Raw genomic sequence first — 55,307 nt, forward strand, 5'->3', positions numbered from 1 at the left:
AAGAAGAAGGCTTCCAAGAAGAAGGCTTCCAAGAAGAAGGCTTCCAAGAAGAAGGCTTCCAAGAAGAAGGCTTCCAAGAAGAAGGCTTCCAAGAAGAAGAAGGCTTCCAAGAAGTCAGCCGCTCTTGACGGTGACATGGCGCAAGTGCTCGCCGCGGCCGATCAACTGCGCGACGCGCTGTACGATCTTGCCAGTCACCAGATCAACCAGCGCCGGGCCTTGGTTGAAGAGCTTCGGACTGCTGCACGCTCGGGATTTTCCGAGGTTGAGTCGGCGGCGCGTAAAACGCTTAACCGCCTGACCGGGAAAGGTTGAGCGAAAAGGGACAGTCCCCGGGGGTGGCGCCTGCCGCCGCCCCCGCAGCCCGCTCCGAAGCCGAAGTCGATCGCCTGATCGACGCTTTTCTCGACACGCACTGGGCCGAACGCGGTATCGCGCCGGCGACAGCAGACGCGTATCGACATGATCTCGCGAATTTTCTGGCGCGGGTCGACCGCCCCGTGGCCGGGATTTCCCGGGCTGATATTCTCGAGTTTCTCGCTGGCCGCATGCGCTCTGGCGCACGCACCAGCAGTATCATTCGCCAGCTCTCCTGCCTGCGCCAGTTCTTTGCCTGGGCGTCGCGCGAGCGGCAAATCGCCCGGGATCCCATGCTCGACCTTGACGGACCCAGGCGGCCGCGTGCATTGCCCGGCACGCTGACTGCAAGCGAAGTGGAGGCCCTGCTGGACGCTCCGGACGGCGACAGCCCGCTTGACTTGCGCGATCGTGCCGTGCTGGAGACCCTTTATGCGACGGGTATGCGGGTCTCCGAGCTCGCCGGGCTGACCCTCTCACGCCTGAACCTTGGGCAAGGTATCGTTCGCGTGCTCGGCAAGGGCGGGCGCGAACGCCTGGTGCCCCTGGGCGAGACGGCCTGTGCTGCCATCCAGCGCTGGCTTTCGGTTCGCACGAAACTTCGCCCACAGGGCGACTGGGTGTTCGTGTCGAAGAGCGGACGAATGCTGTCGCGCCAGGCGCTCTGGGCCAGAATTCGCCAGCTCGCCGTGCGCGCCGGAATTCGGCAACCGGTGCACCCTCATCGCTTGCGACATTCTTTCGCAACCCACCTGCTCGACAACGGCGCCGACCTGCGCGTGGTCCAGATGTTGCTCGGCCACGCTGACCTGGCTACGACGCAGATCTATACACACGTTTCCCGGGCGCGATTGAAATCCCTGCACGAGCGCCATCATCCTCGCGGCTGACGGGGCCGTGGATGAAAACTTGCAGGACAATCCGGCGAACTTGTTGGCACGCTCGCGATCCAACCATCCAGTTGCGACACTCGGCTATCATGCGCGATAGCGTTTGAAGCCTGACTGACATGAATTTTCCAAGGAGTAACGAATGAAGATCTTGACGGGACTGATAGCGGCCCTGGGCATGGCCCTGACCGGACTGGCAGTGGCGGCGGACCAGGAGGCCATCGAAGAGCGCGTTCGCACGCTGGTGCCGGAAATCGAGACGCTGGCGATCGCCGAAACACCCATGCCGGGCGTGATGGAAGTGCAACTCAATAACGAGATTGTGTACATGAGCGACGACGGCCGTTACCTGATGCAGGGCCGACTGATCGACCTCGATACCCAGAAGGATCTCACCGACGCCGCCAAGACGGTGCTGAGACGCGACCAGTTGGCTGACCTGGATGCGGCGGACATGGTGTCTTTCGGTCCGGAGGATGCTGACTACGAATTGATGGTTTTCACCGATACCGACTGCGGGTACTGCCGACGTTTGCACGAGCAGATCGACGAGTACATCGACGAGGGTATCCGTATCAACTACCTCGCATTTCCACGTTCGGGCGTGGATTCGAAGACCTTCGATACCATGGTCTCGGTCTGGTGTGCCGAAGATCGCCAGAGTGCCATGAATACCGCGAAGGCGGGCAGTCAGCCGGCCGAAGCACAGTGTGAAAACCCGGTCGAAGCGCAGTACCAGCTCGGCCAGGCGCTCGGTGTGACCGGCACCCCCTCCATGGTTACGCCCGACGGCAACATGATTCCCGGCTACGTGCCGCCCAAGCAGCTTCGGCAGCGCCTGGACTCGCTCTCGCAGGCCCAGACTCCCGGCGAGTGAGCTCGCTCGCCCGGGCGTACAGACGGCCCGGGCATTCAGGCCGTCGCCTGCCCTATAATGGCGCGCTGACTTGAGCGCTCTTGCGGGGTCTCGCATGATTGTCCTGCTCGGCAGGGACTCCCTGCCGCCGTTTCGTTTATCCCAACTCGCCGCCGAACTGTCCGCACTGCAAGGCTGCAAGATCCAAGTGCGGGCCCGGGAGTTGTTCCTGGTTGCTTCCGAATGCCTGCCGGATGAGCCGCAGCGCCATCGCCTGCTTTCCCTGTTGTCGGCCCGGCCGCTCGAAGGCGACACCCTTTCTGCCCGACAACTCCTGGTCGTGCCGCGCCCCGGCACGGTCACGCCCTGGGCGAGCAAGGCCGGCGATATTCTCAGGCGCTGTGACCTGGCGGCTTTCTCACGCCTGGAGCACGCCACCTTGTTCGACTTCGAAGGCATCGAGGTTGCGGACCTGGTGCCCACTGCCAGGCGGCGCCTGTACGACCGCATGACGCAGATGGTGGTCGATGACCTCCACACCCTGCAGGGCTGGTTCGACGAACGCGCGCCCGCGCCGCTGGGCGTGCTGAAACTCGGTGCCGATGCCGCCGCGACCCTGTCGGTCCACAATCGCGAACTCGGACTGGCGCTGAGCGACGACGAAATCACCTACCTGGTTGACGCCTACGGGCGCATGGGCCGGGATCCCAGCGACGCCGAGTTGATGATGTTCGCCCAGGCCAACTCGGAGCACTGTCGCCACAAGATCTTCAACGCCAGCTGGAGCGTCGACGGGAAAACGGTCGACGGCTCCCTGTTCGGCCTGATTCGCAGCACCCACGCAGCCACACCGGATGCGACGCTGGTGGCCTACGACGACAACGCCGCGGTGATCGAAGGGTTCGACGTGGAGATCCTGTCCACATCACCGCAAAGCCCGGCCTACGTCCATCAACCCGGCCGCGCCCATATCCAGATCAAGGTCGAAACGCACAACCATCCCACGGCGATTTCACCCGATCCCGGCGCGGCGACCGGCTCGGGCGGCGAGATCCGCGACGAGGCCGCAACCGGCCGCGGCGCGCGACCGATCACGGCTCTGTGCGGGTTTTCCGTCTCCGACCTGCACATACCCGACCGGGTGCAGCCCTGGGAAAACGCTCCGGAACAACCCGACCGTATGGCCTCGGCATTGGAGATCATGCGCGACGGCCCGATTGGTGCGGCGCGCTTCAACAACGAATTCGGCCGTCCGGTATTACTTGGCTATTTCCGGACCTTCAGCGCGCGCATCGGTGAGCGCCTGTGGGGCTACCACAAACCCATCATGATCGCCGGCGGCAGCGGCATGATTGCCGAGGGACAGACGCACAAGAAGGCCCTTGCCGCCGGTGATCGCATCATCGTGCTCGGCGGGCCGGCCATGCTGATCGGCCTCGGCGGCGGCGCCGCATCATCGATGAGTTCGGGGCAATCCGATGCCGACCTGGATTTCGCCTCGGTGCAGCGCGGCAATCCGGAAATGCAGCGCCGTGCTCAGGAAGTGATCGATCGCTGCTGGCTGCAGGGCGAGAACAACCCCATCAAGTCGATTCACGATGTCGGTGCCGGCGGCCTGTCCAACGCGCTGCCGGAACTGCTTCACGACGGCGGCGTGGGCGGACGTCTCGAGCTGCGCGATATTCCGACCAATGATCCGGCGCTCTCGCCCATGGAGATCTGGTGCAACGAGGCGCAGGAACGCTACGTCCTTGCGGTGGCGCCGGCCGATCTTGACCGTTTTGCGGCGCTTTGCGAGCGCGAACGCTGCCCCTGGGCCGATGTCGGCGAAGCAACCGACGATGGGCAACTCGTGCTGGCTGATCGCCAAGGCACAAGGCCGGCGGTCGACATGTCGCTGGAAGTGCTGCTCGGTAAGGCGCCGCGCATGCATCGCGATGCGGTAACCGAGCGCGTCGTGCCGGAAGCCGGGGTGCTCGACGGCGTGACACTGGATGATGCCGTCAATCGGGTTCTGTCCCTGCCGTCGGTGGGCAGCAAGCAGTTTCTCATCACCATCGGTGACCGCACAGTTGGTGGTTTGAGCGTGCGCGACCAGATGGTCGGCCCGCACCAGGTGCCTGTGGCCGACTGTGCCATTTCCCTGCTCGAATACGACGGATACGCCGGTACGGCGATGGCCATGGGCGAGCGCACGCCGTTGGCCGTTCACGATTCGGCCGCCGCGGCGCGAGTCGCCGTGGGTGAAGTCCTGACCAACCTGGCTGCGGTTGCCGTACGCGATCGTTCCCATATCAAGCTGTCGGCCAACTGGATGGCGGCCGCGGGTGCGCCCGGTCAGGACGCGGCGCTGCGGGAAGCCGTCGAGGCCGTGGCCGCCCTCTGCCCGGAACTCGATCTGTCCGTTCCCGTGGGCAAGGATTCACTTTCGATGCAGACGGTCTGGAACGACGGCGGAGAGGAACAGCGCATGACCGCGCCGGTGTCGCTGATCGTCACCGGTTTTGCGCCGGTGCCCGATGTGCGCCGGCAACTGACGCCCGAACTGCGTTCCGAAATTGACACCCGCCTGGTGTTGATCGATCTGGGTCGCCGACGTCTCGGCGGTTCGGCCCTGGCGCAGGTCTACTCGCGCCAGCTGGGCGACGTGCCCGACGTCGACGACCTCTCCACGCTCAAGTCGGCCTTCGATGCCGTGCAGAAGCTCGTGGCCGGGGAAAGAATCCTGGCTTGCCATGACCGTTCCGACGGCGGCCTGTTCACCACTGTTCTGGAAATGGCCCTTGCGGGCCGATGCGGTCTGCGCTTGAATCTCGGGGCGGACGAGCACGATCCGATGGCCGCACTGTTCAACGAGGAGCTGGGTCTGGTCCTGCAGGTGGCTGCCGCCGAGCTGCCGGAAGTGGAATCGGAACTGGCGCGTGCCGGACTGGGTGAAAGAACATCGATCATCGGTGAGGTCGCCGGTGGGCATCGACTGGAAATTTCAGCCGGCGAACGCGAGGTCTTCCGGCGCAACCTGCCGGACCTGGCCGGGCGCTGGGCCGAGACCAGCTATCGCATGCAGCGCCTGCGCGACCATCCCGCCTGCGCCGACGAGGAATTCGAAGCGATGACTGATTTCGGTCGGTCCGGACTGGATGCGAAGCTGACGTTCGAGCCGCCGGCGAGCGCCGCCGTGAATACCGGCGCCCGGCCGCGTGTCGCCATCCTGCGCGAGCAGGGCGTCAACGGCCAGCGCGAGATGGCGCGTGCGTTCATGTCGGCCGGTTTCGAGGCCGTCGACGTCCACATGAGCGATCTCGAGCACGGTCGTCAGGAACTGGCCGATTTCCACGGCCTGGCCGCCTGCGGCGGGTTTTCCTTCGGCGACGTGCTCGGCGCCGGCCAGGGCTGGGCGCGTTCCATCCTGTTCAACGAATCGCTTCGCGACGCCTTCCAGGCCTTCTTCGAAGATTCCGGCCGCTTTGCCCTCGGCGTGTGCAACGGCTGCCAGATGCTCTCGGCGTTGCGCGAAATCATTCCCGGCGCGGCGGCCTGGCCGGACTTCGTGGCCAATCGCTCGCGCCAGTTCGAGGCCCGGCTGAGCCAGGTCGCGATCGAGGAGAGTCCGTCGATTTTCTTCACCGGCATGGCCGGTTCGCGGCTGCCGGTGGTCACTTCGCACGGCGAAGGACGAGCACAACCGGGTGAGCGCCCGATGGCGGATTTGCCCGTCGCCGTCCGTTATGTGAGGGAAGATGGAGCGCCTGCGCTGAGCTATCCCGACAATCCGAACGGTTCGCCCGACGGCATCACGGGACTGACCAGCGCAACCGGGCGGGTCACCATCATGATGCCGCATCCCGAGCGCCTCCTGCGCGCGGTCAACTTTTCCTGGGCGCCACGGGAATGGGGCGAACTTTCACCCTGGATGAAGATGTTTCACAATGCAAGGCTGTGGCTGGAGTGAATCGAAAGCGATGAGCGAGCGGGAACGGGAACAAGCACGCACTGAAGAAGCCGGGGCGGAAGCGACTTCGTCCGGCAATCCGATCAAGGAAATGTTCCTGCTGGCGGCGCTGTATCTGCCCCTGGGCTTCTTCCTTTGGTTCTTCATGGCCAGCGGGCTGATGTTTCCGACGTCGCGCCTGGTGGAATGGCTGCTGACCGGCTTCTATCCGGATGTGTTCGAGCGGGTAGTCCAGCTCGGCTTCCGTTTCGAGGTGCAAACGGCCGTGATTCTGCCGCAGCAGGTCGAAGGGCGGACCGCGGCGCTCAATCTCGACATCAACCCGATGATCTATGCCTGGGGACTGGCGCTGCTGTTCGGGCTGGTCATGGCCACGCCCATGCGCGGGCTTCGCCGCCTCCTGCAGTTGATCGTCGGTTTCGTTATCGTCACCCTGGTGACCAGTTGGGGTGTATTCTGGGAGGTTTGGCGCGACATGGCCTTTCTGATGGGCCCGGAAGCCGCCACGGCGGTGCAATCGAGCAATCTATCGGCGACGGCCATCGCCTTGTGTTATCAGCTGGGTTATCTGATGTTTCCGGGCGTGATTCCGATCGCCGCCTGGATTCTCATGAACCGCCCTTTCATCGAGCAACTCGTGCAAAGTCGGCCACGCTGAACCGACGCAGCCGAGCATTGTCTGTTTGAGACGTGATTATGGAAACCGAAGCGCTTACCGCCACCGACGAAACCGAACTGCTTCCGAGCATCGGCGAGCACCTCGAGGATCGGGCTGCCGACCTGTGCAAGCTGATGATCGAGCAGGAGCGCCTGCGCGAGGAAGATCTTCAGCGCGCCAAGGCCTATCGGGAGCAGCACGGCGGCAACCTGTTGACCCTGCTGGTGCGCCTGGGGCTGGTTTCCGAGCGTGATCTGGCCCGTGCCCAGTCCGAACTGCTCGACATTCCGATGGTCAGCGAGAAGGACTATCCGGAGTCCGGCCCGCAGATCGATTCGATTTCGGTGCGCTACATGAAGCAGCAGCACCTGGTGCCGGTGCACATCGACGACGACACGCTCGATGTGGTCATGGCCGATCCCTGCGACGAGTTCGCCCTGCGCGCACTCAGCATGGCGACCGGCCGCGAGGTCAAGCCGCGGGTGGGTGTGACCTCCGAGATCGACAACACCATCGAGCGTTACTTCGGCGGCGGCAAGTCGGCCATGGGCCAGATCGCCGAGCACCTCGGCGGCGAGGGTGATGGCGGTGACGATGAAGAAGATGTCGAACACCTGCGCGACCTGGCCTCCGAAGCGCCGGTCATTCGCCTGGTCAACCTGATCCTCCAGCGCGCGGTCGAATCTCGCGCTTCCGACATCCACATCGAGCCGTTCGAGAACCGCCTCAAGGTACGCTACCGCATCGACGGCGTGCTACAGGAAGTCGAGGCACCACCGGCGCGCTCGACCGCTGCGGTCATCTCGCGCGTAAAAATCATGGCGCGGCTCAACATCGCCGAGCGCCGCCTGCCGCAGGACGGTCGCATCATGCATCGCGTCGGCGGCAAGGAGCTCGACCTGCGCGTGTCGACCGTACCGACCGCGCACGGCGAATCGGTGGTGATGCGTATTCTCGATCGCGAGGCCGTGGTGCTGGACTTCGCCAGTCTTGGTTTTGCCGAGGACGTGCAGGAGAACTTCATCCATGAGCTGGAAGTGCCGCACGGCATCATCCTGGTGACCGGCCCGACCGGGTCGGGCAAGACCACCACGCTCTACACCGCGCTCAGCCGTCTCAACACGCCCGAGCGCAAGATCATCACGGTCGAGGATCCGGTCGAATACCAGCTCGAGGGTGTCAACCAGATTCAGGCCAAGTCCTCCATCGGGCTGGACTTCGCCCGCGCGCTGCGCTCGATCGTGCGCCAGGATCCGGACGTGATCATGATCGGGGAGATGCGTGACCTCGAAACCGCCAAGATCGCCATCCAGTCGGCGCTCACCGGTCACCTGGTTCTTTCGACCCTGCATACCAACGACGCGGCCGGCGGCGTGACGCGAATGATCGACATGGGCGTGGAAGACTACCTGCTGACATCCACCGTCAACGCCATCATGGCCCAGCGTCTGGTGCGCCGCCTCGACCCTGAAACGAAAGAGGCCTACGAGGTGCTGCCGGAGATGATCGAGGAGCTCGGCCTCGAGCAGCTGACCGACGAGCGGCCGATCAGGCTTTACCGCCCCGGCACCTCCGAAGCCAGCCCGACCGGATACCGCGGCCGGACCGGCATCCACGAACTGCTGGTGATTACCGAAGAACTCCGCCGCATGGTCATGAAGCACGCCACCTCGACCGAGATCGAGAAACAGGCCCGCGCCGAGGGCATGCGCACCATGTACGAAGACGGCCTGATGAAGGCGGTGCAGGGGATTACTTCGGCGGAGGAAGTGTTGAGGGTGACGCAGGAGGCGTGACGGCCGTGGAAGGTGGCTGGCGTCGACCCTCTTGGGCACTGCCAGCGGCTAGGGCCTTGCGGAATTGCTACGTGAATCGTAAATCGTGAATAGAGGCAGTCTGTGAGTGATGCGAACGTTCAATTCGGGTTTTTCGAGGTAGCACCCCTGGTGCAGGCGAAGCCTATTGCCGTGCAGTCGGCTACACGCGCTCGGGTGCCGGTCTATTTACGATTTACGATTTACGATTCACGAAGCACAAGCCGATCGGCACCGCGACCGCAGCCTTCGATCAGGCCCAAAGAATCCACCGCAATCTGATGCCTCTTTTCGAATACAAAGCCGTCACCCCCGCCGGCGAGACGATGACCGGCGAGATGGATGCGCCGAGCAAGGACCTGGTGATTGCCCATCTGCAGGAGTCGGGCAATATTCCCGTGTCCGCCAAGGAAGTGGGCTCGGGCTTTCGACTGACGGCGCTGTTTCGGGGGCGGCAGGGGCTCAAGCAGGCGGAGATCGGCGACCTCACCCAGCAGTTGGCGACGCTACTCAGCGCCGGGCTGCCGCTGGATCGCTCCCTCGGCATCCTGGGGGAGTTGGCCGAAAACGAGCGCGTGCAGGGCACCGTCGAGCGAATTCGCAACCGCGTTCGCGAGGGCGGTTCCCTGTCCGAAGCGCTGGAAGAGCGTCACGGCGTTTTCTCGCGCTTTTACATCAACATGGTGCGCGCCGGCGAGATCGGCGGTTCGCTTGACCAGACGCTCTCGCGCATGGCCGAATACCTGGAACGCTCCAAGGAGCTCAAGGACTCGGTCATTTCGGCAATGGTGTACCCAGCGCTGCTGGTGGTGCTGGCCGTTGCCTCGCTGATTCTGCTGATGGGCTACGTCATTCCACAGTTCACGCCCATGTTCGAGGAATTCGGCGGCGAATTGCCGTTTCTCACGCAGGTGGTCATGGCCGTCGGCGCGGCGCTGCAGAATTACTGGTGGGCGATGCTCGGCGCCGTATTGCTCGTGCTTTTGTGGTTCCGCGGCCAGATGCGGCGGCCGGCCTCGCGCCGGCGTTGGGATTTGCGTTTCCTGCGGATGAAGGGCATCGGCGACGTGATCGCCAAGATCGAAACCGCGCGCCTGGCTCGCACCACCGGCACCTTGCTCGTCAACGGTGTACCGCTTCTGTCGGCACTTTCCATCGCCAAGAATGTCATGACTAATACGGTGCTCGGCGATGACGTGGCCGAGGCCGCCAAACAGGTCAAGACCGGCACGCCCATGGCGAGGGCGCTGGCGGCCAACGATCATTTCCCGCGCCTGGCGCTGCAGATGGTCAACGTCGGCGAGGAAACCGGCAAACTCGACGACATGCTGCTCAAGGTCGCCGATACCTACGACCGCGAAGTGCGCACCACCATCGACCGGCTCATGTCGCTGCTGGTGCCGGCGCTGACCCTGGGCTTGGCGGTGCTGATCGGCGTGATCGTGATGTCGGTGTTGATGGCGATTCTCAGTATTAACGAACTCGTGGCCTGATGGCCGCGCTCGAAAAAGATTTCAGGAACATAACGCCCGAAGGGGCTGGAGGAAAAGCAATGTACAAGTCTGCAAACAGTTCAGGCTTCTCGCTGATTGAACTGCTGGTGGTGCTCATCATTCTCGGCCTGATCGCCGGACTGGTCGTGCCCAACATCATGCAGCGCGGTGAAGACGCCAAGCTTCGCGCCGCCGATGCCGAGGTGCAGCGCCTGTCGATGGCCGTCGACGAGTTCTACCTGGACAATGGGCGCCCGCCCCAGGAGTTGCGCGAACTGGTGGAAAAGCCGGGCAACGCCAATAACTGGAACGGCCCATACGTTAATGATTCAAATCTCAACGATCCTTGGGACAACGCGTACCAGTACCGCTACCCGGGCGAGCACCGCTCGTTCGACATCTGGTCGCACGGTGCTGACGGCTCACCCGGCGGCGAGGGTGCGAACGCCGATATCAAGAACTGGGATTGAGTTGCGTCCGAGATTTCTGATTCAAGTCGGGCAATCCCGGGCGATAGATTCCCACGCGTCTGGGGGATACGTGCGACGTAAATTGGTCATGCGCCATGCTGAAGGAGGTCCCGGATCTGCGCTTCGCTTGTCCGGGACGCCCGCGCGACTGGGTCGCGCGGGCGGCTTCAGCCTGTTCGAGCTGATGGTCGTGATGATACTCGTTTCGCTGCTATTTGCAGTGGTCGGCGTTTCGGTCAGTCGCTCCATTCAGGGGGCGGAGATTCGCAATGCCTCGCGCGAGGTGGTGGCCGGCATTCGGCATACCCGCGGCCAGGCCATCATCAAGCGCCAGCAGCAGGTTTTTCAAGTCGATGCCGATGCGAAGACCTGGACGGCGGCGGCGCGGGATTCGGTCGAGATTCCAGATGGCCTTGATATCACCATCAACACCGCGCGGTCGGAGCTGACCGGCGAGAATGCTGGCGGTATCCGCTTCTACCCCGATGGTGCATCGACCGGCGGCAGCGTGGAATTGCAGGCCGGCGAGCGGACGTGGGAGGTGGAAGTGTCATGGTTGACCGGCGAGGTCAGCATCAAGCGGGGGGCGGATGATGCTTGAGCGACGGCCGCTTCAGGAAGGTCCCGGATCGGTGTCCGGGACGCCCTGCCGGCCCGGCCGGCAGGGCGGATTTACCCTGATCGAGGTCATGGCCGCCTTCATGGTCTTCGCCCTGCTGTTCGGTGTGGTGCTGCAGATTCTGTCGACCTCGGTCGGCAATACGCGCATGTCGGGCGATTACACGCAAGCGGCCCTGTGGGCACAGTCCAAGCTCGACGTGCTGGGCCTGGAGAAGATGATCGAGCCGGGGGTGACGCAGGGGCGCTTCAATGATGAATTCACCTGGAGGATGGATGTGCGCGAGACGGAGGTCGCCGACGAGCGGGGCCTCGATCTGCAGGAGGAACTGCCCATCGCCCTCTACCACGTCATTCTTACGGTCGAGTGGGCGGAGGGGCGCCGGCAGGCCACCTTCGAGACTCTGCGTTCGGTGGACACTTACTGGGAAGAGCGGCAGCAACAGTCGGGCGGAGGAGGACGGCAGTGAGAATCGGCCGGTTCTTCAAGCTCGGCAAGCGTGGTGAGCGCGCGTTGCGGCAGCGTCCCGTGGGTCCCGGATCACATTCGCACCGGCGGTGGGAGCGGTCTGAAGGAGGTCCCGGATCAGGGTCCGGGACGCCTTCGCGCACACGCGAAGGCGGCTTCACCCTGATCGAGGTGCTGCTGGCCATCGCCCTGGTGTCGATCATCATGGCCATGGCCTACGGTGGTTTCCGCGCCAGCGTGCGCGCCACGAGCTCCGGTGAAGAAGTCATCGAGCAGAACAATCGCCTGCGCGTGGTCCAGCAGTTCATGCGCCGACAATTGATGCAGACGCGCTCGCTCGTCATCGAGCAGTTCGAGGACGGCGAGACCGTGCGTTTCGAGGGCGAAGGCGACCGGGTGAGATTCGTCTCGCCTATGCCAGGCTATCTCAGCTACGGTGGCCCGTACGTGCAGGAGTTTCGGCTGGAGAGAGGCCCTGACGGGCTCGAACTGGTTTACTACTACGCCATGCTCAACGGCTACGAGGACGGCGCCCTGCGTGAGACCACCGATGGTCGGGTGTTGATGGAGGACCTGGGCGGCGGCGATTTCATTTTCCTCGACTACGAACCGGATACTGGCGAAACCTTCTGGACCGACCTCTGGGAAGAGCCCGACCGTCTTCCGCTGGCGGTTGGCGTGCTGCTCGATCTGGATTCCGATCGCGGCCTGGTCTGGCCAGACCTGGTCGCGCCGGTGATGGTCGACAGTGGTGGCTCGCGCCGCACGCGAACCATCGAGCGCGCCAGCGACATGCTGAGGCCGCAAAACCGCGGGCGGGGGAGGAATCGATGATCCCCGAGTCGGGTCGTCAGCGGGGCATCGCGCTGGTCGTCGTGCTCTGGATCCTGGTGCTGCTGACTATCGTGGTCGGCACGTACGCCGTGCTGGCGCGGACAGAAAGCCTGCAAGCGCGCTTTTTGTTCGACACGACCCGGGCGCGTTACGCGGCCGAGGCTGGGGTCCATCGTGCGGCCTTCGAAATGCGCAATTCCGACGTGGAGACGCGCTGGGTGCCCGACGGTCGGGCCTACACCATTGAGTTCGGCCGCTCCGAGGTGGAAGTTCTCATTACCGACGAGTCGGGCAAGATCGATATCAACAGCGCTTCGGCGGACGAGCTGACCAATCTGTTCATCTCGCGCGGCATGGACGAGATCGAGGCGTGGTATCTTGCCGACGCCATCGAGGATTGGCGAGACGAGGACGAGCTTCCCCGGCCCTACGGCGCGGAACTGGTCGAATACGAGTCTGCCGGGTATCCTTACGGCCCGGCGAATGAGGAGTTCGGATCGGTCGATGAACTCCAGCAGGTCATCGGCATGAGCTGGGAACTGTTTCGGGAACTCGAACCGATGCTGACCGTTCATTCCGGTGGGCGCATCAACCCCGCATTCGCCTCCGCGGATGTGTTGGCCGCGAACCCGGAAATCAGTGCCGAGGATGCGGCCGCTTTCGTCGAAGAAAGGCGGCAGTTTCATCCGCGCGACCAGCAGGCGCTTTTCCTGCCCGATGGCCAAACGGTGAGCTTGCAAGGGGGTGGCCGTACCTTTAGCATTCGCTCGCGGGCGACGCTTGACTCGGGCACCTGGAGCGAAGTACAGGCCACGATTGAACTCGGAGGCGACCAGCGCGGTCGACCCTTCCGTGTGCTGCGCTGGCGTGACAATGTCGAGGATCGATGAATCAGAGTGCCATCAATGAATACTGGGGCAGCGTCGCTGCCCGCTACCGCGCCGGCCCGCTTCCCGGGTTTCTAAAGTGGTGGCGCGGTGAGCTGGCCGGATTGTTTCCACATTCTCTGCGCACCCGCATGGTGCCGCCGCGGCCGGTGCTGTGGCTGGTGCCCGGAGCCGAAAGCCGCGGGTTCGAGGTCTGGGTCGGTGGTGAATCGCCCGAACACCGCGATACCTTCGGCCCGAACGAAGATGCGGGGCTGCTACGCGATCGCTGGCAGGAACTGATCAACGGCTTCGAGGACGGGCAGCCTGAAATCCGGCTTTGCCTGCCGGCCGAGGACATGCTTCGCTGTCCGGTCGAGCTTCCATTGGCGGTGGAAACCAACCTGACCGAGTCGCTGCGCTACCAGCTCGACCAGCTCACCCCTTTTTCCGCCGACCAGGTGTACTTCGACTATGAAGTTCGCGAGCGCGATGCCGACCGGGGGCTGTTGAAGGTGGATCTGCGCCTGGTCTTGCGTACGCGCGTTGATGAGCTGCTTGAACGCCTGGCTGCCGTCGGTATCCGCCCCCACGCTGTCGATGGCCTGGGCGGAGATGAGGATCAGCCTGACTGCGAAGGTTTCAACCTGATGCCGTTGGCCGAGCGCCCGCGTCACGTCTACCGGCGCGCGCGCATCAACTGGCTGCTTGTCGGCGGCCTGGTTGTGGTGCTGGCCATTGTGATGGTCGAATCGCTGTTCTTGCACGAGCGCAGCGTCGAACGGCTGGAGACCGAGGTTGAACAGTTGCGCCAGGAGGCCGATGAAGTGCTGACGCTGCAGACCGAACTGCAGGATGCGCTGGCGGCGGCCAATTTCCTGGCCGAGCACCGGCGTCGCCAGCCGGTGAGTGTGAGAGTACTGGACGAGATCACGCGAATCCTGCCCGATGACATCTGGCTGATGCAGTTGCGGATGCAGGGCGACGAACTGATGCTTCAGGGTATGGCCGACCAGGCGCAGCGACTGATCGAGATGATCAACGAATCCAAATTGCTGGGTGAGGCCGAGTTTCGGGGCTCAGTGAGCATCGACCCCGGCAGTGGCCGCGAGCGCTTCAACGCCCGCGCCCGCATCGAGACGACAGGAGGCGAGCGTGCAGCTGCTGCCGAATCTGGAGAATAACCGTCCCCTTGCTATCAGCCTGCTGGTGATCGTTCTGGTGCTGGTCTATTTCATCGGGTTTCACTGGTTCGTTATGCGCCATGTCGACCTGGCGAACCAGGTCGATTCGCTCGAAGAGCGCGCCGCCCGATTCAAGGCGGCGGTGGCCCGTCGGCCCGGCCTGGAGGGGCGATTGGAGGAATTGCAGGCTGAACGGCTCGACAGTGCATTGTTCCTGCCTGAGTCCAACTTCAATGTAGCGGCGGCCGGTCTCACCCGTCGTCTCCGTGACATTATTCAGCGCGAGGCCGACGACGCCGACCTGTGCCGGATCGAATCGACGACCAACCGTCCCGACAGCGAACCGGAACGTTTCGAGCAGGTGACGGTCAATGTGCGCATGAACTGTCCGTTGCCGGACCTCACGCGTATCCTCTATGAAGTGGAAGACAATGTGCCGCTGATTTTCGTCGATAATCTGATCATCAACCAACGGGTTCCCGCAGATCGCGCGGGTCGGCGCGGTAGCCGAGGTTATGGCCAACTCGACGTTCGTTTCGATATCTACGGCTTCCTGTCCCAACCCGTCGTGGAAGAGGACTGAGCGTGTTCGATTTGCAGCGCAATCTTCTGACTTCATTGCTGACAGCAGGTATCGGTTTGCTGGTGCTTGCCGGCGGAGTCATGGCGCTGCTGATGGGGCGCCCGGACCTGTCCGCCATCGCGCCGCAGGGCAATACCGAGGCGCCCGATGCCGAGGTCGATGTGCCGGAGACCGGGTTGCAGGAATTCTCGGCCTACTCGGCCATCGTCGAGCGTCCGGTTTTCTTTTCCGATCGCCAGCTGCCCGTGGTCGACGCGCCCGGAGAGACCGAAGAGGAAATGATGGTCGAGGAGGAACCGGAGGCCGAGGAGATCGAAGATCTGGAGGCCGAAATCGCCGGTATCGTGATCACCCCTGATATGAAGCTGGCCATGGTGTCCGACAAACGGGCCGAGAAGACTTTCGTGCTGCGCGAGGGCATGAGCCTCGAAGGCGAGCAGGCTGCCTGGAAGCTGGATGTCATCCAGCCCCGGAATGTCAGTTTTGTCTCCGTCGACGGCCGTCAGACCGAACTCGAGCTCAAGGTCAACACCAAGGGGGTAGCGTCTTCCAACGATGGTAGCCGGCAACGAGAGCAGGCATCCGAGGGCCAGCCGGAGGGGGGGCAGGCAGCTCAGGAAGGTGCTCAAAGAGAGGCCAGTGAAGAGGCGCGGGCCCGCGCCGAAGAAATCCGACGCCGCGTCGCTGAACGCCGGGCCCAGTTGAGGGCCGAAGCAGAACGGCGAGCGCAACAGCAACAACAACAGGACAACGATGGCTGAGCAAATTCGACAGAACATCATTCGCAATCGGCCCACGCTTGCGGCGCTGCTCCTGGCCAGCCTGGTGCTGGCCGGCTGTTCGTCAATGGAGAAGCGGGATAGCGACGGAACCGGTACCCGCCTCCAACCGGGCCAGAGCGCGGTTGATCGCGACGGGAGAGACGGCGATCGAGAAGGCCTTCAGCTGGGTGCCGGTGAGGAAGCCGTTGACTCCGAGGCCGAGTTCGACGAAAGCGAGGTCTATTCCGGCACCGGCGTGTTCATCGACGACAGTGCGATCAAGCCGCGCACGGAGCCGCCCGGGGAAGATGGTGAAATCACCCTGAACTTCGAAGGGCAGGGGATCCAGGAAATCGTGCACGCGATCCTCGGCCAGATGTTCGAGGAGAACTACATCATCGCGCCGGGTGTGAGCGGGGAAGTTACCTTTTCAACCGCCAAGCCGATCAAGCGCGACCAGGTCATGGGCGTGCTCGAAATGCTGTTGCGCTGGAATGGCGCGACCCTGATCTGGCGCGAGGGGCAATACCATGTGGTACCCGTGTCCAGTGCGGTGGCGGGCAATCTGGTGCCGCGGACGGATTCGGCGAGGAATGCGCAAGGTTATGAAGTTCTGGCGGTGCCACTGGAGTTCATCTCCGCCGGAAAAATGGCCGAGATGCTCGAGCCCTGGGTCAAGGAAGACGCCATTTTCAATGCGGACAGTGCTCGTAACGTGCTTTTCCTGGCCGGCACCCAGTTCGAGCTGAGGAATTACCTGCAGATCATCGAATCCTTCGACGTCGACTGGCTGGAAGGTATGTCGGTTGGGGTTTTTACGCTCAAGCGAATCGGAGTAGATGAGCTGTTGCCGGAACTCGAGGGTGTGTTCGGTGAAGAGGGCGAGACGCCGCTGGCCGGCATGTTCCGTTTCATGCCCTTGCCGCGACTCAATGCCATCATGGTCATCACGCCCAACGAGCACTACCTTGACGAGGCGCAGAAGTGGATCAGGCGCCTGGATCGTTCCAGCCCGGAGGGTGGCTCCCGTTTGTACGTCTACCGGGTCAAGAACCTGGAGGCGGACGTTCTAGCGGGCTATTTGGGGGAGCTCTTCGGAACCGGTGGCGGCAGTGGCCGCTCGCGGGAGTCGGGCGGCTCTCTTGCTCCGGGCATGGAGCGGGCATCGGCGTCCAGTATGAGCGATTTCCAGCAGTCCCGGGGCGATGGAGATGGAAGCTCCGAACGTGGGTCGTCGGATGGGGAGCGCGCGACTGCCGGAGGAATGAACTTGGGCGAGGATGGTGACGTCCGTATCACCGCTGTACAGGAGACGAATTCCCTTCTGATCCAGGCCGCTCCCGGCCAATATGATGGAATTCTCTCAGCAATCGAACGCCTGGATGAAGAGCCACTACAGGTCATGATCGAGGCCCAGATTCTCATCGTCGATCTTACCGACGATCTTCAGTACGGCGTCAACTGGTTTCTGGCCAACGGGTCTCCTGATGACAGCGTGCCCGGATTGCCGGAGGGTATTGCACCTGATCGTGAGGCAAATGCCATTCAGTTCGGAGGTGGAGCGAATGTGCTGGGTACGATCACCCGTCGCGGGGTTGATCGGAACTTTGTTTCTGCCACCATCAGCGCACTCGAGTCCGTATCGGATGTCCGAACCATTTCCTCGCCCAGCCTGATGGTGCGCAACAATTCGGATGCCAGCATCAATGTCGGCCAACAGATTCCGGTGCAGTCGACTAGTTTCATTGGCGGCTCCAGCGGGGAGGGCAGCCGTTTCGGGAGTGTTCAGTACCTGAATACGGGGGTTATTCTTGAGGTCACGCCCCGGGTTAATCCCGGAGGGCTGGTCTATCTCAAGATTCGGCAAGAAGTCTCCTCCCCCGGTTCGCCGTCCGGTGAGGGCTCCAACCCGCCGGTCGATACCCGTACGGTTCAGACTGAAGTCGCCGTACAATCGGGTCAGACGATCATGCTGGGAGGTCTGATCGAGGAGCGAACGCGCGAATCGAAGTCCGGCGTGCCTGGCTTGCAGCGAATCCCATTGCTTGGTGGCTTATTTCGCAGCACCACCGACAATCTGACCCGAACCGAAACACTGGTGATGATTACGCCCACGGTTGTCGAGTCCACTGAGAAGCTCAAGGAGGTATCAGATGAGCTCAGGAGCCAGTTCGAGGCGCTCAAGCCCATGCATGAAGAAGGGTTGTGAGTAATTTATTGAACAAAGTCAGTAAGTTGAGTCTGCTTCACCATGATCGAGGTCGGGGTGCTTCACAAGATTTCCTGCGTTATCGGCGGCCCGTGGGATCTTTTCGGGGGAGGCGCCTTGCCTTGATCAACGGTATCGGGCACAGAATTCACAATGAAAATGGAGAATTGAAGGCATGATGAAAACGACACTTTGCAGGTCGGCGGTGATTCTGGTTGTCGTATCCGCTTTGGGGGCAATTGCTGCCTGCTCTGGGCCGGACTTGCCCGACCATGAGCGGGTCAGCGATCGCGCTCAAGCGCGGTGGGATGCTCTGGTTGATAAAGATGGGAAAACCGCCTGGAACTACTACACCCCAGGGTTTCGGGATACTTATCCACAGCCCGATTTCGATTATGATATTCGGCGACGACCGGTTCGCTGGCTTGATGCGGAGGTTCGGGGTGCCGATTGTCAGGAAGATCGCTGCACCGTCCGGGTGTGGGTTGAATACGATGCGCCCTCCGCTCCCCAGGGCCAGAGAAGCGTCAAACTGAGCAAAGTCGTCAGTGAGGAATGGCTTAAATTGGACGGTCAATGGTGGTATGCAGAAGAGTGATTGCTTTACAAGCCCGACTGGGTTAGCATAGAATTGGACTCGCCGGGAGTGCGCGGGCGTATCGCTTGCGCTTCCCGATAGAGTTCACACAGAGCCCTGTGTCCAACAACTTTAGGAGTGTTGTAATGAAAAGAAATACCTTGACGACCGCGGTTCTGGCGGGTCTGACAGGCGTTGCGGGGATGGCGAGCGTGGCCAATGCGGTCAACGTCAATCCCGAAGGCCTGGGTCAGGTTCTGCTGTATCCGTACTACACCGCACGCGGCGGAAACGATACGCTCGTTTCCATCGTGAATACCAGCGAGAACTCCAAGGCAGTGAAGATTCGCTTCCTTGAAGGCTTGAACTCTCGCGAAGTGCTTGACTTCAACATCTACATGTCCCCGTATGACGTCTGGGTAGCAGGTGTGACCGCTACCGAAGATGGCGGCGGCAAGCTGTTGGTTAATGACACCACCTGCACCGTGCCCTACCTGGTAGGCGATCGCGACGGTGAGCAAGAATTCCTGACTTTTGCCTACACCGGTAGCGCCAGCGACGCCAGGGACCCGGAAGGGATCCAGGAGGACGTGCTGGATATCCTCGATACTGAAACCTGGAACGACTATCTGAGCGCGGAGTTTCAGCAGGTCGAACGCACGGCATCCGGTTATATCGAAGTCATCGAGATGGGCGAAGTCGACTCTGAAGGTGCAATTGGCTATCACGACGCCATCAAGCACAGCGAGGGCGTTCCCCCGGGAAGCGCGCTCGTCGGCGGCGAAGTTGAGCTAGATGAAGACCACCCCGTCTGTGGCGCTTTGATTGATGGCTGGACCGGCGGCGCCGGAAGCTGGATCGAGGATGACGAAAACGACATGCTGGCTCCCGCCGGCGGCCTGTTCGGTAGCGGCTCCATCATCAACGTCCAGAAAGGGACGCTGCTGAGCTATGACGCGCTGGCACTGGACAACTGGACAACTGCAGTTACCCACACGGATCCGGGTGATCTCGCTCCGAACCTGAACCAGGGCACGACGAGCAGCTCGGTGTTCCTGTCTGGTTCACAGTCCGCGCAGCAGGTTAACTGGGGCGAGCCGTTTGAGGCTGTCAGTGCGACCATCATGCAGGACGCCATCATGAACGAGTACGTCACTGGTGGTGGCACTGCCTCGAACACCGAGTGGGTGGTTACATTCCCGACCAAGTCCTTTTATGCTGACAAGGCTCCGGAAGGCGACGCACTGAGCCCTCCCAATTTCTCAAACAGTATTCCGCCGTTCCTGGGCTACAATCAGTTCCAGTTCGGTTGGCGCCGTTGGGCTCCGTTCCTGGGCTGCGAAACCGTTTCGGATAGCATTTGGGACCGCGAAGAGAACGAGCCTACTGTGGATGAGCGAGGCCCAATCGTTTCGCCGCGTCCGCCGGAACAGCAGGCTCCAACGTTCCGTCTGTGTGGTGAAACCAACGTTGTCCGCTTTGGAGATGGCTCGCCGAGCACGACCGAAATCTTCGGTGAGCCGGCTGGTCTCATTCCGTCGCTGTTCCCGCGTTACACGAACATCGACAATGAGGCATTGGGCTACGATTCGGGCTGGGTGCAGTTTGACTTTGACAACGGTCAGGTCAGCCGGCCCGGTACCGATGCGAACACTCAAGAAACCGTTCGTTACGCAGGTCTTCCGGTCATGGGCTTCCAGGCCACGACGTACACCAACGGCACGTTGACCGATGACTCAGGTGATTCCGTTCGGGCCAACTATGGTGGTACGTACCGCCATCGGGGCACGAGGGACGTGACTGTAACGTCCGACTAAGACGTGATTTGCATCAAACTTCGGCAGCGTTAATGCCGATGAGTTGGCAAATTGTCTTGAAAGGGCCACCTACTGGGTGGCCCTTTTCTTTAGTTGGCGGTAACATTGCTTTAAGGAACTGGCTGTTACGATTGAGGTCCCAGTATTTACAGCAATACGGCAATATTTTTAGAAAATAAAAAAACGCGAAATTTCCTTCCTTTTACTCAGACACTGAGATAGGCCAGAGACGCACCAATGATTCCCAAAATTCTCCAGCACAAAGTTGCCTTAAGCGCATTGTTGGCAGTCGGCCTCGCAGTCACTGCTCAATCTGTATTTGGCCAGCAATTGATCGAATTTGTTGACGGGACTGGCCAGACCGTTGAAAGGATAGAATTGGCCGACGGAAGTGTAGTTAAATTGCAGTCCGGAGGTGACCTGAGAGCTGTGGCAAAATATCCCGACCGCATTGGCGAGCCTGAACTTTCAATACCAATTTTTATAACCGGAGACGACGCTGTAACTGTGGGCGATTCCATTCGTGTGATTTGGGCCGCTGAAGGAGCAAGTCAATGTGCGCCAACTTCGACCGACGTTCAATGGACAGCTCAGTCTAACCTCAACACATCAGGGTGGACCGATTACGTTGTCGAGCTGGAAACGGGTTCGCATAACCTCGGAATACGATGTGAAGACAATGACGCAAATTCAATAGTTGAAAATATATCGTTTTCAGTTGTACAGGATGACGGTGGCTCAGAGCCAGTCGAAGAGTCGCCTACAATTGACCAGTTCTATTCCAATGACAGCACCGTGACGGCTGGGGATAGCTTTACTCTAACGTGGCGTACATCAAATGCTACCAGTTGTTCGACCAGTGGTTACCTTGCATCGCAATGGTCAGTGAGTGATCCAACCTCTGGTAGTGCTACCCTGACGGTCCCGAACAGCGAGCCTGACGCCACCAAGACACTTACTTTGACATGCGAAAACCCAGCGGGTAGCGATACCTCAAGCGTCACAATAGCTATTAAGGCTGCAGAAGAAGACGATGGTGGCTCCGAAATCGTAGCTTGCACTGGAGACCGTGCCCCGCCAGCGGATTTCAAGCTTCAATCCAGAATTCTCTGTGATAAGTCAACGGGCACGTGCAAGAATCTGAGTTCCAGCTTCACGTCGTGGAAGTCACTGTTTAGTGACGCTTTTGCAAACGGTAATAAGGAAACGTTAAAGCTCAAGACCAACCGCTACGGGTCGCTGAAATTCAATAGCAGCGAAGCGTCTGAGATGGAAATCAGTACGATTTTTAACGGGACCTTTGCAGGCGCCAGTAAAGCGGGTTCAATAACCATTAGTATCTCAGAGTGCTCCGGCGACTTTAGTACAACTGTTGAAGACGAAGGCTGTATGCTTGGAAAACAATTGAATACTCCGCAGAACTTCAATTTCGACAGGTGTTCCTTGAAGCCGAATACGGACTATTACCTCAACTTTTTCTACGGTGTTAAGTATCAGGGTGACTTCTATTATGCAAATTGCTCTGAGTATACCGACGGTTGCCAGGTAACCTTTGACCCATAAAAGCTAGAGCACTAATGAACGCCCTCGCTCGGGGTTACCCTCTCCCCGGGCTAGGGCGTTTTCATTAACCTAAGATCGCTACTGTCCAGATGTTAAAACCAAAGGTTTCCTTGCGCGCAATGCCAAGTGCAGTCAGCGTTCCGGCCGATTTCCGTAAGCACGGAAAGGGCTTGAATAACAATTTTCTCTAAGCAGGTAAGCTATGCATCTTCTGAAAGCAGTTAATTTCCTTGTCATTTTTATCCTTGCATTGGTAAGCGAGTCAATTCAAGCACAAGACTCCGGCACAGGCTCGATTCATGAGCGTGAAGTCGTTCTGACGCAGGAATCGCCTGTTTTTGCCAAAAAAGGTAAAGCCGTTGTAACGCAAGCCGATTTGGATGCGTTCCTGAATAGGATCCCGGAGCCGGATCGTATCCCCTTTTTGATGAGTTCTGACCGCATCGGCAAGGCGCTAGATGAGCTGGTGCTCTCCCGACTGCTAGCGCAGGAAGCGATTCAAAGGGGCGCGCTCGAGGATGATGCGATTAATTCCCACCTTCTGCAGGCTGTGTACGTATATTTGGCTGAAAGACAAACGGAACATGTTTGGCAAGAGGCGAAATTGGACGACTATACTCAACTTGCTCGGGAACACTACAAGAAGAATCAGGAGCAATACCGGCAGTCTGTCGCTGCAGATTTTACTTACCTTGTTCTGGATACATCGAAAAGAAAGGTATCGGAGGCCAAGGAAATTGCAGATGACATATATGAACAATATGAGCAGGGGACTGAGTTCGATTCATTGGTGAAGAAACACTCGGCGGCCCCGGATCTATCGGAAAACAATGGCAAGCATCGAAAGGTGCCCAGGGATCAACTTGACTCTCTGTTTGCAACGGCACTTTTTAGCTTAGAGGAAGGTGAGGTCAGTCAGCCCGTTCGTACCGACTGGGGAATTACCTTGATGCGATTGGATAAAATGCATGAAGGTGGAGAACTTATCCCATTCGATGAAGTTAAAGAAGAGATTGTTGAAGTTGTAAGGCGAAAACATCGCCAGCGTGTTCACGACCGTTACCTTGGCCGTTTGGTGGGTCAGTCCTTACAATTGACTGATGGAGCCGCAAAGTCCCTGTTGGAGCGGTATGACGTTCCGGAGTCGGAAGAGTGGGACACGGTCATAGAGACCCTAAACAGTCGCAGCGAATAATGCGTGGTTAGTGAATCACAACCGGTAGCCGTCCAGGTCACCGGTATGTTTCCTTTGTTCAATTCTCTTGTCCGACGGGAAATTCGGTCGAGGTTCATCGGAAGCGCAAGCGGCTGGGTTTGGCTGATTCTCAATCCGCTGTTGTTGCTTGCGGTTTACTCCTTCGTTTTCGGCGTGATTTTCCAGGCCCGGGTTCCACCCGGCCTGGACATGCCCTTCGTCGCCTGGCTGGCCGTCGCCCTCTGGCCCTGGCTGATGTTCTCCGAGGGGGTGCTACGCGGCTCCCAGTCGATCCTCGAGCACGCCGCCCTGATATCCAAGGTTTCACTGCCCCGGGAATTACTGGTGCTCGCCTCGGTGTCGGCGGTCTTCCTGCTTCATCTGGCCGGCTACCTGGCCGTTTTTCTCGTGCTGATCGCCCTGGGCATCGACCTGAGCTGGTCAGGGCTCCCCAGGCTGCTGCTTGCCCTGATCAGCCTTTACATACTCACTACCGGACTGGCTCTGGGTTTGTCCGCCATCCAGGTTTACGTGCGCGACCTCGAGCAGGCCCTGCCGACGGTGTTCATGTTCTGGTTCTTTCTCACGCCGATCCTCTATGCGCCATCGCTCCTGCCAAGCGAACTCGCCGTCTGGCTGGATCTGAATCCGTTGACCTGGTGGATGGGCGAGATACGGGGCGGAATGCTGCATGCTGAGCCAGTACCCGGATGGCCGGCGCTGGTCATGTTTCTCGGCAGCCTCGCGGTGGCATGGGCCGGTCACCGCATCTTTCGTCGCCTGAGCCCGTACTTCGAGGATTTCCTGTGACTCGGCCGCTTCTGAGCCTGGCAAACGTTTCCAAGCGATACCCGCCGACCGTTCACTCGGCAGAGCGTTTTCGCGCCTTCTGGCAGCTTCTGTGGCGGGGTGAGGCTGAAGGCGGCACCCGCGTGATCGACGACGTCAGCTTCGAGGTCATTCCGGGAGAGTCCCTTGCCCTGATCGGGTCCAATGGCGCCGGAAAGTCCACATTACTGAAGATCATTACCGGTGTCCTGGCGCCGACGACCGGAAATATCGAGCAAAACGGCAGCGTGGCCGCGCTGCTGGAGCTGGGCGCCGGATTCGATCCCGAATACACCGGCCTGGAGAACCTGCGCATGAACGCGGCCTTTCTCGGGCTGTCGCGACGTCAGGTGGACGAGAGACTCGACGATATTCTGGCGTTTGCCGATATCGGCGAATCCGTTCACGAGCCGGTCAAGCACTACTCTTCCGGCATGGTCGTCCGATTGGGTTTCGCCGTGGTCGCCTCGGTCAAGCCGGATCTGCTGATTACCGATGAAGTCCTCGCCGTCGGTGACGAGAGTTTCCAGAAAAAGTGCATTCGCTGGATCGAGGGCTACCTGGCCGACGGCGGCACCATGCTGATGGTGTCCCACAGCATGTACCAGGTTCAGAAACTCTGTCGCCATGCGCTGTGGCTCGACGAAGGCCGAGTGGCCATGTACGGCGATGTTTTCGACGTAACCCAGTCCTATCTGGCCTGGCACGAGCGAAAGGATGCACAGGATGCCGGCAGCCGGGCGGGAAGCAACCCGGATGCCCCCTACCGCATTCAGTCCATGACGGTTGCCGAGCACGACACAAGCAATCCAATGCTGGCCGCAGGCGATTCCCTGGAGGTGCGGCTGGAACTGGTCGCGCCCGACGGCCGACCGCCGGAGGCCCTGTTCGGCATCGTTCGTGCCGACGGAACACCGGTTTACGGTGTGGCTACCGACCACGATGATATCGAGGCAACCCCGATTGGAGACCAATGCTGGGTCGTTATCCTGCGGTTTCCGGACTTGCCCCTGCTCCCCGGAGGCTACACCCTCCGTGCTCACGCCATGGACCCGGAAGGCCTGCGCGTGTGCGACACGATGGAACAGAGTTTCACCGTCACAGGCCGTAGCCGCGAACTCGGTCTCGTCCGGCTGCAGCACGAGTGGCGACAGCCGTGACCGCGATCGTCGTCCCGGTTTTCAATGCGCCCGAAGCAGTGCATCGCTGCCTGTCATCGCTGGCCGAAACGATTGAGACGCGACAGCCGGTGATCGTTATCGACGATGCATCCACTGACCCCGAAATACCGGACCTGCTCGACGAACAGCCCAGGAACTGGACGCGGGTCCGCAACGAAACTAATCTCGGCTTCGTCGCCAGCGCCAATCTGGGTATGACCCTGGCTGCGGGGCAGGACGTGATCCTCCTCAATGCGGATACCTGCGTGACATCGGGGTGGCTGGAGGCGATCGAGCGCTGTGCCCAATCCGACCCGACCATCGCGTCCGTGACGCCGCTGACCAACAATGGCGAGATCGCCTCGATCCCGGATTTCTGCCGGCCGAATCCCTGGCCGGCCTCGCCCGAGCGTTGGGCAAGAGCCTGCCGGGACGCCGGCCCGCCGGTCTACATCGATGTGCCCACCGCCGTGGGATTCTGCATGTACCTGCGACGGCAGGCCATCGACGCTATCGGCCTGTTCGACGAAGCGGCTTACGGCCGTGGCTATGGCGAGGAAAATGACTGGTGCATGCGCGCTGCCAGTGCGGGGTGGCGCCACGTGATCTGCGACGACGCCTTTGTTGCACACGAGGGCGGCGCCAGCTTCGGTCCCCTGGGTCTCAAGCCGGGTGGTGAGGCGATGGAGATCCTGCTCTCGCGATATCCCGACTACATGGACCGCGTAAGCGCTTTCATCGAGGCCGATCCGATGGCCGAGCGGCGGCAAAGGATTGTCGAAGCCTTTCGAAAATCCAACCCGTCGCAATAGTGTCGTCCCGGAAACGCCGAAGGCGTTATCCCGGGATCTCGTGCGGTGTGCCCGTTGCTCAGTAGCCAGTCGAAACGACAAAACGACACACAGACCACAGCCAACCGACCGGGTTAAACTGGCACCCGCGACCGATCAACGTTCGAAGAATGTCCGACCCCGAGCCCCTCGAATTCACCGGCGAGCGCTTCACGCCCGAGTGCGTGCGCGAAATGGCCTACGAGCACTGGCACCGATACGCCTGGGCGACCGAGCTGGTGGACGGTGCCGAAGTGCTTGACGCGGCCTGTGGCGAAGGCTACGGCAGCCGCCTGCTGGCGGCCAGGGCGAAGTCGGTCGTGGGCGTGGATATCGGCGAAGAGGCCGTGGCGCACGCGCGCGAACGGTACCGCGGCGACAATCTCCGGTTTGACCAGGCGGACGCCACCAGGCTGCCTTTCGGCGACGATAGCTTCGATGTCGTCGTGTCATTCGAAACACTCGAACATCTCGAGGCCCAGGAAACCCTGCTGGCCGAGTTTCGTCGCGTTCTGCGCCCCGACGGCTTCCTGATCATCTCCTCGCCCGATCGCAAGACCTACAGCGACGAGACCGGCTATGACAATCCCTTTCACGTACGCGAGCTTTACCGGGATGAACTCGAGTCGCTGATCTCCGCGACCTTTCCGGCCTATCGCCTGTATGGACAGAAGTTGATGTTCGTCTCCGCCCTGTGGGATCTGGGCAACGGCGGGGGGCGGCAGTTCCTGACCGATGATGACGGTAGCGTGGGTGTTGCGGACACGCCGGAATATCCGCCGTTGTACTACATCGTGGTGGCGGCCGCCGAGACCGCTTCGCTGCCGACGGTGCCGGGCCTGTCGCTCTATGGCGATCGCGGCGAATCGGTTTACCGACACTACGACGAAGAAGTGGCCAGGCATATTCGTGCCGGCCACCTTCTGGCCGAGCGCGAGGCGGAAATCGAACGCCTCCGGGCCCGGCTGGCCCGGCCGTGGTGGCGCAGGATTCTCGACCGATCATGACTGCTGCAGGTAGTGAGCTCTCGCGCGTTACCGCGGTGATCGTCAATTACAACTCCGGCCGCTGGCTGGCGCGTTGCATCGAGAATCTCCGCGGCCGCGGCGGCACCACGCCGGACGTGATCGTCATCGACAATGCGTCGGAGGACGGCAGTACCGATGTCCTGCCGGCCTTGCCCGCCATCACACTGCGGCGGGCCCACCGCAATCTCGGCTTCGGACGCGGGGTCAACCAGGCCCTGCGTTCGGTGCGCACCGACTACCTGCTGATCATCAACCCGGACTGCCTGCTGGTCCCGGCCTCCCTGGCCCGGCTGGTCGAGGAGCTGGATCGGAACCCCGACGTCGCCCTGGTCTCCGGGCGGGTGTTCGACATGCGCGGTGTCGAGCAGCGCGGCAGCCGCCGTCGCCTGCCAACCCGGCGCCAGGTCCTGTCCGAGGTCCTGCCATTCAGCCACGTCAACGGTATCGATCTGACGCATGAGCCGTCGCCGGACGAGCCCGCCGATGTCGAGGCTGTCTCGGGAGCCTGCATGCTGGTGCGCACCGCCGCCCTGGAACAGGTCGGCGGATTCGATCCGCGTTTCCATATGCACTTCGAGGATCTCGACATGATGGCGCGCCTGCGTGAGGCCGGTTGGCGTATTCGCCTGGTGCCGTCGGTCTTCGTGTCGCATGCCGGCGGGGTTTCCTCGCGTCGCCGGCCAGTGGCGGTCATGTGGGCCAAGCACAAGAGCCTGTGGCGTTACCTCAACAAGCACTGCAGTGACGACTGGACATGGTTCAGCCGTGCGATGTGGTGGCTGCTCATACACCTGCACGGGGTGATCATGACTCCCGTATACCTGGTGACGCAGCGATGAGTGAAGGCGCGATCATCCTGCTGCTCGGCGCCAGCGGGCCCGTTGGCCGTTGCTTCCTGGATCGTACGGCAGGCCAGAATGTCCGCGCCATCGCCATATCCCGCCGCGATCCGGCCAGGGCCTTGTCGCATGTGACCTGGCTGCAGCACGACCTCGAGCGTGGCCCGGCCGATGTGCGTGCAGGCACGCTGGTGAGCTTCGGGCCGCTCGCCCATGCACTGTCACAGGTCAAGCAGGGTATCGGTCTGGGTCGCGTGGTCGCGCTCAGTACCGCCGGTACGCTGTTCAAGAAACAATCCAGCGACCGGGCCGAGCGCCGGCAGATCGCTGCCCTGGCACAGTGCGAGGAAGCGCTGGCCGACACCTGCCGCGAGCGCGACATCGTGCTGACGCTGCTCAAGCCGACGATGATCTACGGGGGGCAGCTCGAGTCCGAAGTCGGCCGCACTGAAGAGTATGTCGATCGAAAGTCGATCATGCCTTTCGCCGGCCGCGGCCTGCGCGCCCCCGTGCACGCCGACGACCTGGCGCGATTGGCCGTCGAGTGCGTGATCTCCGGTCCGAAAAGCGCCGGTAGCTGGCTGCTGGCCGGCGGCGAGTCCCTCGCCTATCCCGACATGCTTCGCCGGCAGGCCGCCTCGGAAGGCCGCAGTGTTCGTCTTCTGCGTCTGCCCGCGTGGTTCATGAAACTCGGCACCCGGGCGGCCCATGTGGTCGGCCGGCTCAGGGGCATCAGGCCTGCCATGATCGAACGGCAGGCCATGGACCTGGTGGTCGATGACACTCCCGCGCGTGAGAGTCTGGGCTGGAATCCGCGGCCTTATCGCCCCTGATGCGGAAGGGTAAACTCACTTCATGAGCCTGTTGCCCCAACGGAGGCTGGGCGCGAGTACCCGGCGCATCTCGGCGATCGGTTTCGGCTGCGCGAGCTACTGGGCGCATCCGCGCTTCCCCGAGGAGCGCGCCCGATCGGTGCTCGAGCGCGCGCTGACGCTGGGGGTGAACTTCTACGATACCGGCGCCTCGTATGCGGGCGGTCTGGCGGAGCGACGACTCGGTCGCCTTGTGCGCGAGCTGGGCCTCGACCCGCATGAATTGCTGGTAGCAACGAAGATCGGCACGCTGATGGATGCCGGCGGGCGGCGAATCCGGGATTTCAGGCCGGATTCGATCGCCGACCAGCTGGCCGCAAGCCTCGACCGCCTGGGGATGGAACGGGTCGCACTGCTGCAGCTTCATGGCCCGCGGCCGGAAGAACTGACCGATGAACTGCTGTCGGCGCTCGAGCGCCAACGGCATCTCGGCAGGGTGGCCTTGCTGGGCGTTAATGGTTCCGACGCGTCCATCGCAAGAGCAATCGACAGCGGGATCTTCGACGTCGTCATGCCGTTCCTCTCGGTGCTCCGGCCGCAGGGGCGTCCCCTTGCGCGGGTTGCGGCGGCTGCCGATGTCGGCGTTGTCGCCGCCGAGCCGCTTGGGCGTATGCTGTTTGCGCCGCCGCTTCGCAAATGGCTGACCAGCGCCAGTGGCTTCTGGTACCTCGCCCGAGCGCTTGCGACGGGGCCGCGCACGTTCACTTCCGGACGCCAGTTGCGAAGAGCGCTCCGGGCGCCGGGCTGGAGTCCGGCCCAGCTGGCGCTCAACTGGGTCCTCGAACAGCCCGGCATTGCTTCCGCCGTGGTCGGTTCGACCAATCCGGAGCACCTTTCCGAACTTGCCCGGGTCGTTGAGCGCCCCATGCCAGAGCGGGTCTCGCGCGCCCTGGACGACCTGCTCGGTCACGGGGGTCCAGCGGCATGACGACACCCGGCGAGCAGGCAAGAATCGCCGTCGTCGTGCTCAACTACCACGGCGCCGAGGATACCGTCGCCTGCCTGGAATCCCTTGCGCAGCTCGACCCGTCGCCGGCCGAAGTCGTCGTCATCGACAATGCGTCGGCGGATGATTCGGTGGCTGTCATCCGGGAGGCATTTCCGGATGCCGAACTGGTGTGCAATCGCGAGAATCTCGGTTTCGGCGCAGGACAGAACGCCGTGCTCGGGCGACTGATCGCGGAAGGCTTCGACTGGGTCTGGCTCGTCAACAATGACCTGCGAGTGCGCTCCGATGCCCTGGCGCATCTGCTCGAGCATGCCGACCGCCATCCCGGGGCGGGCGTGATCGGCACCTGCATCCTCGATCTGGACCATCCCGGTGACGTGCTGGCCATCGGCGGCGGCACCGTCAACCACTGGCTGGGTCGTTCCTCCCATATTCGCCGTCGCGGCAGGCGGCCCGATTACATCACCGGTGCCAGCATGCTGCTCAACTGCCGGGCGCTCGAGGAAGTGGGGGTATTCGATGCCGGGTTTTTCATGTATTGGGAAGATGCGGACCTGTGCCGACGTCTCGAGGCAGCGGGCTGGTCCATCCAAGTGGCCGAGTCGGCCGTGGTATGGCACCGTCAGTCCGCCTCGGTAGGCGGCGAGGGTGCTCGCAAGGACCGGCTGATCAACGCATCGGCCGTAGGCTATTTCTCCCGCCACGGTCCCCTGGGCGGCTGGCCGGCGATCGTTTCGGGATCCTCGCTGAGAGTCGTCCGGCGGCTTGTGGCCGGGCGCTGGAGCGCGGCGCGAGCCGTCTGGCAGGGAACACTCGAAGGCTTGCGGCGCTTCAAGCGAAGCGGCTGAGCAACTCGCTGGTGGCCTGAGCGGTCCGTTGCCAGGAAAACGGTTTGCTCCGCGCCAGACCCTTCACGGAGATCTCTTCACGCAGCTGCGGGGATGCGAGGGCACGCCGGAGCTGAACGGCAATCGATGTACTCTCCAGTGGATCGACGGTAAGGCCCGCAGCACCGACAACTTCCCTGAAAACGGGGATGTCGCTGACGATGACCGGCGTGCCGCAGGCCATCGACTCCAACGGCGGCAGACCGAAGCCCTCGTAGAGCGAGACGCACAGGCTCCACTCGGCCCCGGCGTAGAGCCCGGGGAGGTCGCGGTCATCCACGTGCCCGAGTGCCACCACCCTGTCCGGCCAGCGGTTCGGCCCGGATTCGGCGAACACGCTCGAGGCGCCGGGCGCCCCGGCAATGACCAGAACGAGATCCTCATCCAGATCGGGCAGTGCCTGCTGCCATGCTTCAAGCAGGCGTGAAAGGTTCTTTCTCGGCTCGAGCGATCCCACGGCCAGTACGTAGCGCTGCCGGCCCGGAACCAGTCTGGAGCGCACCCGCTCGATCTCCCCTGGCTGCCCCGGCCTGAACCGGTCGCTGACGCCGTTGGCGATCACCGTGACGCGCTCGGCCTCGACGTCGCAGGTCGCCATGAGCCGCTTCTTCGTGAAATCCGAAATGGCGATCAGGTGCCTTGCCCGCCGCGCCAGCCGGGGCAGCATGAAGCGGTACCAGCGCGCGAACCGTCGGTTGAGCCACTCGGGGTGATCGAGCGGGATGACGTCGTGGACCGTGACAACCTGGTTGCGACAGGCCAGCGGTCCGGAGTGTACCGGCGACCAGAGTAACTGCCCCCGGCCAAGCCGGACCGGCAGCACACACTGCTCCCACGCATGACCGGCGATACCCCGGGCCACGATGGACGCCGGGGCAACCCGCTTGGGCGGTGTGCCGGGCCAGGCGGCCAGCACCTCGGAGACGTAGCGCTGAACACCGGTTGGCGGGCCGTGCAGGACGCGGGTATTGACCAGCATGCCGGTGCGCTCGCTGGACCAGGCTCAGGTCTTGAGCCGCTTGTACTTCAACCGATGCGGGCCGGCCTGGTCCCCGCGCCTTTTCTTGAGGTCTTTTTCGTAGTCGGTGAAGTTGCCCTCGAACCATTCGACGTGCGAGTCGCCCTCGAAGGCCAGTACATGGGTGGCGATGCGGTCAAGGAACCAGCGGTCATGCGAGGTGACCAGCACGCAGCCGGGGAAGGCCAGCAGGGCTTCTTCCAGGGCGCGCAGGGTCTCGACGTCGAGGTCGTTGGTCGGTTCGTCGAGCATGAGTACGTTGGCGCCGGAGTGCAGCACCTTGGCCAGGTGGACGCGGTTGCGCTCGCCGCCCGAGAGTTGGCCGATGCGCTTTTGCTGCTCGGCCCCCTTGAAGTTGAAGCGGCTGGCGTAGGCGCGGGCCGGGATGCGGTAGTTGCCGACGTGGATCTCGTCGGCGCCGTTCGAGATTTCCTCCCAGACCTGGCGGTCGTCCTTGAGGCTGTCGCGCTTCTGATCGACATACCCCAGCTCGACGGTTTCGCCGACCTCGATCGTGCCTCGGTCGGGCTCTTCCTGGCCGGAAATCATGCGGAACAGCGTGGTCTTGCCGGCGCCGTTGCCGCCGATGATGCCGACAATCGCGCCCGGCGGCACCTTGAAACTCAGGTCTTCGATCAGCAGGCGGTCGTCGTAGCCCTTGTAGAGGCCGTCGACTTCGATCACCTTGTCGCCCAGGCGTGGGCCCGGCGGAATGTAGATCTGCTGTGTTTCGTTGCGTTTCTGGACCTCTTTCGAATTGAGCTCCTCGAACTGCTTCAGGCGGGCCTTGGACTTGGCCTGGCGGCCTTTCTGGTTGGAGCGCACCCATTCGAGCTCGTGCTTGATCTCCTTCTGGCGGGCCTGCTCCTGTTTTTCCTCCACGGCCAGGCGCGCTTCCTTCTGCTCCAGCCAGGCCGAGTAGTTGCCCTCGAACGGAATGCCGTGGCCGCGGTCCATCTCGAGGATCCAGCCGGCCACGTTGTCGAGGAAGTAGCGGTCATGGGTCACGGCCATGACGGTGCCGGAAAACTCGTCGAGATAGCGCTCAAGCCAAGCTACCGACTCGGCGTCGAGATGGTTGGTGGGCTCGTCGAGCAGCAGCATGTCGGGCTTCGACAGCAGCAGGCGGCACAGGGCCACGCGGCGGCGTTCGCCGCCGGAGAGCAGCTCGATCTTCGAATCCCATTCGGGCAGGCGCAGGGCGTCCGCGGCGACTTCCAGGGTACGCTCGATTTCCCAGCCGCCGGCCGAGTCGATCTTGTCCTGCAGCTCGGCCTGCTCGGCCAGCAGATCGGTCATCTCGTCGTCGCTCATCGGCTCGGCGAACTTTTCCGAGATCTCCTCGAAGCGCACCAGCATGTCGCGCAATTCGCCCACGCCGTCCATCACGGCCTCGCGCACGGTCTGGTCTTCGGGCAGCTCCGGTTCCTGCGGCAGGTAGCCGATGCGAATACCCGGCTGCGGTCGCGCCTCGCCGTCGAATTCCTTGTCGACGCCGGCCATGATGCGCAGCACGGTGGACTTGCCCGCACCGTTGAGACCGAGCACGCCGATCTTGGCGCCAGGGAAAAACGACAGGGACACGTCCTTGATCAGGGTGCGGTTGGGCGGCACCACCTTGGAGACGCGGTGCATGGTGTAGACGTACTGGGCCATGGGTGCTTGAGCTGGTTGCTTGCCAGTGGGTGGATGTGGGGGCGAGTGTAGCGGATTGCCAGAAGGTAGGGAGTGTGAAGTGTTCAGTGTGAAGTGTGAAGGTGGGGCGTGGAATTCCTTCACACTTTACACTTCACACTTTACACTCGAGACTCCTTCCCATGAACGAAGCCTCTCCGATGCGAATTCTGGTCACGGGTGGTGGTGGATTTCTGGGCCAGGCGATCGTCCGGCAACTCGTCGATCGCGGCGACTCGGTGTCCACCATCAACCGCTCGGACTATCCGGAGCTGGCGGAGCTGGGCGTGACTTGTCATCGCGGCGATATTGCCGATCGCGAAGCGGTGATGGCGGCCGTTGATGGCGTGGACGCGGTGATTCATGTCGCCGCCAAGGCGGGGCCGGGGCTGTATGCGCCGGATTTCGTGGCGGCCAACGTGGTGGGAACCGGCAATGTCATCGACGCCTGTCGACATCACGGTGTCCGCTACCTCGTGCATACGTCTTCGCCCAGCGTTGTTCACGCCGGCGAGGATATCGACGGCGGCGACGAGTCGCTGCCTTATCCGGATCATTTCCCGGCACCGTATCCGGCCACCAAGGCGGAAGCCGAGCGCCTGGCCCTGGCCGCCAGTGGCGCCGACCTGAAGGTATGCGCGCTGCGCCCCCACCTGATCTGGGGCCCGGGTGACAACCAGTTGCTGCCGCGCCTGATCGAGAAGAACCGCGCCGGTCGGCTCAAGCTGCCCGCCCCGGAGAAACTGATCGACACGGTCTATATCGACAACGCCGCCCGGGCACATGTGCTGGCGCTGGACAATCTCTCCGGCCCGGGCACGGCGGCCGGCAAGGCCTACTTCATCTCCAACGGTGAGCCGAAACCGGTCGGCGAGATGCTGTCGATGATGCTCGAGGCCGCCGGCGAGACCCCGCAGCTCGACCGGGTGTCGTTGCGAATCGCCATGGTTGCGGCGACCCTCGTGGAGTGGTGGTGGCGTGCCACGCGCCGACGCAGCGATCCGCCACTGTCGCGATTCGTCGTCGAACACCTGGCCACGGCGCACTGGTTCGATATCTCGGCGGCGAAGCGGGACCTGGGCTATGAAGCGACAATCAGTATCGAGGAAGGGCTGCGAAAGCTTTCAGGCTCATAAACCGCGGCGTCGCGCCCAGTTGTTGATGCGCTCGATGCGCGATCGCCGCACCAGGTGACGGTCGAGTTCGTCAACGCGGTCGTAGCTGCCGTACTTGAGCTTGACCCAGCCGTTGAGGTCGATCTGGCGCAGGTAGTCGAACAGCCAGTGATTGAACGGGTGCCAGCCGGGCTTGCGAACCAGGGCCGTACCCAGGTCGATGATGACCGGTCGCCCGTCGCTGGCGACCAGGACATTCTGACGGCTCTTGAGGTCGCCGTGGGCCACGCCGCGCTCGTGCATGGCCTTGATGGTCTGCCTGAGTTGGTCGAAGAATCGTTCCGGGTCGGCGGGTCTGGCGTGGCGGAGCAGGGCGCCGTCGACGTATTCGATGGCCAGGTGACAGCCGCCGAACAGCCCCAGGCAGCGCGGAAAGCCCTCGAGACCCTCGATCCGGCGATAGGCCCGGTACTCGCGCCTGAGCGAGAAACGGCGTGCATGCCAGGCGATACCGTGGCCGCGCGGGGTCTTGACGGCCAGGTCGATATCGCCGGTTTGCACCCGCACGATCGTGCCCTGGTTGCTTTCGGCGATCACCGGCCAACGCCTGGGTGTGAAACCCTCGAACAGCGTTTCGAGGTCTGTAGATTCGTGTGCGGCCAACGGCATACGCCAATCATAGCGGATTGGAAGGAGCTTTCAGGCGGTCTCCCAACACCGCATAATGTGCGGCCGGGGGCTCGAAAACCGCGTTCGCCACCCCCACAATACGCATCACCACAGGATTCCGACGGGGATTTGGAACAATGCCGATTTACGAATACCGCTGCAAGTCGTGCGGGCACGAACTGGAAAAACTTCAGAAGATTGCCGACCTGCCCCTGGTCGACTGCCCCGAATGCGGTCGTCCCGAGCTGACCAAGCTGATTTCCGCCGCCGGCTTCCGGCTCAAGGGCGGCGGCTGGTACGAGACCGATTTCAAGAAAGACAACAAGCGCAACCTGGCCGGTGACGCCAAGAAGGAATCGAAGCCGGAAGGGAAGTCGGGAGCAAAGGACAAGAAGGACGACAAGAAATCGACCTCATCCGGTTCCGACAAGGGCGGCAGCGCCGGCAGCTCCTCGTCCGGGCAGGCGGCCTGACCGATGCGTTCTCATTATTGCGGAGAAGTCACCGAAGCGCTCGACGGCCAGCAAGTCACGGTCTGCGGCTGGGTCAATCGCGCCCGTGACCTGGGCGGGCTGATTTTCATCGGTTTGCGCGACCACGCCGGTGTTCTGCAGGTCGTGGTCGAGCCCGACAACAAGCCCGCCTTTGCCGAGGCCGAGAAGCTGCGCAATGAATTCTGCGTACGCTTGACCGGCACGGTACGCATGCGCCCGGAAAGCCAGTGGAACCCGGACATGTCCACCGGCAAGGTCGAGGTGGTGGCCGACTCGCTGGAGATTCTCAGCGCCGCAGCGCCACTGCCGCTGCTGATGAACGACGAGGACGGCGAGGAAGTGCGCCTGAAGTACCGCTTTCTCGATCTCAGGCGCCCGCGCCTGCAGCGCAATCTGCGCCTGCGCTCGAAGCTGACCGGTGCGATCCGGCAGTTTCTCGACGCGCGCGATTTCGTCGATGCCGAAACCCCGATTCTGACGCGAGCCACCCCCGAGGGCGCGCGCGACTACCTGGTACCCAGTCGCGTGCATCCGGGCAGCTTTTTCGCCCTGCCGCAGTCGCCGCAGATCTTCAAGCAGATCCTGATGATGACCGGGCTGGATCGCTATTACCAGATCGCGCGTTGCTTCCGCGACGAGGACTTGCGCGCCGACCGCCAGCCCGAATTCACCCAGCTCGACATGGAGATGGCCTTCGTCGAGGAGGCCGACGTGCAGGGCACCGCGGAGCAGCTGATTCGGCGGGTGTTCAAGGATGTGCTCGATGTCGACCTGCCCGACCCATTCCCGCGCATGACGTATGCCGAGGCGATGCGCCGCTACGGCTCCGACAAGCCGGACCTGCGTGTCGATCTCGAGCTGGTCACCATCTGCGAGCACGTGCGCCACGTCGAGTTCAAGGTCTTCTCCGGCCCGGCCAACGATCCGGCCTCGCGCGTGGCCGCGCTGCGAGTGCCCGGCGGTGCTGAACTCACGCGCAAGCAGATCGACGGCTATACCGATTTCGTCGGTCGATACGGCGCCAAGGGCCTGGCCTGGATGAAGGTCAACGATGCCGCCACCGGCCTCGAAGGCGTGCAGTCGCCGGTGGCGAAGTTTCTCGACGAGCAGGCGGTGGCGGGCATCCTGGCCGAAACCGGCGCGCAGGACGGCGATATCCTGTTCTTCGGCGCCGGCGAGAAAGCCACGGTCAGCACCTTCCTGGGCGCGCTGCGCCTGCAGGTGGCAAAGGATCTCGACCTGGTGCAGGAAGGCTGGAAGCCCTTGTGGGTGGTCGACTTTCCGATGTTCGAATACGACGACGAGGACGGCCGCTACTACGCGCTGCACCATCCCTTCACCGCGCCGGCGGTCAATGACGGTGACGCGCTCAAGGCCGACCCGGCCAACGCGCTCTCGCGTGCCTACGACATGGTGCTCAACGGCTCTGAGATCGGCGGCGGTTCGATCCGTATCCACGACCCGAAGCTGCAGCAGGCCGCTTTCGACGTGCTCGGTATTGACGAGACGGAAGCGAAGGCGCGTTTCGGCTTCCTGCTCGAAGCGCTCAAGTACGGCTGCCCGCCGCACGGCGGCATCGCCTTCGGCATCGACCGCATCGCCGCGCTCATGGCCGGCGAGGACTCCATCCGCGAAGTCATCGCCTTCCCCAAGACCGCCAATGCCTCATGCCTGATGACCGGGGCGCCGGCTGCCGTAGAAGCCGAGCAGCTCGAGGAGCTGAAACTGAATCTGCAGCCTCCCGAAAAGAAAAATCTTTGAAACGCGAAGCAGCAAAGCAGCAAAGGGCGCGAAGTGAAGTTCAATAATTTCTTTGCGTTCTTTGCTGCTTCGCGTCTTTGCGTTTTAGAGGTTTTGATTTTTGTTGGCACAGATCCAGCTGACGCCACCAGGCGAGAGGCATTGTGACGAGATCCGTAGTACTCGTTCACGGCCTCTGGTGGGGCCCCTGGTGCATGAGCCTGATCGGTCGGCGGCTGAGGCGGAGCGGTTTTGGTGTTCACGCCTTCGGCTATCCCACCATGCGCCGATCGCTGCCGGCCAACGCGGCGGCGCTGCGGGATTTCGTTGCCGGTCTGGATACCGATCGGGTCGACCTGGTCGGTCATTCCCTTGGTGGTCTGGTCATCCTGCGCATGCTCGACGAGTATTCAGCCGTGCCCCCCGGAAGGGTTGTCCTGCTGGGTTCGCCCGTCAATGGATCGGAAGTGGGCCGCAAGGTTGCCGACAGGCGCCTGTTCAAGCCGCTGGTTGGCCAGGCCAGGTCAGCGTTGGAAAACGGCTTCTCGCACGCGCCGCCCGGGCGGGAGACGGGCGTGATCGCGGGAAACCGCTCAATCGGCGTGGGTCGGATTGTCGGCGGCCTGGAAGGGCCCAACGACGGCACCGTCAGCGTCTCGGAATGCCGCCTCGAGGGGGCGGCGGAGTGCATACTGCCGGTCACGCACACGGGACTGGTGACGGCACCTTCGGTGTCTAGGGCCGTAGTGAGCTTTCTGGAGTCGGGAAGCTTCGAGAAGTAGACGACGCTCAAATTCGAAATTCGAAGCACCAAATCCGAAACAAGCACCAAACTCGAAATTCGAAACGGCTGCCTTCGATCAGTTTCGGATTTTAAATTTCGGATTTGTTTCGAGTTTGGTGCTTCGTGCTTCGAATTTCGCGCGCCGTATGGCGCGCGTTACCGCCACGGGTTGCAGGCATACCCGGCCAGGTTGATCAGCCGCTCGGCTTCGAAGGAACCGGTTCCCAGGCCGCCCTCGTTGAAGTTGTAGCCGATAAGCAGGCGATTGCAGTCCAGGACTTCGAGGGTCATGGTGCCGATCGGATCTATATCCACGTCGTCCTCGTCGTAACTGCCGGGCGGGCTGGTAATGAATTGACCGCCCGAGAGTTCCAGCATGTCGAGGGTGATGATGTCGAAGCCGGGCTCTAGGTTGGCCTCCGAGCCGATGACCCAGAAGGGCGCACCGTTGATGTAGGTAAAGAACAGCACGGAGACCGAGTTGGTGTCGGGGCCGTCCGGGTTGTAGACCTCGCCGACCTGCAGCACGACGCCGCTGAAAGGTCGGCCTTCTACCTCGTACTGACCCGACATGCGACCGTGCAGAATGGGGAATTCCGTTTGAGTCGGATCGAACTGCGGGTCGTACTCGAGGATCGTGTACAGTCGAAAATCATCCAGCGGATCCGTTCGGGCGTAGTCGCCCCAGAAAAGCTCCAGGGTGAATTCATCGTTGTATTCGGTCGGCCCGAACGTCGTGTCGTTATCCGGGTTGAGCGGGAACGGATCGACGCCGAGCATGTAGGTTGTCTCGCCCACCAGCTCGTTGCCCGACGCGCCCACGCTGCCGACCGCCGGATGCTGGATCAGCTGCGCCTGGTGGCCGGGCAGGTCGACCTCGCCGGCCTCGGCGAACACTCGCGGCACCAGGACCGGGCCCCCGCTCAGCTTCTCCAGCCGCACCATCACGACCGAAAAGCCGTCGTCGTGACAGCCCCTACGCCAGATCTGCACGCGCACCTGCGCCGCCGCCGCGCCTTCCTCGACCGAAGGCACGGACACGTCCTCGTCATACAGTTCGTTCTGGGCGGACGCCGAGTCCTGCGGCAGCGAGACCGCCACGCAGCCGGGCGGGAAGGGCGATTGCAGGTCGGTCAGCACATTGATTTCACCTGTCGCGGCGGCACGGCCGGCAAGCAGGAAGGTCAGGGCAAGCAGCAGGTAGCGCATGGTTCGACGATTCCGTGACATGTACCGATCATTCTAGCGCCGGTTTCTGACCAGTGGCTGAACAAGCTTCGGGTTCGCCCCGTGTCGTCCCGGCCCACGAGCCGGGACCTCGCACGCGGAGTCCTGCACGGCTCAAGCTCAGTGCTCGCCGATGGGTGCGAGGTCCCGGATAACTGCTATCGCAGCTTCCGGGACGACGGTGATGTTGTCTCGGGCGCTTCCGGTGGATCATAGACTCAAGAAACCGGAAGCCATTCAGTTAAAATAGCGGCTTAGCCAGAATTTAGGAGGCACGCGACGCATGGCCGGTCACAGTAAATGGGCCAATATCCAGCACCGCAAGAAGGCGCAGGACGCCAAGCGGGGCAAGATCTTTACCCGGCTGATCCGCGAGATCTCGGTCGCAGCGCGCGAAGGCGGCGGGGATCCTGACAGCAACCCGCGGCTGAGGCTGGCCATCGACAAGGCCAATGGCGCCAACGTGCCCAAGGACAACATCGAGCGCGCCATCAAGAAGGCCACCGGTGATCTCGAAGGTGCCTCCTACGAGGAGCTGCGCTATGAAGGCTATGCGCCGGGCGGCGTCGCGGTTATGGTCGACTGCCTGACCGACAACCGCAACCGCACAGTCTCGGAAGTGCGCCATGCCTTCAACAAGCACGGCGGCAACCTGGGCACCGACGGCTCGGTGGCCTTCCAGTTCGAGAAAAAGGGCGTGATCACTTTCGCGCCGGGTACCGGCGAAGACAAGGTGATGGAGGCCGCCCTCGAAGCCGGTGCTGAGGACATCGTCACCGACGAGGACGGCTCGATCGAGGTGCTGACTGAACCCGAGGAATTCGAGACTGTTCGCGACGGCTTCCGGGCGGCGGGACTGGAGTTCGAGGAGGCCGAGGTGACCGAGCGCGCCAACAACCTTATCGAGTGCGATGTCGAGACCGGCCGGAAGGTGCTCAATTTCCTCGATGTGCTCGAAGACCTCGACGACACGCAGAACGTCTGGTCGAACGCGGATATTCCGGCGGAAGCCTATGAGTAAGGTTTCAGGTTTCAGGTTTCGGGTTTCAGGGGGTCTGGCAGACTGCGCCGGTCCGCGATGAGAATTCTGGGTCTCGATCCGGGCTCGCGGCGCACCGGTGTGGGCATCATCGAGGGCGAGAAGCTTATCCACGCCGAGGTCATCCGTCTGGGTGACGGCCCCATGCCGGAACGCCTGGGCCTGATCTTCACCGAAATCCAGCGTTTGATTGCCGACCACGGGCCCACGGTGGCGGCCGTGGAGACGGTCTTCATGAGCCGCAACGCGCAGTCGGCGATCAAGCTCGGCCAGGCGCGCGGGGCGGCGATCTGCGCGGCCGTCGGCGCCGGGCTCGAAGTCCACGAGTATGCGCCCAGGGCGATCAAGCAGGCCATCGTCGGCCGCGGCGGGGCGGGCAAGGAACAGATCCAGCACATGACCCGCGTGCTGCTGAAGATCGAGTCCGACCTCGGCGAGGATGCGCACGATGCACTGGCCGCCGCGCTGTGCCATCATCACACCGCACAGACAGCCAGCCGACTGCCGCCGGGAGTGGTATTGCGATGATCGTCCGCCTATCGGGAACTCTCGTCTCACGCCAGCCGCCGGCGCTGGTCATTGATGTCGCGGGCGTCGGCTATGAAGTCGAGGCTCCGCTCAATGTCTTCGATCGCCTGCCGGGCGACGGCGAGCAAGTGACGATCCTCACGCACCTGGTCGTCAAGGAAGACGCCCACACCCTCTACGGGTTTCTCGCCGAGGCCGACCGCAAGCTCTTTCGCGAATTGCTCAAGGTCTCCGGAATCGGGCCGCGCCTGGCACTGGCCATCCTGTCGGGTGTCAGCGGCGATGACTTCTCCCTGATGGTCGAGTCGGGCGACAGCCAGGCCCTGACCCGGCTGCCCGGCATCGGCAAGAAGACCGCCGAACGGTTGATTCTCGAAATGCGCGGCAAGGTCTCCGACCTGGGCGACGCGACGGGCTCGTCCGGCGGTGCGCTCAGCGCCGACGCGGAAGCACGCGAGGCCCTGACCGCGCTGGGATACTCGTCCTCCGAGGCGCTGAAGATGGTTCGGGCCGTGGCGGACAAGGATCTGTCGGCGGAGGCCCTGATCCGCAACGCACTCAAGAAGAAGATGCAGGGTTAGTGGACTAATGGACGAAGAACGCCTGGTCACCGCCGAAGTCGACCGCGATGAGGCCCGCATCGAGGCGAGCCTGCGTCCCGACCGCCTGGGCGAGTACATCGGCCAGGCGGCCATGAAGGAGCGCCTGGGCATTTACCTGGAATCGGCCCGGGGGCGTCACGAGGCGCTCGACCATGTGCTGATCTTCGGCCCGCCTGGCCTGGGCAAGACCACCCTGGCGCACGTCATCGCCCACGAGATGGGCGTCAACGTCCGCCAGACCTCGGGGCCCGTACTCGAACGCGCTGGCGACCTGGCCGCACTGCTGACCAATCTCGAGCCGGGCGATGTGTTGTTCGTCGACGAGATCCACCGCTTGAGCCCCGTTGTCGAGGAGGTGCTCTACCCGGCGATGGAGGACTACCGCATCGACATCATTATCGGCGAGGGTCCGGCGGCGCGCTCGATTCAGCTCGACCTGCCGCGCTTCACCCTGGTGGGCGCCACGACCCGCGCCGGCCTGCTGACCTCGCCGCTGCGCGATCGCTTCGGCATCGTCGAGCGGCTCGAATTCTATGCGCCCGATGAGCTGGCCGAGATCGTGACCCGCTCGGCCGGCATCCTCGATATCGAGACCGACCGCGAGGGCGCCCTGGAGATCGCCCGCCGCTCGCGCGGCACCCCGAGAATCGCCAACCGCCTGCTCCGGCGCGTGCGCGATTTCGCCCAGGTGCGCGCCGACGGCCGCATCGTCGAGGACGTTGCCGGCGAGGCCCTGGAAATGATGCAGGTCGACGCACGCGGCTTCGATGCGATGGACCGCAAACTGCTCCAGAAGCTGGTCGAGGACTTTGGCGGCGGGCCGGTGGGCGTCGAGAGCCTGGCGGCGGCGCTGTCGGAAGAGCGCGGCACCATCGAGGACGTCATCGAGCCCTACCTGATCCAACAGGGGTTCTTGATGCGCACGGCCCGCGGCCGCATGGCGACGGCGGCGACCTGGAAACATTTCGGGCTCAATCCCCCTGACAAGCCCGAAGACCTCTTCAGCGATCGCTCCGAGACATGATCGAACCCTTCCGCTACCGCGTCTACTGGGAAGATACGGACGCCGGCGGCGTGGTCTACCATGCCCGCTACCTGGCCTTTTTCGAGCGTGCCCGCTCCGACTGGCTGCTGGCCATGGGATTTCCCCAGGTGCCCATGCGGCAGGAACAAAACCGCCTGTTCGTGGTGCGCCGGGTCGACACCCGATTCATTGCACCGGGGCGGCTCGAAGATGAACTCGAGATCACGATTAGCGTCGAACATGTTCGAGCGGCGTCGCTGACCTTCAATCAACGCATGGTTCGTGCGGCCGACGGTGAGTTGCTGGCCACGGCGCGAGTGGACGCCGCCTGCCTGGCCGCCGATCGCTTCGTTCCGGCGCGCATGCCCGAAGCGCTGCGTGCGGTCATTCAAGCACAACAACAGAAACAGGAATCGCAATGAACGGCGAGTTGCAAGTCTGGGAACTGATCCGTGAAGCCAGCCTGCTGGTCCAGTTCGTGATGGCGCTGCTGGTGGCCGCCTCGGTGACCTCGTGGATGGTCATCTTCCGCAAGCGCCAGATGCTGGCCAGGGCCGAATCGCGCTCGCGCAAGTTCGAGGAGAAGTTCTGGTCGGGTGCCGATCTCAACAAGCTCTACGACGCCGTTGCGGGCAGCCGTGAGCCGCGCGAGGGGCTCGAGGCGATGTTCGAGTCCGGTTTTCGCGAATTCACCCGGCAGCGCGAGGACGGCCGGCTCGATGCCGATGCGCTGACCAACGGCGCCCAGCGCGCCATGCGCGTGACGCTCACCCGCGAGATGGACCGCCTCGAGCACCGCCTGAGCTTCCTGGCCACGGTCGGTTCCGTCAGTCCCTACGTCGGCCTGTTCGGCACGGTCTGGGGCATCATGAATTCCTTCCGCGGCCTGGCCGGATCGCAGCAGGCAACCATCGCGATGGTCGCCCCCGGCATTTCCGAGGCGCTGATCGCCACCGCCATGGGCCTGTTCGCCGCCATTCCGGCGGTGGTCGCCTTCAACAAGTTCTCCAACCAGGTCGAGCGCCTGGAAGTGCACTACGACAACTTCAAGGAAGAGTTCGCGTCGATCCTCAACCGGCAGGCGCGGCGACTGCAGGAAAAGGGCTGACAAAGGTTCTTATTGACTATGTCTGACCAACCCTATATCCGCCGGCGGCGCAAGCGCATGTCGGAAATCAACGTCGTGCCCTACATCGACGTGATGCTGGTGCTGCTCATTATCTTCATGGTCACCGCGCCGCTGATGAACCTGGGCGTCGAAGTGGAGCTGCCCAGCGGCTCGGCCGAGCCGCTGACCGACCAGGGCGACCCGCTGATGGTCACCGTCACCGCCGAGGGCGACCTCTACCTGGATACAGGCGACGCCGCCGAGCTGGTCGACTCCGAAACCCTGGTCGAGACCGTCAGTGCCATCGTCGCCCGCAACCCGCAGCTGCAGGTCACCGTTACCGGCGACAAGAGCGTCGATTACCAGCACATCTACGGCGCCATGGTCCTGCTGCAACGCGCCGGCGTCGCCTCCGTCGGCCTGGTGGGCGATCCTGAGCCCGAATCCGAATAAGAACCTCAGATGAACGCAATGGGCCGCAGATGATCTTTGCATTGAATTCGCGGGAGTGCCGCCCGTGACGGATTCTCGTTTCAATGACGCCGCTGTCTCGGAAGCCGGACTTTCTCGTTTTCTGTGTTCATCTGTGTTCATCTGTGGACAGATTTCTTTTTGAATCGACCGATGCTCTCTCCCCAACGAAAACAGGCAATCAAGGACGGACTGGCGGCCTTCGGGCTGGCGGTCGCCGTGCACCTGGGTTTCGTGTTGATCCTCGTCGTCGGTACCTGGCAATGGGAGCCTTTCGAGCACAAACCCGTGCCGGTCCGGGTCACCCTGGTCGACCAGGGGCCCATTGTCGAGCAGCGTCGGGAAGAAGAGCAGGAGGCCGAAGCCGAGCGTCAGCGCCGTGAGGAAGAAGCCGAGCAGCAGCGCCAGGCCGAAATCGAACGCCAGGAAGAGGCCGAGCGCCAGCGCCAGGCCGAGCTGGAGCAGCAGCGCGAGGAAGAGGCGGCCGAGCGGCGCCGCCAGGAGCAGCTCGAGCAGGAGCGCAGGGAAGAAGAACGACGCCGGGAGGAAGAGGCCGAGCGCCGCCGCCAGGAGGACGAGGAAGCCCGACAGCAGGCCGAGGAAGAACAACGCCAACTCGAGCGCGAGCGTCGCGAGCGCGAGGAAGCCCGCGAGCGAGAGATGGAGGAACTTCGACGCCAGCGCGAACAGGCCCAGCGCGAGCGCGAGGAGCAGCAGCGCCGCCTGGACGAACTGTCCGAGCGCCGAGCGCGCGAAGCCGAGGAGCAGGCGGCCGAGGAAGAGGCCGAGCGCCTGCGGCTGGCCCAGGAAGAGGCTGCGGCCGATGCCCGGCGTGCCACGCTGCGCGAGGAGTACATTGCTACCTTGCGCGAGCTGGTGCGCCGAAACTGGCTCCGCCCGCCGACGGCCCAATCGGGTCTTCGCTGCAATGTGCGCGTACTACAGGCACCCAACGGCGGCATTATTGATGCAACAATCGTGTCGCCGTGCAATGCTGATGATGCAACGCGACGGTCGATCATCGCCGCAGTCAATCGAGTCGGGGATTTCCCCACCCAAGGATATGAAGATGTTTTCGAGCGCCAGATTACTTTTGAGTTCTATTACGACGGTTAGCCTCTTTCTTGCGGCGCTGCTGGTTTCCGCCCCGGCGGCGGCCGAACTGCGGATCGAGATCGTCGACGGTGTCGAAGGCGCCATGCCGATCGCCGTCGCGCCGTTTGCCTGGAATGCCGACATGCCCGAACCGGAAGCCGGGGTGGCCGAAATCGTCAGCGCCGACCTGCATCGTTCCGGCCTGTTCGATCCGATGGACGAAGAGGACATGGTCGATCGCCCGTCGGAGCCGACCGAAGTGCGTTTCGGTACCTGGCGCCTGCTTAAGGTCGATCACCTGGTCATCGGTTCGGTGCGCGAGACGAACGACGGCATGGGCTACGAAATCGAGTACCACCTGCTCGACGTGCATTCCGGAAGGATCCTGCTTTCCCAGTCGATGACCGTCGGCCTGGGCGACCTGCGCTTCGGCGCCCATCGCGTCGCCGACGCCGTCTACGAGGAACTGATGGGCGTGCCCGGCGCGTTCGCCACGCGCATTGCCTATGTGGCGGTGCGCGGCAGTGGCGAAGATGAGATGTTCGAACTGGTCGTGGCCGATGCCGATGGGCACAACCCCCAGACGGTGGTGCGCAACAGCCAGCCGATCATGTCGCCGACCTGGTCGCCGGATGCGCGCAAGGTCGCCTACGTTTCCTTCGCCACCGGCCGTTCGCAGGTAATCGTCCAGAATCTCTACACCGGTCAGAATCGCGTGGTCAGTACAAGCAAGGGCATCAACGGCGCGCCGGCCTTCTCGCCCGATGGCCGCAAGCTGGCGGTCAGCCTGTCGCGCTCCGGCAGCCCCGAGATTTGGCTGATCGACCTCGAGAACGGTCAGAGCGAGCAACTGACGCACCACTGGTCGATCAACACCGAGCCGGCGTTTTCGCCCGACGGAGAGCACATCTATTTCACCTCCGACCGTGCCGGCCGTCCGCAGATTTACGTCATGGATATCGCCGGCGGCGATCCCGAGCGGGTCACCTGGGAAGGTCGTTACAACGCGCATGCCAGCTTCGGTCTCGAGGAGCGCTACATGGCGGTCATTTACAGCGAAGGCAACGAGGATTATCGGATTGCAATCCATGATCGCGAAACGGAGCGTTTGCGTGTATTATCTGACGGTCGGCTTGACGAATCGCCAAGCTTTGCGCCTAACGGCAGCATGGTGTTGTACGCCAAGCGCCAGGATGGCAGGAATGAGCTGGCAGCCGTCTCGGCTGACGGCCGCGTCCGGCAAAGGCTGGTCCTGAGTGAGGGCGACGATGTTCGGGAGCCGGCCTGGTCGCCACTGATTCGATAAACAAAACGAGATTGCCCCTAACAATGCCTGTACGATTTTCAGGAGGTAGCATGAAGACTGCATTGCGATTCATAGCCCTTGTCATGCTGGCCGCCATTCTGGCTGCCTGCGCGAGGGAGACGGTTGAAGAACCCGAAGCCCCGGAGCCGCCGCCGACCCAGGAACCGGCGGAAGAGCCTGAAACCGATCGCCTGGATCCGCGTGATTTCAGCGATCCGCGTAACCTCGATAACTCCGACAGCGTGCTGAGCCAGCGCGTCATTTACTTCGAGTTCGACCGCTCCAACGTCCGTTCCGAGTTCCGCCCGGTCATCGAGGCGCATGCGGAGTACCTGCGTGCCAACTCCTCGGCCCGCGTGATGCTGGAAGGCCACGCCGACGAACGCGGTTCGCGCGAGTACAACCTGGGCCTGGGCGAGCGCCGCGGCAACTCCGTGGAAGAGCTGCTGCGCGCCAACAACGTACCCTCGCGACAGATTGAAGTGGTCAGCTACGGCGAAGAGCGTCCCGTATGCCGGGAAAGCGATGAAGATTGCTGGCAGCGCAATCGTCGTGTGGAGATCGTTTACACGGCCCGGTAATGGCGCTGACGAACTTCACCAAGACACTCGCGATCATGGCGGTCGGCCTCGTGCCGGCCGTCCTCGTTCCGGTGCACGCGCAGGAGAACGACAGTGACCTGGTTTATGACGTCCAGGCGCTGATGGAAGAAGTGCGTGAACTCCGCGGCCTGGTCGAATCCCAGCAGCGCGAGATCGAAAATCTCCGCCGCCGACAGCGCGACCAGTACCTGGACCTCGATCGCCGGCTGCAGTCGCTGGAACAGGGGGGTAGCGAATCGAACGGTAGCCGGGAGAGTGAATCGTCTGGCGCGCGTTCGTCCGAGAGCGACCAAACCGTTCGCCCGGTAAGCGAGCCCGTCGAGTCGCGACCGAACCGCGAAGAACCCGAGGTGCGTGAACCGATTGACGCGCAGGCGGAGATCACGCCGCTGGCTGAACCGTCCACCGGACCGGCCCGCGAGCTGGAATCGGCGAGTGAAGAGGAAAAGGAAGCCTACGACCGTGCCTTCCGGGCGCTGCGCGAGACGCGCTACGCCGACGCGGCCGAAGGCTTCACCGAGTTCCTCGACGAGTACTCCGATTCGTCCTACGCACCCAACGCGCTCTACTGGTTGGCGGAGACTTACTATGTCACGCGCGATTTCCAGACCGCGCTGGACTACTTCAACGAGTTGCTGGAACGATTTCCGGACAGCAGCAAGCAGGGTGATGCCCTACTCAAGATCGGATTCAGCCATTACGAACTTGAGAGCTGGAACCAGGCTCGAGCAGCCCTCGAGCAGGTGCGCAGCCAGCATCCCGGCACGACCCTGGCGCGCCTGGCCGAAGGTCGGCTGCGTGATATGCGGTTGGCAGGGCACTACTAATAAGGTAGTTCGCTTGTTAGCTGGTTCGCTTGTGGGCTCGTTGGTGTTGGAATTCTGAAGTCGGCGCCAAGAACCGTGCCGCCAAGCCTGGCTTAAGCGACACGATTTCCGGCTATCGAACAAGCCAACCAGCGAACGAGCCAACAAGCCAACATTCGTCTCCCCTGACTCCTGAGCCCTGAATCGGCTACCATGACCCGTTTACGCCAATTCCGGGGCTCAACAGCACCATGATCGATACCGTCGTTTTCCCCGTCGCCGGGCTCGGCACGCGTTTCCTGCCGGCAACCAAGGCCGTCCCGAAGGAAATGCTGCCGGTGGTCGACAAGCCGCTGATCCAGTACGCGGTGGAAGAGGCCGTCGCGGCCGGTGCCCGGCGTCTGGTTTTTGTCACCGGCCGGACCAAGAACGCCATCGCCGATCACTTCGACATGGCCTTCGAGCTCGAGACCGAACTCGAGCAGCGCGGCAAGCACGAGTTGCTGGAAGTGGCGCAGAATACCGTTCCTGACGGCGTTGAATGCCTGTATGTCCGCCAGCGCCAGGCGCTGGGCCTGGGGCATGCCGTGCTGTGTGCGCGATCGCTGGTGGCCGGAGAGGCTTTCGGGTTGATCCTGCCCGATGACCTGGTCGACAACGGCAACGATCCCGTGCTTTCGCAGCTGGTCCGTCATCACACCGAAAGCGGCGCTTCGGTGATCAGCGTCGAGGAAGTCCCGCGCGAGAAGACGAGTTCCTACGGTGTGGTGGACGTCGAGTCCTTTGCCGGCCGCAGTGGCCGGATTCGCGGTGTGGTCGAAAAGCCCGAGCCGGAGAAGGCGCCTTCCAATCTGGCCATCGTCGGACGCTATGTCCTGAGTTCGCGCATTTTCGACTTGCTCGAACACACCGCGCCAGACCACCGCGGCGAGATCCAGATCACCGACGCCATCGCCACGCTGCTCAACGAGCAGCCGGTCGACGCCTACCAGTTCGAGGGCCGGCACTACGACTGCGGCTCCAAGCTGGGCTTCCTGCAGGCAACCGTCGACCTGGGCCGCAAGCATCCCGAGCTCGGCGCCGACTTCTCGGCCTGGCTTGAAAACCTTTGAAACGCAAAGACGCGAAGACGCAAAGAAAACGAGAGTTCAATTAGGGGCAGGGCCGAAACACGGAACCTTTCGAAGTCATTCTGTTCCACGAATGGATGAGTCTTTTTCCCTTCGCGTCTTGGCGTCTTTGCGTTTAGATTTTTTAGAAATTGAGAGAATTCAATGCAATTAAATGAACTGCTGCCGCGCGTGCGTGAGGCTGTGGCCGAGGCCGGTGAGGCCATCATGGCCGTCTACAACGATCCGGCCACCACCGAGTTCGTCGATAAGGACGACAAGAGTCCGTTGACCGAGGCCGACCTGGCCGCCAATCGCATCCTGGTCGAGCGACTTGGCGCGCTCACGCCCGATGTGCCGATCCTATCGGAAGAATCGAAACAGGCACCGTGGGACGAGCGCAAGCAATGGAAGGAGCTGTGGGTGGTCGACCCGCTCGACGGCACGCGCGAGTTTCTCAAGCGCAACGGCGAATTTACCGTCAATGTCGCTCTGGTGCGGGAGCACGAGCCCGTGCTGGGCGTGGTCTACGCCCCGGCGCTGGATCGCTGGTATTTCGCTTCCAATGAAGACGGCGCGTGGCGCCAGGACGACGATCGCGAGCCGGTGCGCATCGAGGCCGGTCACAAGCAGTACGACCGGCCCTGGCAGGTCGTGGGCAGCCGCTCCCACAACACGCGCGAGGTCGAGGATTTCGTGGCCCGGCTGGGCGCGGCCGAGTTCGTCGCGATGGGCAGTTCGCTCAAGCTCTGCCTGGTCGCCGACGGTTCTGCCGACATCTATCCCCGCCTGGGCCCGACCTGCGAATGGGATACCTGCGCGGCGCAGGCCGTGGTGGAAGCCGCTGGCGGGCGAGTGGTCGACGCTGAAACGGGCAAACCGCTGGTTTACAACGCCCGCGAGGACGTGCTCAATCCGTGGTTTATCGTCTGTCGCGATCCGCAGCCGGAATGGTTCGATCGAAGCGCCTGAGAACTACTGCGCGTGCGTCTGACGGCGTCCGGCGGCCACCGTCAGACGCCCGATCGCTACGTTCTCAGGCGCTTCGTCTGAATCTCTGACTCTCTGATGTGTTTCAGGACGCGGGTGTTTTGACGCTCTTGTTGAGCGTCTGAGCCAGGCCGGCCACCACGCCGCCGATATCCGAAAGTTCCGCCGGCAGGATCAGCGTGTTGGTTTCCTTGGCCAGGTTGCCGAACTCCTTCACGTACTGCTCGGCAATGCGCAGGCTCACTGCCTCGCTGCCCCCGGGATGGTCAATGGCGCTGGCGATGCGTTCGATGCCGGCGGCCGTTGCCTCGGCGATCAGGCGAATCTCCTCTGAACGGCCCTTGGCCTCGTTGATCTGCTTTTGCATGTCGCCTTCGGAAACATTGATCGTTTCCTGCTTCATACCTTGTGAGACATTGATCTTGGCCTCGCGCGCACCCTCCGATTCCGCGACGACGGCGCGGCGCTCGCGCTCGGCACGCATCTGTTTCTCCAGCGCGTCGCGAATGGTTTCGGGCAATGCGATGTCAGCGACTTCATAGCGCAGCACCTTGATGCCCCAGGGTTCCGAGGCCTCGGACAGGACTTCGACGACCTTTTCGTTGATGATGACGCGTTCCTCGAAACTCTTGTCCAGCTCGGTCTGACCGATGACCGATCGCAGCGTGGTCTGGGCCAGCTGGATGGCGGCGTAGCGGTAGTTCTCGATACCGTAGGAGGCCAGGCGAGCATCGATGACCTGCATGTAGATCACGCCGTCGACGTGAATCTGGATGTTGTCCTTGGTCACGCAGGCCTGCTGGGGTACGTCAATGGCCTCTTCTTTGAGCGTATGTTTGTAGGCAACCCGGTCGATGAACGGAATCATCAGGTGAAAGCCGGCGTCGAGCACGCTGTGGAAGCGCCCAAGCCTTTCGACCACGTAGGCCGAGCGTTGCGGCACGATCTGTGCGGTCTTGACCACCGCGATGATCACGATCGCCAGGACGATCAGGGAAAGTACAGTTGCAAAATCCATCGATGAGTCCCTCTGGAATGACAGTGATTGGCAAGCCGATCAGCTTGCGGCGTGATCCCGTGTCGGATCGGGGCGGTTTGCCGAGACGAGCAGGGTGATGCCGCGATGGCCCACGACCCAGGCGGTGTCGCCTTCTTCGAACTCACCTTCATCGCATTCAGCCTTCCACTCGGCGCCGCTCAGTCGTACCCGGCCGACGCCGTCCGAGAATCTCCGGGTGACCGTGACGCGTTCGCCGCGTGTGGCGATGAGGTCCTTGTCGCCGTCCCAGCGATCGGAGACGTTGCCGCGAAACCAGACGCGGATGCGCTCGCGCGCGAAAAGCAGGGATCCGACCGACAACACCGCAAATACGATGACCTGCTCCGGTGGGCTGTCGAGCAGCCCGACGGCTGTGGCAATGCCGACGAGCAGGGCGCCGATTCCGAAAAAGATGGCAACGATGCCGGTAATGAAGAATTCCGACAGAACCAACAAGGCCCCCAGGATCAGCCAGAACCAGGACTGTTCGATCATGTTGTGCTCCCTATCAATTCAACGCCCGCCCCCGCGGCGAGTCTGCATTATAGCCGCTTGATCAAGAACTGCATGCGCTTGCCGGTTTCGGCTTGTGCATCGATATCCTGCCAGTCGAAGGTCGCTGTCAGGCCCTCGCGCCGGGGTTGCGACCATGGGTCACAAGTCACGCATGGTCCGCGATATTCCTTACAATGAGCGTCGATTTCGATCCGTCCGGCCCGCAGGCCGATGTCCCATGTCCCTGGTTTCCATTCGAAAGCTCGATTTCAGCATCGGCGGGCCACTGCTGCTCGAAGGCGTTGAGCTCGATATCGGCGCGGGCGAGCGCGTTGCGCTGGTCGGCCGCAACGGCGCCGGCAAGTCAACGCTGCTCAAGCTGATCGCCGGCGATATCGAGCCCGACGACGGCCAGGTCATCCTGGGTGACAACATCCGCGTGGCCACCCTGCCGCAGGATGTTCCCGACCATGCCGAAGGCAGCGTTTTCGATCAGATTGCGCGCGGCCTGGGCGATGTCGGCGATCTTCTGGCGGAGTTCCACCGTCTCAGCCAGGCCGAGTTCGACCCCGACGCCTTCGCGCGCGTCCAGGCGAAGCTGGACGCTACCGGCGGCTGGGATATCGACCAGCAGGTTGAACGCGTGCTCGAGCATCTCGGCCTGGACGGAGAGGCCCGCTTCGCCGAGCTGTCGGGCGGCATGAAGCGCCGCGTGCTTCTCGGTCAGGCCCTTGTGCAGCGACCGGATGTGCTGCTGCTCGACGAGCCCACCAACCATCTCGATATCGAGTCGATCGAGTGGCTCGAAGGGTTTCTGAAGGAGTTTTCGGGCAGCCTCGTCTTCGTCACCCATGACCGTCGTTTTCTGCAGAACCTGGCTACGCGCATCGTCGAGATCGACCGTGGGCAGGTGACGTCCTGGCCGGGCGATTGGCAGAACTATCTCAGGCGGGTTGCCGAGCGCGCCCATGCCGAAGAGCTGGAGAATCAGCGCTTCGACAAGAAGCTTGCCGAAGAGGAAGTCTGGATCCGGCAGGGCATCAAGGCGCGGCGTACGCGCAACGAGGGCCGGGTCAGGGCGCTGGAAAGGATGCGCGCCGAGCGGGCTCAGCGCCGCGAACGCCAGGGCAGCGTGCAAATGGAAGCTTCGAGTGCCGGCAAGTCCGGGCGGAAGGTGATCGAGGCCGAAGAAGTTTCCTTTGCCTGGGATGGCAAGATCATGGTGCGTGAATTCTCCACCACGGTTTTTCGCGGCGACCGGATCGGCCTGATCGGCGCCAATGGCAGCGGCAAATCCACCCTGCTGCAGCTGCTGCTGGGCCAGCTCGAGCCGGACGCGGGCACGGTAACCCTGGGCACTAACCTCGAGGTAGCCTATTTCGACCAGCACCGCTCGGTGCTGCGCGATGACTGGTCGGCGGCCGAGAACGTGGCAGACGGGCGTGATTTCGTCGAGATCAACGGCAAGCGCAAGCACATCATCGGCTACCTGCAGGATTTCCTGTTCACCCCAGAGCGGGCGCGCTCGCCCATCAGCAAGCTCTCCGGTGGTGAGCGCAACCGCCTGCTGCTGGCGCGCCTGTTCGCCCGCCCGTCCAACCTGCTGGTCATGGATGAGCCAACCAATGACCTCGATGCCGAAACCCTCGACCTGCTCGAAGAGCTGCTGGCCGAATACGCGGGCACGCTGTTGCTCGTCAGCCACGACCGCCAGTTCCTTGACAATGTGGTCACGGCTACATTCGTTATGGAAGGCGGCGGCCGGGTCGGTGAGTACGTCGGCGGTTACACCGACTGGCTCCGGCAGCGGCGCACCGAACCAATGCCGACGGAGGTTGCCAGGCGCAAGAAGCCTGCGACACCCGGTGGCAAGCCCGGGAAAAAGCCGGCGAAGCTCAGCTACAAGCTGGCCCTGGAATTGGAGCAACTGCCCGAAAAGGTCGAATCACTCGAAGCACGCGTGGCCGAATTAAGCGCGCGAATGAACGACCCTGAATTCTATCGGCAGGATCCCGAAGCGATTAATCGGCACAATGCCGAGGTGGAGGCGGTCCAGGCCGAGCTGGACGCCGCTTACAGCCGCTGGGAAGAACTGGAAAGCCGGACCAGTTGACCGGTCCGGCCCGGGGTGCTTCTACAGGCCGAAAATCCCCACAATGCCGATCACGATCAGATAGATCGCCACGATCAGGTTGAGCAGCTTGGGCACGATCAGGATGGCGATGCCGGCGATCAGTGACAGGATGGGTACCATTTCGAGGTGGAGGGTCATGCGCATTCTCCTTGGGGTGGGTGAACCGGTACGGTCATTCGACCGTTGCAAGCACCGTATCAGAATGCCTGACCAACTTCTTCCCGGCAGTCAGTCGGCATCGTTGAGCAGGGCCCTCACGCGCCGTTCGAGATCGAAGACGTGTTCGTCCTCGTCGCCGAGCTCGCGCAGCGATTCGGCCAGCCTGAGCAGGTAGTCCCGGTTGAGGCCGCTCGGCCCGCGGGCGGCGACGATGTGTTCGGCCAGAACCTGCGGCTTGTCCGGCCCGAGAAAAGCCGGGTTGTCGCGGCCCGCCACGTAGATCATGCCCGCCACCGCCGTGCCGCGATCGAGCAGGTCGATGGTCACACGGTGGTGCTGATAGCCGTTCTTCTCGCGATGGTCGAGGTGCTCGAACACGTCGTGTTCAACGCGGTAGGCCATGCCGCGGCAGGTGCGGGCCGCATCCGGAACCAGGGTCACGACCCGGCCCGGCGCGTCGGGCGTGCCCCGGTGGTCGTGTGAGCCCTGCCAGAAGCGGCGGGCCCAGCCCTCGATTTGCGCCGGCTCGCGATCCAGGTAGGGAAAATCCACCTTGTAGATCAGCGAACCGTAGCCGAAGACCCAGTCATCGTTTTCAGCCATGGGCGCTCGTATGGTGATGAATTGCTCGTATGATTTGGTTTTCACTTACTAACACTGTCGTTAATCCTGCCTCATTCAGGACTCCGGACGGATTCGCCTGCAAGGCAGACTGGCGAAGGCATAGTGGCGCTACGTCGAGCCAGTCTAACGCCGCAGGCGGATTCGTCCGGAGTCCCCGTAGGGCTTGCCTCTCAGCGCCCGTGGACTGCGTTTTCGACGCTTGATGTATGCCCCGGCTACACCGGCGCGCCGACGCCTTGCCACGAACGCTGAGAGACAAGCTGAATGTGGCAGGATTAACGACGGTGTTAGTATTGGAGCCATCATGCCATCGTTCGATATCGTCTCGGAAGTCGACCACCACGAAGTGGCCAATGCCGTCGACCAGGCCAATCGCGAAGTCGCGACGCGATTCGATTTCAAGGGAACCGACTCCAGCTTCGAGATCGATGGGCAGCGCATCACGCTTCGCACGGAGTCCGAGTTTCAGCTCGATCAGATGCTCGACATGCTGCATGGCAAATTGACGAAGCGGGGTATCGACCTCGAAGGCGTTGAAGCCGACGAGCCCGAGATCGGCGCCAGATCCGCGATGCGCAATATCACCATTCGCGAGGGCATCGACGCCGATATGGCCAAGAAAATGGTCAAACTCGTCAAGCAGTCCAGGCTGAAGGTGCAGGCCAGCATTCAGGGCGACCAGGTTCGCGTGACCGGCAAGAAGCGCGACGATCTACAGGCCGCTATGACCTTGCTGCGCGAGGCCGAGCTCGGCCTGCCCCTGCAGTTCAAGAACTTTCGTGACTGATGGAGGAACAAGTGAATGGCCATCAAGCAAGCAATCAGAGCGGGATCGATGTTTTTGGGTCTCTGTCTTTCAACCACGATCCTGGCCGCAAGCGATGATCAGGCCGATC

57 protein-coding genes (1 of these 57 running past the window's edge) are annotated in these 55,307 nt (G+C 62.5%); 48 read left to right on the forward strand and 9 right to left on the reverse strand.

Annotated elements, in window-relative coordinates:
• Positions 1-135: 135 nt before the first annotated feature.
• From ACDC66_RS12210 to ACDC66_RS12345, 28 genes are all read left to right on the forward strand, one after another.
• The gene (locus ACDC66_RS12210) at positions 136-315 is read left to right on the forward strand and encodes a hypothetical protein (RefSeq protein WP_376697009.1); all 180 of its coding nucleotides are present in this window, start codon (positions 136-138) and stop codon (positions 313-315) included.
• A 23-nt stretch (positions 316-338) separates the two neighbouring features.
• Positions 339-1,247: a site-specific tyrosine recombinase XerD gene (gene xerD / locus ACDC66_RS12215; RefSeq protein ID WP_376697010.1), complete on the forward strand. Its 909-nt coding sequence runs from the start codon at positions 339-341 to the stop codon at positions 1,245-1,247.
• A gap of 142 nt (positions 1,248-1,389) precedes the next feature.
• Positions 1,390-2,124, forward strand: a complete 735-nt coding sequence (locus ACDC66_RS12220) for a DsbC family protein (RefSeq protein ID WP_376697011.1) — start codon at positions 1,390-1,392, stop codon at positions 2,122-2,124.
• Positions 2,125-2,218: 94 nt separating this feature from the next.
• Positions 2,219-6,055 (forward strand): phosphoribosylformylglycinamidine synthase, encoded by a 3,837-nt coding sequence (gene purL / locus ACDC66_RS12225; protein WP_376697012.1) that lies wholly within the window; start codon positions 2,219-2,221, stop codon positions 6,053-6,055.
• Between the two features lie 10 nt (positions 6,056-6,065).
• Positions 6,066-6,713 (forward strand): exosortase H-associated membrane protein, encoded by a 648-nt coding sequence (locus ACDC66_RS12230; protein WP_376697013.1) that lies wholly within the window; start codon positions 6,066-6,068, stop codon positions 6,711-6,713.
• Between the two features lie 38 nt (positions 6,714-6,751).
• Positions 6,752-8,509, forward strand: coding sequence for a type II secretion system ATPase GspE (gene gspE, locus ACDC66_RS12235; protein ID WP_376697014.1), 1,758 nt, complete (start codon positions 6,752-6,754; stop codon positions 8,507-8,509).
• Positions 8,510-8,808: 299 nt separating this feature from the next.
• A complete protein-coding gene (locus tag ACDC66_RS12240; protein ID WP_376697015.1) occupies positions 8,809-10,020 on the forward strand; it encodes a type II secretion system F family protein in 1,212 nt (403 codons plus the stop codon).
• Positions 10,021-10,079: 59 nt separating this feature from the next.
• Positions 10,080-10,490, forward strand: coding sequence for a type II secretion system major pseudopilin GspG (gene gspG / locus ACDC66_RS12245; protein WP_376697016.1), 411 nt, complete (start codon positions 10,080-10,082; stop codon positions 10,488-10,490).
• Between the two features lie 127 nt (positions 10,491-10,617).
• Positions 10,618-11,091 (forward strand): GspH/FimT family pseudopilin, encoded by a 474-nt coding sequence (locus tag ACDC66_RS12250; protein WP_376697017.1) that lies wholly within the window; start codon positions 10,618-10,620, stop codon positions 11,089-11,091.
• Complete coding sequence (locus ACDC66_RS12255; protein WP_376697018.1) at positions 11,081-11,578, forward strand: type IV pilus modification PilV family protein; 498 nt, start codon at positions 11,081-11,083, stop codon at positions 11,576-11,578. The genes ACDC66_RS12250 and ACDC66_RS12255 overlap by 11 nt, the downstream gene beginning before the upstream one ends.
• Positions 11,575-12,411 (forward strand): prepilin-type N-terminal cleavage/methylation domain-containing protein, encoded by an 837-nt coding sequence (locus ACDC66_RS12260; RefSeq protein ID WP_376697019.1) that lies wholly within the window; start codon positions 11,575-11,577, stop codon positions 12,409-12,411. The genes ACDC66_RS12255 and ACDC66_RS12260 overlap by 4 nt, the downstream gene beginning before the upstream one ends.
• Positions 12,408-13,301 (forward strand): type II secretion system minor pseudopilin, encoded by an 894-nt coding sequence (locus ACDC66_RS12265; protein WP_376697020.1) that lies wholly within the window; start codon positions 12,408-12,410, stop codon positions 13,299-13,301. The genes ACDC66_RS12260 and ACDC66_RS12265 overlap by 4 nt, the downstream gene beginning before the upstream one ends.
• Complete coding sequence (locus ACDC66_RS12270; protein WP_376697021.1) at positions 13,298-14,461, forward strand: PilN domain-containing protein; 1,164 nt, start codon at positions 13,298-13,300, stop codon at positions 14,459-14,461. Before ACDC66_RS12265 ends, ACDC66_RS12270 begins: the two co-directional genes overlap by 4 nt.
• Complete coding sequence (gene gspM, locus ACDC66_RS12275; protein WP_376697022.1) at positions 14,433-15,044, forward strand: type II secretion system protein GspM; 612 nt, start codon at positions 14,433-14,435, stop codon at positions 15,042-15,044. The genes ACDC66_RS12270 and gspM overlap by 29 nt, the downstream gene beginning before the upstream one ends.
• A 2-nt stretch (positions 15,045-15,046) precedes the next feature.
• Positions 15,047-15,805: a hypothetical protein gene (locus tag ACDC66_RS12280; RefSeq protein WP_376697023.1), complete on the forward strand. Its 759-nt coding sequence runs from the start codon at positions 15,047-15,049 to the stop codon at positions 15,803-15,805.
• Positions 15,798-18,014: a type II secretion system secretin GspD gene (gspD, locus tag ACDC66_RS12285; protein ID WP_376697024.1), complete on the forward strand. Its 2,217-nt coding sequence runs from the start codon at positions 15,798-15,800 to the stop codon at positions 18,012-18,014. Before ACDC66_RS12280 ends, gspD begins: the two co-directional genes overlap by 8 nt.
• A gap of 175 nt (positions 18,015-18,189) precedes the next feature.
• A complete protein-coding gene (locus ACDC66_RS12290; RefSeq protein ID WP_376697025.1) occupies positions 18,190-18,612 on the forward strand; it encodes a hypothetical protein in 423 nt (140 codons plus the stop codon).
• Between the two features lie 125 nt (positions 18,613-18,737).
• The gene (locus tag ACDC66_RS12295; RefSeq protein WP_376697026.1) at positions 18,738-20,408 is read left to right on the forward strand and encodes a hypothetical protein; all 1,671 of its coding nucleotides are present in this window, start codon (positions 18,738-18,740) and stop codon (positions 20,406-20,408) included.
• A 237-nt stretch (positions 20,409-20,645) separates the two neighbouring features.
• Positions 20,646-21,971, forward strand: coding sequence for a hypothetical protein (locus tag ACDC66_RS12300; protein ID WP_376697027.1), 1,326 nt, complete (start codon positions 20,646-20,648; stop codon positions 21,969-21,971).
• Positions 21,972-22,173: 202 nt separating this feature from the next.
• Positions 22,174-23,166 (forward strand): peptidylprolyl isomerase, encoded by a 993-nt coding sequence (locus tag ACDC66_RS12305; protein ID WP_376697028.1) that lies wholly within the window; start codon positions 22,174-22,176, stop codon positions 23,164-23,166.
• A 45-nt stretch (positions 23,167-23,211) separates the two neighbouring features.
• Entirely contained in the window at positions 23,212-23,976 is a 765-nt protein-coding gene (locus ACDC66_RS12310) for an ABC transporter permease (protein WP_376697146.1), read from the forward strand.
• Positions 23,973-25,154 carry an ABC transporter ATP-binding protein gene (locus ACDC66_RS12315; protein WP_376697029.1) on the forward strand — a complete coding sequence of 394 codons (1,182 nt, stop codon included), beginning with the start codon at positions 23,973-23,975 and terminating at the stop codon, positions 25,152-25,154. Before ACDC66_RS12310 ends, ACDC66_RS12315 begins: the two co-directional genes overlap by 4 nt.
• Complete coding sequence (locus tag ACDC66_RS12320) at positions 25,151-25,966, forward strand: glycosyltransferase family 2 protein (protein WP_376697030.1); 816 nt, start codon at positions 25,151-25,153, stop codon at positions 25,964-25,966. The genes ACDC66_RS12315 and ACDC66_RS12320 overlap by 4 nt, the downstream gene beginning before the upstream one ends.
• A 149-nt stretch (positions 25,967-26,115) precedes the next feature.
• Complete coding sequence (locus ACDC66_RS12325; protein ID WP_376697031.1) at positions 26,116-26,991, forward strand: class I SAM-dependent methyltransferase; 876 nt, start codon at positions 26,116-26,118, stop codon at positions 26,989-26,991.
• Positions 26,988-27,851, forward strand: a complete 864-nt coding sequence (locus tag ACDC66_RS12330) for a glycosyltransferase family 2 protein (protein ID WP_376697032.1) — start codon at positions 26,988-26,990, stop codon at positions 27,849-27,851. Before ACDC66_RS12325 ends, ACDC66_RS12330 begins: the two co-directional genes overlap by 4 nt.
• The gene (locus ACDC66_RS12335) at positions 27,848-28,684 is read left to right on the forward strand and encodes an SDR family oxidoreductase (protein ID WP_376697033.1); all 837 of its coding nucleotides are present in this window, start codon (positions 27,848-27,850) and stop codon (positions 28,682-28,684) included. The genes ACDC66_RS12330 and ACDC66_RS12335 overlap by 4 nt, the downstream gene beginning before the upstream one ends.
• A gap of 22 nt (positions 28,685-28,706) precedes the next feature.
• Positions 28,707-29,651 (forward strand): aldo/keto reductase, encoded by a 945-nt coding sequence (locus ACDC66_RS12340; RefSeq protein ID WP_376697034.1) that lies wholly within the window; start codon positions 28,707-28,709, stop codon positions 29,649-29,651.
• On the forward strand, positions 29,648-30,520 hold the full coding sequence (locus ACDC66_RS12345) for a glycosyltransferase family 2 protein (RefSeq protein ID WP_376697035.1): 873 nt from the start codon (positions 29,648-29,650) through the stop codon (positions 30,518-30,520). Before ACDC66_RS12340 ends, ACDC66_RS12345 begins: the two co-directional genes overlap by 4 nt.
• Here the strand turns inward: ACDC66_RS12345 and ACDC66_RS12350 are convergent.
• Both ACDC66_RS12350 and ettA read right to left on the reverse strand, forming a co-directional pair.
• Complete coding sequence (locus ACDC66_RS12350) at positions 30,504-31,538, reverse strand: glycosyltransferase family 4 protein (RefSeq protein WP_376697036.1); 1,035 nt, start codon at positions 31,536-31,538, stop codon at positions 30,504-30,506. The two genes, ACDC66_RS12345 and ACDC66_RS12350, sit on opposite strands and share 17 nt — an antisense overlap.
• A gap of 24 nt (positions 31,539-31,562) precedes the next feature.
• A complete protein-coding gene (gene ettA, locus ACDC66_RS12355; RefSeq protein WP_376697037.1) occupies positions 31,563-33,233 on the reverse strand; it encodes an energy-dependent translational throttle protein EttA in 1,671 nt (556 codons plus the stop codon).
• Positions 33,234-33,394: 161 nt separating this feature from the next.
• On the opposite strand from ettA, the gene ACDC66_RS12360 reads away from it, so the two are divergent.
• The gene (locus ACDC66_RS12360; RefSeq protein ID WP_376697038.1) at positions 33,395-34,387 is read left to right on the forward strand and encodes an NAD-dependent epimerase/dehydratase family protein; all 993 of its coding nucleotides are present in this window, start codon (positions 33,395-33,397) and stop codon (positions 34,385-34,387) included.
• Here the strand turns inward: ACDC66_RS12360 and ACDC66_RS12365 are convergent.
• Positions 34,382-35,035 carry an RIO1 family regulatory kinase/ATPase domain-containing protein gene (locus tag ACDC66_RS12365; RefSeq protein ID WP_376697039.1) on the reverse strand — a complete coding sequence of 218 codons (654 nt, stop codon included), beginning with the start codon at positions 35,033-35,035 and terminating at the stop codon, positions 34,382-34,384. The two genes, ACDC66_RS12360 and ACDC66_RS12365, sit on opposite strands and share 6 nt — an antisense overlap.
• Before the next feature lie 137 nt (positions 35,036-35,172).
• Between ACDC66_RS12365 and ACDC66_RS12370 the strand changes: the two genes are divergently transcribed.
• The 3 genes from ACDC66_RS12370 (at position 35,173) to ACDC66_RS12380 (ending at position 38,051) form a co-directional block, all read left to right on the forward strand.
• Complete coding sequence (locus ACDC66_RS12370; protein WP_376697040.1) at positions 35,173-35,508, forward strand: FmdB family zinc ribbon protein; 336 nt, start codon at positions 35,173-35,175, stop codon at positions 35,506-35,508.
• A 3-nt stretch (positions 35,509-35,511) separates the two neighbouring features.
• Positions 35,512-37,290, forward strand: coding sequence for an aspartate--tRNA ligase (aspS, locus tag ACDC66_RS12375; protein ID WP_376697041.1), 1,779 nt, complete (start codon positions 35,512-35,514; stop codon positions 37,288-37,290).
• Positions 37,291-37,433: 143 nt separating this feature from the next.
• Positions 37,434-38,051 carry an alpha/beta fold hydrolase gene (locus tag ACDC66_RS12380; RefSeq protein WP_376697042.1) on the forward strand — a complete coding sequence of 206 codons (618 nt, stop codon included), beginning with the start codon at positions 37,434-37,436 and terminating at the stop codon, positions 38,049-38,051.
• 158 nt (positions 38,052-38,209) lie between these two features.
• On the opposite strand, the gene ACDC66_RS12385 is transcribed toward ACDC66_RS12380, so the two are convergent.
• Complete coding sequence (locus ACDC66_RS12385; RefSeq protein WP_376697043.1) at positions 38,210-39,283, reverse strand: hypothetical protein; 1,074 nt, start codon at positions 39,281-39,283, stop codon at positions 38,210-38,212.
• Between the two features lie 280 nt (positions 39,284-39,563).
• Between ACDC66_RS12385 and ACDC66_RS12390 the strand changes: the two genes are divergently transcribed.
• The 13 genes from ACDC66_RS12390 (at position 39,564) to cysQ (ending at position 49,942) form a co-directional block, all read left to right on the forward strand.
• Positions 39,564-40,301 carry a YebC/PmpR family DNA-binding transcriptional regulator gene (locus tag ACDC66_RS12390; RefSeq protein ID WP_376697044.1) on the forward strand — a complete coding sequence of 246 codons (738 nt, stop codon included), beginning with the start codon at positions 39,564-39,566 and terminating at the stop codon, positions 40,299-40,301.
• A gap of 57 nt (positions 40,302-40,358) precedes the next feature.
• The gene (ruvC, locus tag ACDC66_RS12395) at positions 40,359-40,847 is read left to right on the forward strand and encodes a crossover junction endodeoxyribonuclease RuvC (protein ID WP_376697045.1); all 489 of its coding nucleotides are present in this window, start codon (positions 40,359-40,361) and stop codon (positions 40,845-40,847) included.
• Positions 40,844-41,428 carry a Holliday junction branch migration protein RuvA gene (gene ruvA, locus ACDC66_RS12400; protein ID WP_376697046.1) on the forward strand — a complete coding sequence of 195 codons (585 nt, stop codon included), beginning with the start codon at positions 40,844-40,846 and terminating at the stop codon, positions 41,426-41,428. The genes ruvC and ruvA overlap by 4 nt, the downstream gene beginning before the upstream one ends.
• A 7-nt stretch (positions 41,429-41,435) precedes the next feature.
• Positions 41,436-42,473, forward strand: a complete 1,038-nt coding sequence (gene ruvB, locus ACDC66_RS12405) for a Holliday junction branch migration DNA helicase RuvB (protein WP_376697047.1) — start codon at positions 41,436-41,438, stop codon at positions 42,471-42,473.
• The gene (gene ybgC / locus ACDC66_RS12410; protein ID WP_376697048.1) at positions 42,470-42,895 is read left to right on the forward strand and encodes a tol-pal system-associated acyl-CoA thioesterase; all 426 of its coding nucleotides are present in this window, start codon (positions 42,470-42,472) and stop codon (positions 42,893-42,895) included. Before ruvB ends, ybgC begins: the two co-directional genes overlap by 4 nt.
• Complete coding sequence (tolQ, locus tag ACDC66_RS12415; RefSeq protein WP_376697049.1) at positions 42,892-43,581, forward strand: protein TolQ; 690 nt, start codon at positions 42,892-42,894, stop codon at positions 43,579-43,581. The genes ybgC and tolQ overlap by 4 nt, the downstream gene beginning before the upstream one ends.
• An 18-nt stretch (positions 43,582-43,599) precedes the next feature.
• Positions 43,600-44,034, forward strand: coding sequence for a protein TolR (gene tolR / locus ACDC66_RS12420; protein WP_376697050.1), 435 nt, complete (start codon positions 43,600-43,602; stop codon positions 44,032-44,034).
• A gap of 171 nt (positions 44,035-44,205) precedes the next feature.
• Positions 44,206-45,168 carry a cell envelope integrity protein TolA gene (gene tolA, locus ACDC66_RS12425; RefSeq protein WP_376697051.1) on the forward strand — a complete coding sequence of 321 codons (963 nt, stop codon included), beginning with the start codon at positions 44,206-44,208 and terminating at the stop codon, positions 45,166-45,168.
• Positions 45,146-46,453: a Tol-Pal system beta propeller repeat protein TolB gene (gene tolB, locus ACDC66_RS12430; RefSeq protein WP_376697052.1), complete on the forward strand. Its 1,308-nt coding sequence runs from the start codon at positions 45,146-45,148 to the stop codon at positions 46,451-46,453. Before tolA ends, tolB begins: the two co-directional genes overlap by 23 nt.
• Positions 46,454-46,503: 50 nt before the next feature.
• The gene (pal, locus tag ACDC66_RS12435; RefSeq protein WP_376697053.1) at positions 46,504-47,034 is read left to right on the forward strand and encodes a peptidoglycan-associated lipoprotein Pal; all 531 of its coding nucleotides are present in this window, start codon (positions 46,504-46,506) and stop codon (positions 47,032-47,034) included.
• Complete coding sequence (ybgF, locus tag ACDC66_RS12440; protein ID WP_376697054.1) at positions 47,034-47,882, forward strand: tol-pal system protein YbgF; 849 nt, start codon at positions 47,034-47,036, stop codon at positions 47,880-47,882. Before pal ends, ybgF begins: the two co-directional genes overlap by 1 nt.
• Before the next feature lie 230 nt (positions 47,883-48,112).
• Positions 48,113-48,973: a UTP--glucose-1-phosphate uridylyltransferase GalU gene (gene galU, locus ACDC66_RS12445; RefSeq protein WP_376697055.1), complete on the forward strand. Its 861-nt coding sequence runs from the start codon at positions 48,113-48,115 to the stop codon at positions 48,971-48,973.
• 162 nt (positions 48,974-49,135) lie between these two features.
• Entirely contained in the window at positions 49,136-49,942 is an 807-nt protein-coding gene (cysQ, locus tag ACDC66_RS12450) for a 3'(2'),5'-bisphosphate nucleotidase CysQ (protein WP_376697056.1), read from the forward strand.
• 103 nt (positions 49,943-50,045) lie between these two features.
• Here the strand turns inward: cysQ and ACDC66_RS12455 are convergent, their stop codons facing one another.
• From ACDC66_RS12455 to ACDC66_RS12465, 3 genes are read right to left on the reverse strand one after another with little or no spacing between them, the layout of a single operon-like run.
• The gene (locus ACDC66_RS12455) at positions 50,046-50,978 is read right to left on the reverse strand and encodes an SPFH domain-containing protein (RefSeq protein WP_376697057.1); all 933 of its coding nucleotides are present in this window, start codon (positions 50,976-50,978) and stop codon (positions 50,046-50,048) included.
• Positions 50,979-51,017: 39 nt separating this feature from the next.
• A complete protein-coding gene (locus ACDC66_RS12460) occupies positions 51,018-51,494 on the reverse strand; it encodes an NfeD family protein (RefSeq protein ID WP_376697058.1) in 477 nt (158 codons plus the stop codon).
• A 47-nt stretch (positions 51,495-51,541) separates the two neighbouring features.
• A complete protein-coding gene (locus ACDC66_RS12465) occupies positions 51,542-51,664 on the reverse strand; it encodes a hypothetical protein (protein ID WP_376697059.1) in 123 nt (40 codons plus the stop codon).
• Between the two features lie 68 nt (positions 51,665-51,732).
• On the opposite strand from ACDC66_RS12465, the gene ACDC66_RS12470 reads away from it, so the two are divergent.
• On the forward strand, positions 51,733-53,607 hold the full coding sequence (locus tag ACDC66_RS12470) for an ATP-binding cassette domain-containing protein (RefSeq protein WP_376697060.1): 1,875 nt from the start codon (positions 51,733-51,735) through the stop codon (positions 53,605-53,607).
• A 21-nt stretch (positions 53,608-53,628) separates the two neighbouring features.
• On the opposite strand, the gene ACDC66_RS12475 is transcribed toward ACDC66_RS12470, so the two are convergent.
• Both ACDC66_RS12475 and ACDC66_RS12480 read right to left on the reverse strand, forming a co-directional pair.
• The gene (locus ACDC66_RS12475; RefSeq protein WP_376692591.1) at positions 53,629-53,766 is read right to left on the reverse strand and encodes a DUF3096 domain-containing protein; all 138 of its coding nucleotides are present in this window, start codon (positions 53,764-53,766) and stop codon (positions 53,629-53,631) included.
• Positions 53,767-53,856: 90 nt separating this feature from the next.
• The gene (locus ACDC66_RS12480) at positions 53,857-54,390 is read right to left on the reverse strand and encodes a gamma-glutamylcyclotransferase (protein ID WP_376697061.1); all 534 of its coding nucleotides are present in this window, start codon (positions 54,388-54,390) and stop codon (positions 53,857-53,859) included.
• 325 nt (positions 54,391-54,715) lie between these two features.
• On the opposite strand from ACDC66_RS12480, the gene ACDC66_RS12485 reads away from it, so the two are divergent.
• Both ACDC66_RS12485 and ACDC66_RS12490 read left to right on the forward strand, forming a co-directional pair.
• Positions 54,716-55,198: a YajQ family cyclic di-GMP-binding protein gene (locus ACDC66_RS12485; RefSeq protein ID WP_376697062.1), complete on the forward strand. Its 483-nt coding sequence runs from the start codon at positions 54,716-54,718 to the stop codon at positions 55,196-55,198.
• A 15-nt stretch (positions 55,199-55,213) separates the two neighbouring features.
• Positions 55,214-55,307, forward strand: partial view of a nuclear transport factor 2 family protein gene (locus ACDC66_RS12490; protein ID WP_376697063.1) — the 5' end (the start) only. Its footprint extends 377 nt past the window's final position; 94 of the gene's 471 nt are visible here — the first part of the coding sequence; its start codon is at positions 55,214-55,216; its stop codon lies off the right edge, out of view.

Origin of the sequence: Wenzhouxiangella psychrophila, from assembly GCF_042310375.1 — a bacterium.
Lineage (GTDB): Bacteria > Pseudomonadota > Gammaproteobacteria > Xanthomonadales > Wenzhouxiangellaceae > Wenzhouxiangella.

What these genes read in the sequence shown, in the direction of transcription:
- ACDC66_RS12210 (WP_376697009.1), top strand. Translation starts at nt 136, where the DNA reads ATGGCGCAAGTGCTCGCCGCGGCCGATCAACTGCGCGACGCGCTGTAC.
- ACDC66_RS12220 (WP_376697011.1), top strand. Translation starts at nt 1,390, where the DNA reads ATGAAGATCTTGACGGGACTGATAGCGGCCCTGGGCATGGCCCTGACC.
- purL (WP_376697012.1), top strand. Translation starts at nt 2,219, where the DNA reads ATGATTGTCCTGCTCGGCAGGGACTCCCTGCCGCCGTTTCGTTTATCC.
- ACDC66_RS12230 (WP_376697013.1), top strand. Translation starts at nt 6,066, where the DNA reads ATGAGCGAGCGGGAACGGGAACAAGCACGCACTGAAGAAGCCGGGGCG.
- gspE (WP_376697014.1), top strand. Translation starts at nt 6,752, where the DNA reads ATGGAAACCGAAGCGCTTACCGCCACCGACGAAACCGAACTGCTTCCG.
- ACDC66_RS12240 (WP_376697015.1), top strand. Translation starts at nt 8,809, where the DNA reads ATGCCTCTTTTCGAATACAAAGCCGTCACCCCCGCCGGCGAGACGATG.
- gspG (WP_376697016.1), top strand. Translation starts at nt 10,080, where the DNA reads ATGTACAAGTCTGCAAACAGTTCAGGCTTCTCGCTGATTGAACTGCTG.
- ACDC66_RS12255 (WP_376697018.1), top strand. Translation starts at nt 11,081, where the DNA reads ATGATGCTTGAGCGACGGCCGCTTCAGGAAGGTCCCGGATCGGTGTCC.
- ACDC66_RS12265 (WP_376697020.1), top strand. Translation starts at nt 12,408, where the DNA reads ATGATCCCCGAGTCGGGTCGTCAGCGGGGCATCGCGCTGGTCGTCGTG.
- ACDC66_RS12270 (WP_376697021.1), top strand. Translation starts at nt 13,298, where the DNA reads ATGAATCAGAGTGCCATCAATGAATACTGGGGCAGCGTCGCTGCCCGC.
- gspD (WP_376697024.1), top strand. Translation starts at nt 15,798, where the DNA reads ATGGCTGAGCAAATTCGACAGAACATCATTCGCAATCGGCCCACGCTT.
- ACDC66_RS12290 (WP_376697025.1), top strand. Translation starts at nt 18,190, where the DNA reads ATGATGAAAACGACACTTTGCAGGTCGGCGGTGATTCTGGTTGTCGTA.
- ACDC66_RS12295 (WP_376697026.1), top strand. Translation starts at nt 18,738, where the DNA reads ATGAAAAGAAATACCTTGACGACCGCGGTTCTGGCGGGTCTGACAGGC.
- ACDC66_RS12300 (WP_376697027.1), top strand. Translation starts at nt 20,646, where the DNA reads ATGATTCCCAAAATTCTCCAGCACAAAGTTGCCTTAAGCGCATTGTTG.
- ACDC66_RS12305 (WP_376697028.1), top strand. Translation starts at nt 22,174, where the DNA reads ATGCATCTTCTGAAAGCAGTTAATTTCCTTGTCATTTTTATCCTTGCA.
- ACDC66_RS12310 (WP_376697146.1), top strand. Translation starts at nt 23,212, where the DNA reads ATGTTTCCTTTGTTCAATTCTCTTGTCCGACGGGAAATTCGGTCGAGG.
- ACDC66_RS12325 (WP_376697031.1), top strand. Translation starts at nt 26,116, where the DNA reads ATGTCCGACCCCGAGCCCCTCGAATTCACCGGCGAGCGCTTCACGCCC.
- ACDC66_RS12330 (WP_376697032.1), top strand. Translation starts at nt 26,988, where the DNA reads ATGACTGCTGCAGGTAGTGAGCTCTCGCGCGTTACCGCGGTGATCGTC.
- ACDC66_RS12335 (WP_376697033.1), top strand. Translation starts at nt 27,848, where the DNA reads ATGAGTGAAGGCGCGATCATCCTGCTGCTCGGCGCCAGCGGGCCCGTT.
- ACDC66_RS12340 (WP_376697034.1), top strand. Translation starts at nt 28,707, where the DNA reads ATGAGCCTGTTGCCCCAACGGAGGCTGGGCGCGAGTACCCGGCGCATC.
- ACDC66_RS12345 (WP_376697035.1), top strand. Translation starts at nt 29,648, where the DNA reads ATGACGACACCCGGCGAGCAGGCAAGAATCGCCGTCGTCGTGCTCAAC.
- ACDC66_RS12350 (WP_376697036.1), bottom strand. Translation starts at nt 31,538, where the DNA reads ATGCTGGTCAATACCCGCGTCCTGCACGGCCCGCCAACCGGTGTTCAG.
- ettA (WP_376697037.1), bottom strand. Translation starts at nt 33,233, where the DNA reads ATGGCCCAGTACGTCTACACCATGCACCGCGTCTCCAAGGTGGTGCCG.
- ACDC66_RS12360 (WP_376697038.1), top strand. Translation starts at nt 33,395, where the DNA reads ATGAACGAAGCCTCTCCGATGCGAATTCTGGTCACGGGTGGTGGTGGA.
- ACDC66_RS12365 (WP_376697039.1), bottom strand. Translation starts at nt 35,035, where the DNA reads ATGCCGTTGGCCGCACACGAATCTACAGACCTCGAAACGCTGTTCGAG.
- ACDC66_RS12370 (WP_376697040.1), top strand. Translation starts at nt 35,173, where the DNA reads ATGCCGATTTACGAATACCGCTGCAAGTCGTGCGGGCACGAACTGGAA.
- aspS (WP_376697041.1), top strand. Translation starts at nt 35,512, where the DNA reads ATGCGTTCTCATTATTGCGGAGAAGTCACCGAAGCGCTCGACGGCCAG.
- ACDC66_RS12385 (WP_376697043.1), bottom strand. Translation starts at nt 39,283, where the DNA reads ATGTCACGGAATCGTCGAACCATGCGCTACCTGCTGCTTGCCCTGACC.
- ACDC66_RS12390 (WP_376697044.1), top strand. Translation starts at nt 39,564, where the DNA reads ATGGCCGGTCACAGTAAATGGGCCAATATCCAGCACCGCAAGAAGGCG.
- ruvC (WP_376697045.1), top strand. Translation starts at nt 40,359, where the DNA reads ATGAGAATTCTGGGTCTCGATCCGGGCTCGCGGCGCACCGGTGTGGGC.
- ruvA (WP_376697046.1), top strand. Translation starts at nt 40,844, where the DNA reads ATGATCGTCCGCCTATCGGGAACTCTCGTCTCACGCCAGCCGCCGGCG.
- ruvB (WP_376697047.1), top strand. Translation starts at nt 41,436, where the DNA reads ATGGACGAAGAACGCCTGGTCACCGCCGAAGTCGACCGCGATGAGGCC.
- ybgC (WP_376697048.1), top strand. Translation starts at nt 42,470, where the DNA reads ATGATCGAACCCTTCCGCTACCGCGTCTACTGGGAAGATACGGACGCC.
- tolQ (WP_376697049.1), top strand. Translation starts at nt 42,892, where the DNA reads ATGAACGGCGAGTTGCAAGTCTGGGAACTGATCCGTGAAGCCAGCCTG.
- tolR (WP_376697050.1), top strand. Translation starts at nt 43,600, where the DNA reads ATGTCTGACCAACCCTATATCCGCCGGCGGCGCAAGCGCATGTCGGAA.
- tolA (WP_376697051.1), top strand. Translation starts at nt 44,206, where the DNA reads ATGCTCTCTCCCCAACGAAAACAGGCAATCAAGGACGGACTGGCGGCC.
- pal (WP_376697053.1), top strand. Translation starts at nt 46,504, where the DNA reads ATGAAGACTGCATTGCGATTCATAGCCCTTGTCATGCTGGCCGCCATT.
- ybgF (WP_376697054.1), top strand. Translation starts at nt 47,034, where the DNA reads ATGGCGCTGACGAACTTCACCAAGACACTCGCGATCATGGCGGTCGGC.
- galU (WP_376697055.1), top strand. Translation starts at nt 48,113, where the DNA reads ATGATCGATACCGTCGTTTTCCCCGTCGCCGGGCTCGGCACGCGTTTC.
- cysQ (WP_376697056.1), top strand. Translation starts at nt 49,136, where the DNA reads ATGCAATTAAATGAACTGCTGCCGCGCGTGCGTGAGGCTGTGGCCGAG.
- ACDC66_RS12455 (WP_376697057.1), bottom strand. Translation starts at nt 50,978, where the DNA reads ATGGATTTTGCAACTGTACTTTCCCTGATCGTCCTGGCGATCGTGATC.
- ACDC66_RS12460 (WP_376697058.1), bottom strand. Translation starts at nt 51,494, where the DNA reads ATGATCGAACAGTCCTGGTTCTGGCTGATCCTGGGGGCCTTGTTGGTT.
- ACDC66_RS12470 (WP_376697060.1), top strand. Translation starts at nt 51,733, where the DNA reads ATGTCCCTGGTTTCCATTCGAAAGCTCGATTTCAGCATCGGCGGGCCA.
- ACDC66_RS12475 (WP_376692591.1), bottom strand. Translation starts at nt 53,766, where the DNA reads ATGACCCTCCACCTCGAAATGGTACCCATCCTGTCACTGATCGCCGGC.
- ACDC66_RS12480 (WP_376697061.1), bottom strand. Translation starts at nt 54,390, where the DNA reads ATGGCTGAAAACGATGACTGGGTCTTCGGCTACGGTTCGCTGATCTAC.
- ACDC66_RS12485 (WP_376697062.1), top strand. Translation starts at nt 54,716, where the DNA reads ATGCCATCGTTCGATATCGTCTCGGAAGTCGACCACCACGAAGTGGCC.